Raw genomic sequence first — 56,323 nt, forward strand, 5'->3', positions numbered from 1 at the left:
GCGTCGTCCTGGGCCCACGCGGCGGAGGCGGCCAGCGTCAGTGCCAGGGGCGCCCACAGCTTCCAGCGGGGCGCGCGGGAACGGTACTTCTGGGACGGCGGCGGAAAAACCGTGAGCAAGGGCATGGGGGAATGTCCTGCGGGCACAATGACCCCTGGGGGCTGGGGCAATGGAGACACGCGGGTGTCTTTGCACACCTCATGCCTCCCCGCCCGGTGAGCCAAGTCCCCGACACTCCATGGCAAATTCCCAGGAGGAGGCCCCTGCGAGCAGCAAATGACCTCGCAACGTCTGCGAGCCCGCAAACTTTAGGCGCACCCTGACTGTCCAGCGACAGGGTGACTGGAGTCCGAATGGACCCTGGGTTACCAGCCAGACTTGCTGTTTCTCAGGGCCTTCTTTTCGGAGGTGCGCTTCTTGCCTTCCAGGCGCCGCCGCTTGGAGCCGGCGGTGGGCTTGGTGGCCCGCCGCACCTTGGGCACGAAGGTGAGGACCTTGAGTCCCTCGCGCAGACGCTCCAGCGCCACGCCCTTGTTCTGCACCTGGCTGCGGCGCTCGGTGGCGCTGACGGACAGCTCGGTGGGGGCATGCGTGAGGCGCACGCCGCTGGCGGTGGTGTTGCGGTGCTGGCCCCCCGGGCCCGAGGCGATGAAGTAGTCCACCTCACACGCCTTCAGGAGGGACTCGTCGTCCAGCTTGAGGGCGTCCAGCGCGGCCTGCCGGCGGGTGGGTGAAATGCTCATGGCTGTCTTCAAGGTATCCCTCCCAGGCCCCTTCGTGCACCGCTGTCGTGCGTGCAGGCTCCGGCGCTGGACGGGGCCCCGTCGTCCGTCTGACGGGGGATTTCAAGTTGACCGGGGGGCTCAAATTGAAGCGGGCATGAGGCGGCTCCGGGACGAAGCCCCCTGATGCCAGTGGGTTGGCCCCTGGTCCGTGGGCCGCTCTGGAGGGCTGCGGCGTGCGCCTCGCGAGGCGGTGCTAGCGCACGTTGATGGTGGTGCCCGTGCTGGCCTGCCGTCCGTCCTCGCTGGTGGCAGTGATGGAGGCGGCGACGGGCACGCGGGTCATGCCGCGGTCGGTGTCGATGTAGGGCTCCACGAACGTCTGGTCCGCGGGGATGGTGACCGTGGGCATGCTGATGCGGCGGGTGGGCGATTCCAGAGCGACGGTGACGGGGCCGGTGAAGCCCTCCGCCCGCGTCACGGTGATGCGCACCTTCTCGTTCTGACCGGCGAACAGGTCCAACTGGCGCGGCTCGATGGTGACGGAGAAGTCCGGCTGGGCCACGGGCGGCGGAAGGATGACGAGGAAGATGTTGGCGCTGGCCGCGAACGTCTCCGTGGCGTTGGTGGCCATCAGCAGGGCGCGCATCATGCCCCGGGCCTGCGTGTCCTGCGCCACCGAATAGGTGGCGGTCGCAGTGACGCTGGGCTCACCTTCAGGCAGGACGATTTCCGGCGTGAGCGTCACGCCCTCGGGCGCATTCTGGAGGTTGAGGCGGAACGCGCTCTGGTCGTCGCCCTCGCGCCGCACGGTGATGTCCACCGGAAGGCTCTCGCCCGGAATGGCGGTGAGGGTGTCGGGGAGGTCGAAGGCGATGCGGAAGAAGGGCCCGTCGCTGCCGCAGGACAATGCGAGCGCGCTACCGACGAGGAACAGGCCCCCGATGAGGGACCGGCGGAGGGATGGGGTCATGTTCTTGAATCTCCTGGTGCGTGCCAGCATCCGTCCACCGTGGCACCCGGGCAAGCCGCTCCAGAGCAGGCGGGCTCAGCGGAACAGCGCACGGGCCACTTCATAGGTGCCCACGTGCGCATCAATCGTGGCGGACAGGGGTTTCGCGTAGCCGCCGCCCAGGGTGAGCACCGCGGGGATGCCTCGCTGGCGTGCCGCCTCCAGCACCAGCCTGTCGCGCGCTCTCAGTCCGGCGTGAGTGAGGGACAGCCGTCCCAGCGCGTCTTCCGTGAGCGGGTCTACGCCCGCCTGGAAGAAGAGGATGCAGGCGCCCGCGCTGTCGAGCACCTCGGGCAGGTGCAGGGCGAGCGCGTCCAGATAGGCCGCGTCTCCCGTTCCGTCCGGCAGGCCCACGTCGAGGTGGGAGGGCTGCTTGCGGAAGGGGAAGTTGTTCTCTCCGTGCATGGAGAAGGTGAAGACGGAGTCGTCGCCGGTGAAGACGGCAGCGGTGCCGTTGCCCTGGTGGACGTCCAGGTCCACCACCACGGCCCGGCGGATGTCGCGCGAGGCCTGGAGCGCGCGGATGGCCACCGCGATGTCATTGAAGACGCAGAAGCCCTCGCCGTGGTCCGGAAAGCCGTGGTGCGTGCCCCCGGAGAGGTTGCCGCCGATGCCGTCCTGGAGCGCCGCGCGGGCGGCGTCGAGGGTGCCCGCCACCGCGGCGGAGAAGCGCCGCACCAGTTCGGGGGACCAGGGGAAGCCGAGGCGCCGTTGCTCGGCGTCGGTGAGGGTGCCCTGGGACAGCGCATCGAGGTAGCGGGGCGTGTGGACGCGCGCGAGGTCCTGGCGTGGGCAGGGCGTGGATTCGGTGAGGGACTCCGGGGAGAGCACGCCCCGCTCCAGGAGCGCCTCGCGCAGCAGTCGGTACTTCTCCATGGGGAAGCGGTGACCGGGAGGCAACGGGACTTCGTAGCTGTCCGAATGGAAGACGCGCACGCGGAAGGTGCCCTAACGCCAGGGCCGGGCGGGTGCAACCCGCGGCGCGTGTGAGAAATCGACCGGGGGCGTAGACCCGGGGGCGAGGTCATTCGTTTCGAACCTCGCCGTCGTCCTTCCCCTTGGAGAACGCCATGGACCGCAAGTCCCTGTCGCGCGCCGCGCTGTCGGCCGCGCTCGTCACCGCTCTGTCCGCCGCCCTGTCCCTGGCCGAGGAGAGCCCGGTTTTCAAGCCCGTGGAGAAGCCCGCGCCCGCCAAGACGGCGACGCCGGCCGCTCAGGCGAAGCCCGCTCCGAACCAGAAGCCCGCGCAGCCGGCGACGTCCCAGCAGCCGCAGGTCCCCGCCGCCGCCCGGCCGGAGATTGAAGTGGTGTTCGTGCTGGATACGACGGGCTCGATGAGCGGGCTGCTAGAGGGGGCGAAGCGGAAAATCTACTCCATCGCCTCGCGCATCGCGCAGGGCCGTCCGACGCCGCACCTGAAGGTGGGGCTGGTGGCCTACCGCGACGTGGGCGACGACTACGTCACGAAGCGCTTCGACCTGAGCGACGACCTGGACACGGTGTTCGCCAACCTGCGCAAGTTCGAGGCGGGGGGCGGCGGGGATACGCCCGAGCACGTGGGGCGCGGACTGGGCGAGGCCGTGTCCAAGCTGTCCTGGAGCAAGAACCGCGAGGTGATGAAGGCCATCTTCCTGGTGGGGGACGCGCCCCCGGCGCAGCGCAACGACGACTGGGACTTCAAGCACTGGGCGAAGAAGGCCCGGGAGAAGCACATCGTCGTGAACACCGTGCGGTGCGGCGGGGATGCCGAGACGGAGGTGTCGTGGCGGTTCGTGGCGAAGCTGACGGACGGCACCTTCGACTCCATTGACCAGGGCGGTGGCATGGTCGCCGTCGCCACGCCGTATGACGCGGAGCTGGCGAAGGTGAACGCGGAGCTGGCCACCAAGACGCTCTACACGGGCCGCAGGGAGGTCCAGGCGGAGAACATGGCGCGCGCCGCTTCCATGGGGGCGCTGGCGCCGGAGGCTGCGGCCGAGCGCATCAGCTACATGAAGAAGACGCGCGGCGGTGGGGCCGCGGGAGCCCCCGCGAGCAGCGCGCCCAAGGCGGTGGGTGGCGCGGTGGACCTGGTGGAGGCGCCGTCCGCGCTGGATGGGGTGAAAGCGGACGAGCTCCCCTCCGAACTCAAGGGCATGTCCAAGGAGGCGCAGGTCGCGAAGGTGAAGGCGCTTTCCGAGGAGAAGAAGGCGCTGGAGAAGAAGGCGGAGACGCTGGCCGCAGAGCGCGAGGCGTGGCTGACGAAGAACGCCCCCGAGAAGGAGGACGCCTTCGACGCCAACGTGATGAAGGGCGTGAAGGCGCAGGCCGCCCGCTACAACATCGCCTACTGAGTGTCAGCGAAGCGGGGGACAGGAAGCCGCGGGCGCGCTTGGAGGCGTCCGCGGCTTTCGCGTGTCAGGCGTGGGCGCGCAGGAACTCTAGCAGCGCCGGATTGACGGCTTCCGGGTGCGTCATGTTCGCCGCGTGCGCGGCGCCGGGAACCGGGATGAAGCGCACGCTGCCGGGCAGCGTCTGGTGCAGGTGCTCGCCGTGGACCGGGGGCATGCCGTGGTCCTCCAGCCCGTGGAAGACGATGGCGGGGCAGCGAATCTCCGTCAGCCGCCCGGAGATGTCGTCCCGGTCGATGAGCGAGCGGATGGCGTTGGCGAAGTGTCCGCCGGGGATTTGCCGCCAGCGCGGCAGCCAGGTGTCGAAGTAGCGCGTGTCCCCGATGATGGCCTGCGCCAACCCCTGCACCAGCGGGTCGATGGGGCCCTGCGTCTCCCAGATGTCGGCGGACTGCTGGTAGGCGGCGCGGGTGGGCGCGTCGTCGTTGGTGCCCCGGGTGCTCATCAGCACCAGCGCCCGGACGCGCCCGGGGTGCTTCAGCGCCACGCGCAGCGCGCTGTAGCCTCCCTGGGACATGCCGCCCACGACGGCCCGCTCGATGCCCAGGTGGTCCAGCAGCGCCACGCAGTCCGCGGCCGAGTCCCACGGCGTGAAGGGCTTGCCGTCCCAGCGTGTCTGCCCGAAGCCGCGGGCATCCCAGCGGATGACGCGGAACTCGGGAGCGAGCGCCGCCACCTGCGCGTCGAACATCCGGTGGTCCATGAGGAAACCATGGCCCAGGATGATGGGCCGGCCGTTTCCACCGGAGTCCTCGAAGTAGATTCCCTGTCCGTTCAGCTCGGCGATGGGCATGGCCCCTCCGTCTATCACCCCCGGGAGGGCCGCGCGCGCTACTCCCGCGTCACCGCCTGGAGCACCACTTCACGCCGCCGCTCCAGCAGCCGCAGCGCCAGGGGAAGCACCCCGCGATACAGCGCCACGTTCAACGCGGCGGCCAGGAGAATCATCGCCGCCGTGTGCCACGTGGGCCCTTCCTTGCCCGCCAGCTTGAGCGCCCAGCCGAAGGGCATGCAGCCCGCGCTGGCCGCGAGGATGCCCAGCATGGAGGCTGTCAGCGGAACCTTGTCTCGCCGCTTGAGGCTCGCGTGGAACTTCACGGGGAAGTACAGCGACAGGAAGTTGCCCGCGGCCAGCAGCATGGGCACCACGGCTCCCACGGCCGCCATGGCGCACAGCATGTCCAGCCCGGTGCCGAAGCCGAAGTACACCCGGTAGAAGAGCGCCACCAGCGCCGCCATCCCGAGCGCCGCCGCGCCCTGCACCTGATTCTTCGCGCGCAGCACGTCCGCCAGGTCCAGGGGCGCCGCCAGGAAGGCCGCGAAACCCTGTCCGTCGTACGCGAAGGTGTTCTGGGAGAACGTGGACGCAATCACCACCGCGCCGTAGATGCACAGGCCCCCCATCAGCCACGCATCCGCCGAGCCGCCCAGGAGGAACACGAACAAGTCCCTTCCGGACAGCAGCTTCAACAGGATGGCCAGGATGAAGGGCACCGACGCCAGCAGCCGCGCGCGCGGGTTGCGCCACAGGTCCAGGGCCTCGCGCGTCACCAGCGTGGTGTAGCGCGTCCGCGTGGTGGCGAACGGGTTGCTGTCACCCGAGTCCTTGCGTGAGCCCCCCGCGCGGCCCGCCTGCCGGTGGAAGCGCATCAGGAGCGCGTAGGCCACCGCCATGCCCACGCCCGCGAAGAAGAGCAGCGCCGCCGCCTCGAGCATGGCCACCCGGGGCCGGTGCCAGGCGAGCTGCGCCAGCGCGTCTCCGAAGAGACCCGGGGGCACGCGGCCCAGCGCCACCGCCGCGTTGATGATGAGGGACATGTCCAGCGCGTCCACGCCCGCCTCGCCCACCGCCGTCAGCCACGAGGTGTCGATGGGCGGAATGAACGACGCGCCCAGGAGGAAGAGCGCCAGTCCTCCGCCCATGATTTCCGCGCTGTGCTTCTCCCTCAGCACGTTGATGACGGCGTACAGCGCCACCCGGCTCCAGGCCGCGCACAGGAGCGCGAAGAGGACGTAGAGGACCACCGCCAGCCACGGCATGTACAGCACGTAGACGGACGCGAAGCCCAGCGCGGCCCCGGTGAGCGGCGCGTAGAAGACGAGCGCGCGCGGCTCGAAGAGGCTGGCCACTGTCGACGCGATGAGCAGCCGGAAGGGGGAGATGGGGAAGGCGGCGTAGCGGCTCAGCTCGGAGTGGTCATCCACGCCCGCGGACAACAGCGGCCACGTCACCCACACCGAGAAGGTGACGAAGCACAGCAGGTTGAGGATGAAGTAGGGCCACACATCGCTCTCCGCGATGGGCCGCAGCCGCATCAGCGCGAAGAACGTCAGGCCCAGGAAGAGGCCCGGCGCGCTCGACGCGGCGAAGGCGGCCACCGCGAGCAGCCGGCTGCGTCCGGGACCCTGATTCAACCCGATGTCGAAGCGCAGCCCCCACAGCAGCCACAGGTGTCGGAAGAAGCCGGGCACGGCGGGGCGGCTCATGCGGTCTCCTGGCGCAGCGGCGTCACGGACGCGGGCGCCTCACCGTAGAAGGACAGGCGCGCGTTGCGCGAGGCCGGCACGGAGATGAGCTTCTCGAATACCGCCTCCAGCGACGGGCACTCGTAACGCGACAGCAGCGAGCCCACCGGCCCCTGGTCCAGCATCCGGCCGCCGCGGATGATTCCCGCGTGCGTGGCCAGCCGCTCGGCGATTTCCAGCACGTGCGTGGTGAGCAGCAGCGTCACCCCTCGGCGGCTCAGCTCGCGCAGGAGCTCGCGGATGACGCCGGCGGCCAGCACGTCGATGCCCTCGAAGGGCTCATCCAGCAGCACCAGCTCCGGCGCGTGGATCAGCGCCGCGGCGATGGCGAGCCTCCGGCGCATGCCCTTGGAGTACTCCGCCACCAGCGCTCCCGCCTTGTAGGTGAGCTCCGTCAGCTCCAGCAACTCGGTGGCGCGCGCGGCGGCCTCGTCGCCGTCCAGCCCGTACATGCGCGCGCAGAAGGTGAGGTACTGCCGGCCGGTGAGCCGCTCGAAGAGGCTCAGCTCCTCCGGCACCACGCCGACGCGGCGCTTCACTTCCATGGGCCTGGCCACCGCGTCCACCCCGAGCATGCGGATGGAGCCCGCGTCGGGACCGTACACCCCGGTCAGCAAGGCGATGCTGGTGGACTTCCCGGCCCCGTTGGGGCCCAGGTACGCGTAGAAGGCGCCGCGGGGAATCTGCAGGTCCAGGCCGTTGAGCGCGCTGAAGCCGCCAAAGCGCTTCTGCAGGCCGCGGGCGTCGACCGCCAGGTCATCAGTGAGAGAGGGCATCATGGAATGTCCTCCATCTCACCCGAGCCCGGCACCGGGGGACAATCCCCACCCGTCAACAGGGGGATGCCCGCTGGCCCTACGGTGCCGTCTCAGTGGACGAGCGACATCTCCGGCGGACCGGCAATCTGCTGCACCGTCATCCGCACCTTGTCCAGGTCCACGGGCTTGGAGATGTAGCCCGCGGCGCCCACGAGCTCGGCCTCCCATTCGAAGCCGTAGCCGGAGATGATGATGATGGGCAGACCCCGCGCACGGGGCATCTTCTTGAGTGCGTCGAGCAATCCCCAACCGCTCATGACTGGCATCCGCAAGTCGAGCAGCACGGCGGAGGGCATGTCTCCCTCCAGCAGGTCCAGCGCCTCACGACCGTTGGCCGCTTGAACCGTGGGATAGCCCATTTCCTCGAGTGCATCGCAGATGAGCGTGCGGTGGCTCGCGTCGTCATCGACGACCAGGATGTGGGACATGGCAGGGCCTCGGAAGCTGCGGCTGGGTGTGGCGCCGCGAAATTCTATGGGCAGGATGATGGGAACTCCTCTTCCATTCCGGAAGGGGCCCCGATGCTTTTCAACAGCGAACGGCCCGGGAGGACGAGGCTTGCATCCGGGGCCGGGTGTCCACGGGGCTCACGCTCCGTACAGCTGGAGCGCATTCTGCCCCAGCATGCCCGCCAGTACCGCGTCATCCAATTTCATCCCCAGCATCGTCCGCAGCTCACGGTCCCAGGCGTAGGGGATGTTGGGAAAGTCCGTGCCGTAGAGGATGCGCTCGGGCCGGACCTCCAGCGCCCGGCGGGGGATGGGGACGGGGAAGTACCCGGCCAGGGCCATGGTGGTGTCCAGCCAGAGGTTGTCGTGCCGCTCGAGCAGCCGCGCGTAGGCGTCGAACTCGTCCGCGCCCAGGTGGGGCACGCACAGCTTCAGCGTGGGATGGTCCTTCAGTACACGCTCCACCCGCTCCGCGGCGCAGAGCGCGTAGGTGTCGCAGTTGTAATGGGGACTGGAGGGCTCCCGCCCCGCGTGCATGACGAGCGGACGGCCTGCCTTCGCGCACGCGGAATACACCTCGTGAAGGTGCGGCGCGTCAGGTGAGAAGCATTGAACGTGGCAGTGAATCTTCACCCCACGCAGGCCCGCGTCGAACGCCTCTTCCAACACGGCCGTGGCATCGGGTTCGCCCGGGAGCACGGTGGCGAGCCCCAGCACCCGAGGCTCTTCCCGGGCCACCTCCGCCACGTAGGCGTTGAGCGCGCGGGCCATGCCTGGCCGGTGGGCGTAATGCAGCGCCACCACCCGGTGGACACCTCGCGACAGGAGGAAGGACACGACCTGCCGCGTGTGCAGCTTGTAGCGGATGGGCCAGCCGTACTGGTCGAACCAGCGCCACACCGCGTCGAACACCCGGTCCGGGAAGAGGTGGACGTGCGCGTCCACCACGGGCGGCAGTCCTTCGGGCAGGCGGGGGCCCTCCGTGTCCTGGAGGGCGGGCATGGGCATGCGGATGCCAGCGTCCCGCCACGTGGGCGCGGAGGCCAGGCAGGGGACGGGCACGTCAGCGTTGGAGTCGGTGGCCATGGCGAGCCACCCGTCTACGCCTTCTTGGCGGTGTCGTCCTCGTCGCCGTCGGTCCGTCGCAGGTAGGTGTTGTGCGTATACCCCTGGCGGGACAGCCGCTGCGCCTCGATGGCGTCCGCGACCTTGGCGCAGACCTGGCCCAGCATGCGCAGCGACTCGGCGAGGAGCCGCTCGGCGTGGTCCTGCGCGTCGGCAGCCTGGATGGTGGTGCGCTCTTTGCGGAACAGTCCGGGCAGCTTCATCTCCCCCAAAGCATAGGTGACGCACTGCTCCCGTGCCACCGCCCCGCGAGGCCGGCCTTAACCGCGTTGACGGCCCGCTCAATTTACATTTTTGAGCAGTTGCCCTGGCTGCCCGCCTGGATGCCTGCCAGTTGTGCTTGTAACCCCTTGGTCTTCCAGGCTTTTGACGAATTTTCAAGTGGGGGGATGACAGGGAGTTAATCCGGCCCTACATTGGATTCCGTCGGATTTACGGCAGAGGAGCTGCGCATGGCTTACGACGGCGAGCTGGTGAAGATGGAGAACGGTCGCTGGGCGCGGTTCCAGCGGTGCCAGGTGTACCGCCCGGGCGTCGAGGACGCGGGCGAGACGATGCTGTTGATCGCCGTGGAGCTCGAGGAGCGCTATCAGCGCCAGCTCGACGAGGCGGCTGACTCCCTGGCCCAGTACCGCTATCAGGGCGTCCCCGTGCAGGTCCGTTTCGATTCGGGCTCCCAGGGCATCACCCTGCAGCCCGAGCAGGCGGCATCCGCACCCGCGGTGCACTGAGCGCTGACGCCGCGTGAGCGGAGTGTCAACGGGTTGACGGATTCACAACCCAAGGGGCCTCGCGATTCACATCGCGGGGCCCTTGGTTTTTACAGGCCCTGACGAGCAGCGTCAGGCGTCGTCCAGCCAACGGGTATACGCCTCGAAGCCGTAGTCCCTGCCCAGGAATGACCGGACCAGGTCCGCCGCGTCACGGGAGCCGCCCGGACCCAGCACGGTGTCCCGGTAGCGCTGGGCGGTGGAGGTGTCCATCAGCCCGTGCTCCAGGAACGGTGTGAGCAGGTCCCGGGCGATGACGAGCGACCAGAGGTAGGCGTAGTACGCGGAGGAGTAGTAGCCGTCGAGCTGGACGAAGGAGAGATGGGCGTAGGTGTCGTCCACTGCGGGGAAGGGCATGTAGCGCTCCTGGAGCGCGTTCACCCGCGCGGTGGTGTCCACGCCCGCGGGGTCGCTCGCGTGGAGCTGGAGGCTGACGGCCGCGTAGAAGAGCTGTTGGCGCAGCCACAGTCCCTTGCCGAAGGCGTCCGCGCGCCGCATCCGGAGGATGGTCTCCGTGGGCAGCGGCTCGCCGGTGACGACGTGCCGGGCGAACGTCTGGAGTGACTCCGGGCGCCAGGCCCACTCCTCCAGCACCTGGGCGGGCGCTTCCACGAAGTCGCGCTCCGTGCGCGAGCCGGACAGGCCGGCCCAGCGCGCCCGGCCGCCGAGGACGTGGTGCAGCAGGTGGCCGAACTCGTGGAAGAACGTCTGCACCTGGGAGTGCTGGAGCAGCGCGGGGTGGGCGCCGGGACGCGGGAAGTTGCCCGTCAGCACGCCCTCGGGAAGCGTCCTCCCCGCGCGGCCGGTGGCCAGGTCCCACTGCGCCGGATGGGCGTACTTGTTCGGGCGCGGGTGCATGTCCAGGTAGAAGCGCCCCAGGCGCGTGGGGCCCTCGTAGATGTCCCAGGCCTCGATGTCTGGGTGCCACACCTGCGCATCCCGGACGCGGCGGTAGGTGAGCCCGAAGAGCCGCGAGGTGATGTCCAGCACGCCCTGCTTCACCCGCGTGTATTCGAAGTAGGGCCGCAGCTCGCGCGAGTCGAAGCGGTAGCGCTCCGCGCGCACCTGTTCCTTGAGGTACGTCTGCTCCCAGGGCTCCACGCGGGACGCGCCGGGCACGTCGCGCCGCTTGCGCTCCAGCAGCGCGGTGTAGTCGTCCTGCACGCGCGTGGTGGTGGCGGTGGCGAGCTGTTCGATGAAGTCCTCGGCTACGTGCTGGTGCCGGACCATCTTGTCCTCGGACGCGTAGGCGGCCCAGCTCGGATAGCCCAGGAGCGTGGCCAGGTCGTGACGCGTCTGGAGCAGGCGTGTCAGCGTCTCCAGGTTGCGGGGATGGCCGCGCTGCTGGCCCGCGCGCCAGAGCGCCTCGCGGGCGCTGCTGTCGCGCGCGTAGGTCAGGACGGGCAGGGCGTCGGAAGCGTCGGTGGTGACGCGCACCCGGCCGTCGGGCCCGGGCGGATGGTCCCGGATGTAATCGTCGGGCAAGCCCTCCAGCGCTTCGGGGGCCACGTCCACGTGCCGGACGTCTTCGCGGATGTGCTGGCTGAACGCCTGTCCCAGCCGGGTGAGGGCGTCGTTCAGCTCGCGCAGCCGCGCGCGGGTGGCCTCGTCCCGGTTCACCCCCGCGCGCCGGAAGTTCCGCAGCACCAGGTCCACCCATCGCTGGGTGGCGGTGTCCTGCCCGCTCAGGTCCAGCGCGGCCAGGGCCGCGTAGACGTGGGGGTTGAGCGACACGTCCGTGCGCATGCCATCCGCGGCCTGGGCGCAGCGCGCCGCCGCCGCGCGGAACGCGGCGTCCGGGTGGGTGTTGGCGCCGATGCCCGCGCGGCCGTTGGCGTCATCCAGCAGGGCGATGGCGTCGTCGTAGGCGGTGAGGGCCGCCTCCACGTTCCGGGGCTCGGGCAGTGACAGCAAGGCGTTGATGCGCGCCGAGGCCCGTTGCACATCGCACAGGCAGGCCGCCAGGAAGCGCCCGGGTGGGGCGGTCAGTTGGCGTCCTGCGTCAGGCTCCAGGGGGCTCGGCGCGGAAGGCACCGGAGGTTCGGTGGATGACGCAGGGCGCTGGGCGGATGACGAGCCAGCGCAGCCTGCGAGCGCGAGGCTGACGACGAAGACGACCAAGCGGTGCAAATGCCACTCCCAGCGCGGGTGAGGGGGCAACGTGCGGGGGACCGGCCTATTTCCGCTGCGTGCTCCTGATGGGAATGACGAAGAGCGCGCCGTTTCATCGCAAGATTCCGCCATGGAGGATGGCGGACCCGGGTCAACGGGCGCCGGCCACGGTGGCGGTACGGCGCCGCGCGAGCGTCAGTTGCCCACCTGGAAGAAGCGAGCGGCGTTCTCGTGGGTGATGCGGCGGACGATGCGCGCGGACAGGTTGGCCTTGGTCAGCAGGTTGGCGGCGCGCGCCAGGCCGAGGATGTCCCCGGCGCCGTCGCCCGCGTCGGAGTTGAGCATCAGCCGCTCACTGCCCAGCCGCCGCACCAGCACCACCGCGCGCTCGGCCTTGAGCGCCTCGGGGTGCAGCGTCAGCCCGGCCCAGTGGCCTACCTCCAGGATGGTGCGCACCGTCCGGGCGTTGGCGTGGTCCACCAGCGCGCGCGAGGGCAGCAGGCCCGACTGCCGCAGGAGCGTGAGGATGCGCCGCGTGTGGCGCTCCTTGTCCGCGGTGGGGGTGTGCACCACCACGCGCAGCTTGAGGCTGCGGGCCAGCGCGAGCTGCTCCAGGAAGGCTTCTTCTTCCTCCTCGCCGCCCGTGTGCAGGCCCGTCTCGCCCAGGGCCACCACGCGCCCGCCCTGGAAGTAGTCAGGCAGCGCGGACAGCACCTCGCTCAAGCCGCGCCGGGGGATGCAGCGTGGGTGGACGCCCAGGGCCGCGTAGGCGCGGATGCCCAGGCGCTCCAACCGGGGAAGCTGGCGTTCCACCAGGTCATCGAAGTGCCGCAGCAGCGCCTTGGACGTGGGCTCCGGGAAGTGGTGCGCCACCACCAGCGCCCGCTCCACGCCGAAGAAGCGCATGGACTCCAAATCCTGGTCGCTCAGGCTCTCCGGGTGGAGGTGGGCGTCGAAGATGGGCGGTGGGGTGGGCACTGCTCAATCCTGTCCCAGGGCGGCGCCCTCGTTGCGCGGGTCGCTCGCGGAGAAGCGCAGCCCCGTCTTCGGGTCGCTGTAGACGGCCTCGGCGTCGCCCCACTGTTCCACGCGGCGCACCTTGTGGCCCTTGGCCTCCAGCACGGACAGCGTCGCCGGCTCCAGGCCCCACTTGTCCACCCACAGCTCGTCGGGCAGGTACTGGTGATGCAAGCGGCCTTCATTCACCGCGCGCGCCACGTCCATGCCGTGGTCCACCACGTTGCTGATGACCTGGATGACGGTGGTGGGGATGGTGGAGCCGCCAGGGCTGCCCACCGCGAGCATGACGCGCCGGGGGTCTTCCTTGGCGAACACCAGCGTGGGGGCCATGGAGGACAGCGGCACCTTGCCCGGTGCGATGGCGTTGGGCTCGCCCGTCACCAGGCCGTATGCGTTGGGCACGCCCGGCTGCGCGGCGAAGTCATCCATCTCATCGTTGAGCAGCACGCCGGTGCCCTTGGCCACCATGCACGAGCCGAAGCCGTAGTTCACCGTGGTCGTCATCGCCACCGCGTTGCCGTCCTTGTCGATGACGGAGATGTGCGTGGTGTTCTTCTTCTCCGGTTCGGGCGTCAGGGTGGTGGGCTCGTCCGTCAGCGTGGAGCCCCGCACGCCTTCCTTCGGCGCCAGCAGCGACGCGCTGGGCGTGGCCTTCTTCGGGTCGATGGAGCCCGCCAGGTCCGCGACGTGGCCGGGCGACACCAGCCGCGCCAGGGGCACGTCCACGAAGGCCGGGTCCCCCAGGTACTTCGCGCGGTCCACGTAGGCCCGCCGCACGGCTTCCGCGTAGAGGTGCAGCGCCTCCGCGTCGCGGAACGTCACGCCCTGGGGACGCAGCTGCTCCATGGCGGTCAGCACCTGGATGACGGCCACGCCCCCCGCGCTCGGCGGCGGCATGGTGAGGATGCGGTGGCCGCGGTACGTGCCCTCCAGGGGCGTGGCGCTCCGCGTCTTGTAGGCCGCGAGGTCCTCCTGGGTGAGGATGCCGCCGCCAGCCTGGACCGACGTGGCGATGGCCTTCGCCACCGGCCCCGCATAGAAGGCCTTGGCGCCCCCCTTCGCGATGGAGGACAGCGTGCGCGCCAGGTCCGGCTGGCGGATGACGTGCCCCACGGGCGGGGCTTCCCATTGGCCCTGGGCGTTCTTCACCAGGAACACGCGTGAGGCCTCCGCGTCCCGGCTTAGACAGGCCAGCCGGCCCTCCGCCATGGTGCGGTAGCGCGGCGTCACCCACATGCCCTTGCGCGCCGCCGCGATGGCCGGCGCCAGCACCACCGCCGGCTTCAGCTTCCCGTGCGCCTTGAGCAGCTCCAGGTAGCCCGCGACGGCGCCCGGCACCGCCACGCTCAGCGCGCCGTCCGTGGACAGGCCCGGCACCACCTTGCCGTCCTTCACGTACATGTCGCGCGTGGCCGCCTTGGGGGCCACCTCGCGGAAATCCAACACCTTCGTGTCGCCGCTCTTGGCGTCGTGCACCAGCGCGAAGCCGCCGCCGCCAACGCCGGAGTGGTAGGGACCCACCACCGCCGCCACGAAGGCCGCCGCCACCGCCGCGTCCGTGGCGTTGCCGCCCTTCTCCAGCATCTCCAACGCCGCAGCGCTCGCCTGCGGGTAGGCCGTGGCCACCGCGCCGCCCCGGTAGGGCCGCGCCGCCTGCGCCACACACGCCACCATCATCACCGCGGCCAGCAGCCCTCGCTTCAGCACCGCACCGCGGAAGCTCGTGTCCTTCACGGGTTCAGCCCTCCTCGCGCTGTCTGAACAGTCCATCGCTGGCTTTCGTCCTGGGTGATGTGTTACCCGGGCGACAAAAGCCTACCCTCCAGTCCGGCGACGCCAGGGGACCAGACGGACTACATGTGTCCCGGTATGCACGAACCGTATGGTCAGGACCAGGATTTCAGCCTGACAGCATTTTTCCTCTTGGATTGTTCTTCGGCGGCGTGCATCCTGGTCCCATCATGAATCGCGTCCGGGGGAGCGTATGAGCACGCAAGCCATACCCGAGAAAAAGGCCCTACCTGGCGCCGCGCCCACCGCGGCCGAGGTGACGGTCTTCTTGAAGCCCAGCTTCGGCATCACGATTCAGCGCAACACCCTGTGCGTCTCGGTCAGTGCGAAGGCACGGCCGGTGGACACCGTCACGCCTTCTGATCCTCGCGCGGTTGACGACTCGATTGGCTGTCCCTAATTCTCCGCCGCATGAGCGTTCTGGCGGCGGTGGTGCTGTGCGCGGGCAAGGGCACGCGGATGAAGTCGGAGAAGGCGAAGGTCCTTCACCCCATCCTCGGTCGGCCCCTTTGCGCGTATCCCCTCAAGCGGGCCCTTGAACTGGGCGCCACGTCGGTGGTCCCCGTGGTGGGCCACCAGGCGGAAGCGGTGGAGAAGGCCGTCCGAGGCCTCTTCCCGGATGCCCCCCTGCGCTTCGCGCTCCAGCGCGAGCAACGCGGGACGGCGGACGCGGTGCGCTCCGCGGAGGAGGCCCTGAAGGGGTACTCCGGACGGGTCCTCATTCTTTACGGCGATGTGCCGTTGCTGCGCCGCGAGACGCTGGAGGCGCTGCTGGCCGCCCATGACCAGGCGGGCGGCAAGCTGGCCATGGTGACCACCACCCTGGAGGACCCCACGGGCTACGGCCGGGTCATCCGCGACGGTGGCAAGGTGACGCGCATCGTGGAGCACAAGGACTGCACCCCGGAGCAGCGCGCGGTGCGCGAGTGCAACGCCGGCATCTACTCCGTGGACGCGGACTTCCTCTGGAAGGCGCTGGCTGAAATCAAGCCGCAGAACGCCCAGGGCGAGTACTACCTCACCGACCTGGTGGAGATGGCCGCGAAGCGGGGCCCGGTGGGCTCGGTGGAGGCGGACGCCACGGAGACGGCCGGCGTGAATGACCGGGTGGAGCTGGCCGCCCGCGCGCGCGTGCTGCAACAGCGCATCAATGAGGCGCACATGCGCGCCGGCGTCTCGCTACAGGACCCCGCCACCGCCTACATCGAGGAAGGCGTCACCGTGGGGCCCGACACCGAAATCGGTCCCTCCGTCACGCTGGCCGCCGGCACCGTGGTGGGCAAGGGCTGCACCATTGGCCAGGGCAGCGTGCTGCACGCCTCCACCGTGGCGGACGGCACCGTCATCAAGCCTTACTCCGTGCTGGAAGAGGCCCGGGTGGGGGAGCGCAACGTCATTGGCCCCTTTTCGCGGCTGCGCCCCGGGACGGAGCTGGCCGAGGACGTGCATCTGGGCAACTTCGTGGAGACGAAGAAGGCCCGCATCGGAAAAGGTTCGAAGGCCAACCATCTCACGTACCTGGGAGACGCTGTCATTGGTTCCGGGTGCAACGTGGGGGCGGGCACCATCACCTGTAACTATGACGGGGTGAACAAGCACCTGACTGAACTGGGGGATGGGGTGTTCATCGGCTCCGACACCCAGCTCGTCGCGCCCGTGAAGGTTGGCGACGGCTCGTATGTCGGCGCGGGCACCACGGTGACGAAAAATGTGCCTCCCGGGAGCCTCGCTGTGTCCCGGACGCCACAGGTGACCAAGGAGGGTTGGGTGGCCACCAAGAAGGCGCGGCAGGCGAAGGCGCGGGCGGGGTAGTCGGCGCGGCTCTTGCTTGGGTACCAGGCAGAGCGCTGCCCGGCAGGGATGTAGGGGAATCCCGCGGATTGCTCCGGCGGGCGTGGGCGTGAGAGAGAGGTGCAACTATGTGCGGGATTGTTGGATACGTCGGTGACAAGGAATCAGCCCCCATCCTGGTGTCGGGTCTGAAGCGGCTCGAATACCGTGGCTATGACTCGGCGGGCGTTGCGGTGCTGAATCAGCGCAAGCTCAACGTCGTGCGGGCCACGGGCAAGCTCCGCAATCTGGAGAACCGGGTGGTGGCGGACCAGCCACCAGGCAACATCGGCATCGGGCACACCCGCTGGGCGACCCACGGGCGTCCCTCCGACGAGAACGCGCACCCGCACACGTACAAGGACGTGGCGGTGGTGCACAACGGCATCATCGAGAACCACCTGTCGCTCAAGGAGCAGCTGCGCTCGCGTGGGCACGTCTTCTCCTCGGAGACGGACTCGGAGGTGTTCGCGCACCTCATCTCCGAAGAGCTGGAGCGCGGCCTGGAGCTGCCGGACGCGGTGCGCGCGGCCATTGCCCAGGTGAAGGGCACCTACGCGCTGGCCGTGCTGACGGCCAGCGACCCCAGCCGCATCGTCTGCACCAAGGACGCCTCGCCCATGGTGCTGGGCCTGGGCCAGGGGCAGAACTTCCTGGCCAGCGACGTGCCGGCGCTGCTCGAGCACACGCGCGACTTCGTCTACATGGAAGAGGGGGACATGGCCGTCATCACCGCGGCGGCCGTGGACATCTTCAACCGCCAGGGCCAGAAGGTGAACCGGCCCACCCGCCGCATCGACTGGACGCCGATGATGGCGGAGAAGGGCGGCCACAAGCACTTCATGCACAAGGAAATCTGGGAGCAGCCCCGCGCCGTCGCGGACACGCTGCGCGGCCGGATGCTCCTGTCGGAAGGCGACGTCCACTTCGAGGGCTGGAACCTGTCGGCGGAGAAGGTCCGCTCGCTGACCAAGGTCACCATCCTCGCGTGCGGCACGTCGTGGCACTCCGGTGTCGCGGGCAAGCACATGATTGAGTCGCTGGCGCGCCTGCCGGTCGAGGTGGAGCTGGCGAGCGAGTTCCGCTACCGCGACCCCATCGTCGACGGCACGCACCTGGCCATCGCCATCAGCCAGTCGGGCGAGACGGCGGACACGCTGGCGGCCTTCAAGGAGGCCAAGGTCCGCGGCGCCACGGCCATGGCCATCTGCAACGTCATTGGCAGCGCGATGACGCGCGAGGCCGACTTCTCCGTGCTCACCAACGCGGGCCCGGAGATTGGCGTGGCGTCCACCAAGGCGTTCACCACGCAGCTGGTGGCCTTGTACCTGCTGGCCGTGAAGCTGGGCCGCATGCGTGGCACCCTGTCCGTGCCGGCGGCGCAGGAGCACCTGACGCAGCTGACGAAGGTGCCGAAGATGATTGAGGACGTCCTCAAGTGCGAGCCGGCCGTGACGCGCGTGTCGCGCGAGTACATGAACGCGCAGGACTTCCTCTTCCTCGGCCGTGGCCCCATGCACCCGGTGGCGCTGGAGGGCGCGCTCAAGCTGAAGGAAATCTCGTACATCCACGCGGAGGGCTACGCGGGCGGTGAGATGAAGCACGGCCCCATCGCGCTCATCGACGAGAAGATGCCGGTGGTGGTCATCGCGCCGAAGCAGCCGCACGTCGCGTACGAGAAAATCATCGGCAACATCGAGGAGGTCCGCGCGCGCGGTGGCAAGGTGATTGCCATCATCGACGAGGACGACGAGCACGTGGCCACGCTGGCCGACCAGGTCATCCGGATTCCGGCGGCCTGCGCGTTGCTGGCGCCAGTGGTGGCCACCATCCCCCTGCAGCTGCTCGCCTACCACGTGGCGGACCTGCGCGGGAACGACGTGGACCAGCCGCGCAACCTGGCCAAGAGCGTGACGGTGGAGTAGCCGCCGCGCGCCCTCGGACCTGAAGCGCCAGAAGCCCGGGCTCCCGCGAAGGGGGCTCGGGCTTCGTCGTTTCCGCGAGAGGGAGCGGTACATGGCGAAGGCCGCGCGCTCCCGGGCGTGCATGTCGGACAAGGCCTCGTTCACCGCTCGCTCCAGCTCGCCCGTTGTCCGGTGAAAGGTGCGGGGGCACGTCGCTTTGAACCCCTCCGGGGGCCGTGGCTACAGTCTCCTCCGTGCCCGACGCGCCTCGCATACATCCGCTCACGCAGCGGTCCATGGAGGCCGAGGACGAGGCGCCACTGGGGGAGGTCGCGCCGTGGGAGGCGCCGCCCGAGCCCGCGCCGCTGGACGCCACGCCGGTTCCTCTGCTCCGGGGGACGCCCACGCCGCCGTTGGACCTCCCCCTGCCGGTGCTGGTGTTGACCGAGCAGGCCCGGCGGGTGCCGGAGGCGGAGCGTCCCCTGGTGGCGGCGCGGCTGAACCTCCAGCTGTCCCGGATGGCCAGGACGGGCGGAGATCGGCTGGTGGCGGACACCTTCCTGCGGCTGTTGGAGAGCGGGCGGCTCACCGGGCTGGTGGATGCGAAGGGACGCACCTGCCGCGCGGCCGCCGTGGAGGCCCTGCTGTCCCTGGGCTTCCCCTACGCCCTGGAAGTCCAGCCCGAGGACCTGGCGCACCTGCGCGCCAACACCCTGCAGCGGAAGGCGCACCGCCTGAAGCCAGGTACGTCCATGGCGGTGTTGGTGGGAGGCATCGGGGCGCAAGTCGTCCATGAAGCGCTGGTCCACCAAGGTGACGCCAGCCTGCTCACCTCCCAGGTGGGCCTTTCCCTGCTGGCGATGGCCGCCTTGTGGCTTGCTCCGCCCCGGACGCCCGTGTACCGCGTGGGGTTGCTGATGCTGACCCTGGTGTCCCTGGCCGGGGCGGTGTTCTCGGTCCTGGGCGTGGCCCACATGGGGCTGTGGGTGGGATTGGCGGGGCTGGTGGCCGCCTTCCTGGCTGCCCTCCGCGAGGGCTGACCGGCAGGATGCAGCACGGATGTCAGAGGGGTGGACTAGGGTCTACCCATCGCGTACTAAAAGCGCGTTCAGGTGAGCCGGGGTGGCTCGCCAATACAAGGAGCTACGAGCAATGGCCGTGAATCAGGAGAAGGAAAAGGCGATCGAACTGGCGATGTCCGCGGTGGAGCGCCAGTTCGGCAAGGGGTCCATCATGCGGCTCGGCAACGACGAGCCGCTGATGCGAGACGTTCAGGCCATCCCGACGGGCTCCATCTCGCTGGACATCGCCCTGGGCGTGGGTGGCGTGCCCAAGGGCCGCATCATCGAAATCTTCGGGCCGGAGTCGTCCGGTAAGACGACGCTGTGTCTCCACATCGTCGCCGAAGCGCAGAAGCGCGGCGGCATCTGCGGCTACGTGGACGCGGAGCACGCGCTGGACGTGGGCTACGCGCGCAAGCTGGGCGTGCGCACCGATGACCTGCTGCTGAGCCAGCCGGACACCGGTGAGCAGGCGCTGGAAATCGCGGAGATGCTGGTGCGCTCGGGCGCCATCGACGTGCTGGTGGTGGACTCGGTGGCCGCGCTCGTGCCGAAGGCGGAGCTCGAGGGGGAGATGGGCGACGCGCACATGGGTGTGCAGGCCCGCCTCATGAGCCAGGCGCTCCGCAAGCTGACGGGCACCATCTCCAAGAGCCAGACGTGCGTCATCTTCATCAACCAGATTCGCATGAAGATTGGCGTGATGTTCGGCAACCCGGAGACGACGACGGGCGGTAACGCGCTGAAGTTCTACGCGTCGCAGCGCCTGGACATCCGCCGCATCGGCGCCATCAAGAATGGCGACAACGTGGTGGGCAGCCGCACCCGCGTGAAGGTGGTGAAGAACAAGGTCGCGCCGCCGTTCAAGGAAGTCGAGTTCGACATCATGTACGGCACGGGCATCTCCCGTGAGGGCGACCTCATCGACCTCGCCTCCAACGAGAACATCGTGGAGAAGAGCGGCAGCTGGTTCTCCTTCAATGGTGAGCGCATCGGCCAGGGCCGGGAGAATGTGAAGGACTACCTGCGCGAGCACCCGGAGATCGCGAAGGACATCGAAGGCCGCGTGCTGGAGAAGTACGGCATCGGCAAGTCGGGTGCGCCCGTCGCCGCGGCGCCGGACGAGTCCGCGCCAGCCGAAGGTGGCAGCGAGAAGCGCGGCCGCGTGAAGGCCGTGAAGTAGTCCCGTCCCCGGGGCGTTTTCCCCGGATGGTGGCAAATCACCATGAAAGCCAGAGGGCCGTCCGCCGCGAGGTGGGCGGCCCTTTTGCTTGGTGTCCGGCGTCCTTCGCGTGGGTTCGCACCGGGCGTGGGTGACACGATGCGTTGTCGTTTCATTCCGTGGGGATGTTTCCTGCTGAGTGGAAGAGCGCTCTAGACTCGCGCCCCTGTCTCCTAACCCGCGCAACCCGGAGTCCCGCCTTGTTCGATCGATTCAAACGCCGCAGTTTCCTCCAGGCCGTCGTCGCCGTTGCCGCGACCACTGCGTTCGGATGTTCCGACGACGAGACGTCGTCGGATGCTGGCGAGAAGTACTTCCCGCAGTCCGTGTGCTCGGGTGACCCGCGTCCGGACAGCGTGGTGTTGTGGGTGCGGGCGGTGGACCCGGACAACGCGGGGGCGAACACGCAGGTGCGGCTGGAGGTGTCCACCAGCGAGTCGTTCAGCAGCGTGGTGCTGGACCAGCAGTTCACCGCGCTGGCGCAGTTCGACCATGCGTTGAAGGTGAAGGTCACCAACCTGTCGGCGCGCACGACGTACTACTACCGCTTCACCATCGACGCGAACGGTCAGAAGTACTCCACGGTGACGGGCCGCACCCGCACGGCGCCGGCCGCGGGTGACGACGTGCCGGTGAAGTTCGTCTTCGCCAGTTGCCAGGACTACATCGGCCGTTACTACAACGCGTGGCAGCACCTGCTGCAGCTCAACGAGGACCTCGACTTCGTCGTGTTCCTGGGCGACTACGTCTACGAGACGACGGGCGACGCGTCGTTCCAGTCCGTGGACGGGCGCGGCATCGTCTTCAGCGAGCCGGAGAAGGCGCTCCGCCAGGGCACGGGCCTGACGGCGTTCTACGCGGCCAACTCGCTGTCCAACTACCGCGACCTCTACAAGACCCTGCGCACGGACAAGGTCATCCAGCAGGTGCACGAGCGCTACCCGTTCATCATCACGTGGGATGACCACGAGTTCTCCGACGACTGCTGGGGCGACGTCGCCACGTACACGGACGAGCGCACCAACGAGAAGCAGACCGAGCGCCGCCGCAACGCGGAGCAGGCCTTCTTCGAGTACATCCCCATGGACCACGGCGCGAGCGACGCGGGCGCCATCGACATCAACGCCGTGGTGGCCCAGCCGACGCGCATCTACCGCGACTTCGAGTTCGGCCGGAACCTGAAGCTGCTGGTGACGGACACGCGCACGTACCGCCCGGACCACCTCATCCCCGAGGACGCGTACCCGGGCAAGGTGGCGGTGCCGGCCGAGCAGCTGGCCCTGGTGCTGCCGTCGCTGCCGGAGGCCACGCAGGCGCAGCTGCAGTCCGACATGTTCGCGTACGTGAACATCGACGCCGAGGAGCTGAAGCCCTACAAGGACATCCTCACGGGCGTGTACGTGCAGCAGGCCGTCGCCGCCGGGCTCACGCCGGGAGAGGCGACCGAGAAGGCGGGCTCCTGGGTCTCCGGTGGGCTGTCGCTGTTCTACGTCAACCAGGTGCTCAACGCCGTCAACCAGGCGCGTGTGGCGGCGGGCGATTCGGCCATTCCGCTCATCCCCACGGCGGGCACGCCGCGCGGTCTGGCCTATGCGCACATGGGCAAGACGGGCCTCTTCGGCATCCAGGGCTCGCGCTACGTCGTGGTGAAGCCCATCTTCGACCTGTTCGCGGCCATCAAGTACATGGGCAGCGCGGGAGCCTCGGAGGGCATCTTCGGCAACGAGCAGCAGGCATGGCTCCAGGAGTCCGTGCAGGCGGACAACGCGTGGAAGATCATCGTCTCCTCGATTTCGCTCACCTCCATGGTGTTCAAGCTGAGCGAGAAGGCGGACGTCCCGGACCCCACGCTGCGCCAGGACTTCTACTTCAACGTGGACCAGTGGGACGGCTTCCCCACGAAGAAGCAGGAGTTCTTGAAGTTCCTGCGCGACAGCCAGGTGAAGAACGCGCTGTTCATCTCCGGCGACATCCACGCGTCCTTCGCGTCCGTGGAGTCCGGCATCCCCGCGCTGACGACGCCGGCCATCTCCTCCGGGTCCATCAAGGAGCTGGCGGGCCTGGCCGTCATCGGCGCGGGCTTCTCCACCGGCAGCACGGTGTACCGGTACATCGTGACGGAGCTGGACAAGTCGCTGAAGGAGGCGCACCCCGGCATGGCGTTCGTGAACGGTGATGCCCACGGCTTCGTGGTGCTGGAGGTCGGCGGCACCGAGGCGAAGGCGGCCTTCCACCTCATCCCGAGCACGGAAATCACCAAGGACTACTCGCTGCGCCAGCCCTCCGAGCTGACGGCGAAGTTCACCCGCCGCGACTTCGTCATCAAGGACGGCACCATCACCTCCGCCTGAGGAGAGAAGGCCTCACCTGTTCGGTGAGGAGCGAGGGCCGCGCCGGGAGCCACGTGCTCCAGGCCGCGGCCCTCGGCCGTTTCAGGTCCGGTCCTGGTTTGCGCGGACCTCCTTGATTGCTGCGCCGCGGCGTGGGGCGCGCTAGAAGCGAGGCATGTTGCCCGGTGCGCCCGTTTCCGATGTCCGACTCGTTCCCGCCCGGCCGGAGCACGTGGACTTCTGGCTGGCCATGCGGGCGGCCCCCGGCGCGCGGCGCTTCGTGGACACGGAGGACGACACGCGGGAGTTGCTCCTGCGGCGCATCCTGGAATCGGGCGCGTTGGGTGAGCCGCGCGCGCGGAGCTTCCGGTGGTTCGTGGAGGCGGACGGGCAGCTCGTGGGGACGGTGTCCGCGCGGGATTTGTCGCGCGTGCATGGCCGCATCGAGCTGGGCTACATGATGGCGGACGCGCACCACGGCCGGGGCCTGGGCTCCCGCGCGGTGGGGTTGATGCTGGAGCAGTTGTTCACGCTGCCCTACCTCCAGCGGGTGTGGCTGACGACGCTGGCGGAGAACACGGGCTCTCAGGGTGTGGCGCGCAAGCTGGGCTTCACGATGGAAGGCACCCTGCGCGGGCACTGTCTGTTCCAGGGGCAACGCCGGGACCAGCAACTCTGGGGCCTGCTGCGCCCGGAGTGGGACGCCTGGCGCGCGGCGTTCGTCGCGGGCTGAGCGCTTCGGACGACCGGTCTCTGGGAGCAGTGTGGGGCCCGGGTTATAGAAGCGGCGTCATGCATCCCTACGCCGCTGAGCTTTCCCAGGAGCTGGGCATCAGGCCCGAGCAGGTGGACCGGACCCTCGCGCTGCAAGAGGACGGAGCCACGGTCCCCTTCATCGCGCGCTACCGCAAGGAAGTCACGGGCGGCCTGGACGAGGTCCAGATTCAAACCCTCTTCGACCGGGCCACCGAGCGCGCCGAGCTGGACTCCCGGCGCGACACCATCCTCCGCTCCGTTGAGGAGCAGGGGAAGTTGACGCCAGAGCTGGCGAAGGCGCTCAAGGCAGCCAGGACGCGCACGGAGCTGGAGGACCTCTACCTTCCTTACAAGCCCAAGCGCCGCACGCGCGCCGCCATTGCCCGGGAGCGCGGGCTGGAGCCGCTGGCGGACCTGGTGTGGAAGCAGGACGGCCGCCGCGGCGAGGACGTGGCCGCGCGCGTGCGCCCCTACGTCAACCCGGAGAAGGACGTGCCGGACCAGGCCGCGGCGCTCGCGGGCGCGCGCGACATCTGCGCCGAGCGCGTGGCCGAGGACGCCGGCCTGCGCCGCGAGGCCCGCGAGGTGAGCGCGCGCCGGGGCACGCTGTGCTCGAACGTGGTGCCCGCGAAGAAGGGCGAGACGACCAAGTTCGAGAACTACTACGGCCACGAGGAGCCCCTGTCCCAGGCCCCCTCGCACCGCGTGCTGGCGCTGCTGCGCGGCGAGGAAGAGGGCGTGCTGAAGGTGAAGCTCTCCCTGCCCGACGACGAGGTGAAGGGCCTGCTGGCCGGGCGCGTGGTGACGAAGCCGCAGTCCCTCTTCGCGCAGGAGCTGCGCGCCGCCGTGGAGGACAGCTGGGACCGGCTGATGGGCCCGTCGCTGGAGGCGGAGCTGCGCGCGGAGCTGAAGGAGCGCGCGGACCGGCAGGCCATTGGCGTCTTCGGGGAGAACCTGCGCCACCTGCTGCTCACGCCGCCCGCGGGCGCCCGCGCGGTGCTGGCCCTGGACCCCGGCCTGCGCACGGGCACCAAGCTGGCGATGATGGACGTCACCGGCAAGGTGGTGGAGACGCTGACGCTCTATTCGGAGCGCGGCGCGGACGAGCGCGCCCGCGCGGCGAAGCTGCTGGCCGCGGTGGTGCAGAAGCACAAGCCGGAGCTCGTCGCCGTGGGCAACGGCACGGGCAGCCGCGAGGCGGAAGCCTTCGTGCGTGACACGCTGAAGGCGATGGGCTCGCAAATCCCCGTGGTGTCGGTGAGCGAGCAGGGCGCGTCCATCTACTCCGCCTCCGAGGTGGCCCGCGACGAGTTCCCGGACTTGGACGTCAGCCTGCGCGGCGCGGTGTCCATTGGCCGGCGCCTCCAGGACCCGCTGGCGGAGCTGGTGAAGATCGACCCCAAGAGCATCGGCGTGGGGCAGTACCAGCACGACGTGGACCAGGGGCTGCTCAAGAAGAAGCTGGGCGAGGTGGTGGACTCGTGCGTCAACGCGGTGGGCGTGGACGTCAACACCGCGTCTCCGCAGTTGTTGGAGCACGTGTCCGGCGTGGGGCCGTCCCTGGCGAAGAAGCTGGTGGCGCACCGCGCGTCGAAGGGCCGCTTCACCACGCGGCGCGAGCTGCTGAAGGTGAGTGGCTTGGGGCCCAAGACGTTCGAACAGGCGGCGGGCTTCCTGCGCGTGCGCGGGACGGAGCCGCTGGACGCCAGCGCCGTCCATCCGGAGCGCTACGGCGTCGTGGAGCGCATGGCCAAGGATTTGGGCGTGGCCGTGAGCGCGCTGGTGGGCAACGCCGAGCTCGTCCGCAAGATTGACCCGAAGCGCTACCTGGGTCCGGACCTGGGCGAGATGACGCTCAAGGACATCCTGGCGGAGCTGGAGAAGCCCAGCCGCGACCCGCGCGGCGACTTCACCGCGCCCCAGCACCGCGAGGACCTGCGCTCGCTGGAGGACGTGAAGGAGGGCATGGTGCTCCAGGGCGTGGTGACGAACGTCACCGCGTTCGGCGCCTTCGTGGACGTGGGCGTGCACCAGGACGGCCTCGTCCACGTGTCGCAAATCTCCACGCGCTTCGTGAAGGACCCCTCCGAAGTGGTGAAGGTGGGCGACCGGCTGACGGTGCGCGTGCTCACCGTGGACCTGGCGCGCAAGCGGCTGGCGCTCTCCGTGCGCGCGGTGCAGGAGGGTGGAGCGCCGCAGCCGTCGGGCCGCCCCCAGGTCGGCGGTGCCACGGGGCCGGGCCGCATGACGGAGCGCGGTGGCGGAAGCGGCGGGCCTCGTCAGGGCGCCCGGCCTGCCTCCGGCCCGGGGCCGAAGCCGGCTTCAGGGCCCGGTGAGAAGAAGGGCCCGGAGCCGTTCAACAACCCGTTCAGCAAGCTCAAGCGCTGACGGGGCACCGCCTCACTTCGCGTCGATGGGGAAGGGACGGACTTCCCACGCCAGCACCTGGTTGCGCGCCAGCAGCTTCGCGAACCGGTCCGTCCCGTTGCGCGTGTCGAAGCGGTTCGCGATGTCCCGGGCCTGCCCCAGCGTCCAGGCGTGCAGGGCCCGGACGTCGTAGCCGCCATCCGCCTGGTGATTGGGGAACGTCTTCGGCAGCCGCAGGCTCACCACGTCCCTGTCTCCAGCGGCCAGCACCCGCTCCAGCAGGAAGGCGGCGGCGGCGTAGAAGGTGAAGCGGTCCCGGTAGCTCGGGTGGTCCAGCGCCCAGCCCAGGTGCTTCTCCAACAGCGTCAGCCCGCGCGACAGGTTGTCCGTCAGGGCGAGGAACTCCATGTGCTCGCCCACGGTGGAGAGGAACTCGCGGTTCTTCGTCACCATGGCGTAGCCGCGGCGGTGGATTTCGCGCGCGTGCTCCAGCTCACCCAGCTTGAACAGCGGGTAGAGCACCGTGCCCAGCGTCAGGTGCGGAATCTCCGCGCAGGACTTGCGGCCGTCCAGGATGGGCTTCGCCTTGCGCAGCACCTGCTGCCATTCGCCCTTGTCGGCGTGGTGGTCCAGTTCGTCGTCCAGCTCGCACACGCGGCAGTCGGTGAGGTGGTCGCGGCGCGCCTCCAGCCACGCGTTCCACAGCCGCTCCACTTCCTCGGCGGCGTCACCCATCTCCCGAGCGGCCTGGTAGCGCATCTTCAGCACCGCGCGCACCCCGGAGTCCGTGGCCTTGAAGCACTGCTCCACGTCGTCCAGCGCGTCCTGAATCTGCTTGCGGGTGATGTGAGGGAACTCCTTGATGCGCCCCACCACCCACTTCTGCTTCCAGAACATCTCCTCCGGGTCGAAGCGCTTCGGGTCCTTCTTCTGCTGTCCCCGGCACCACGCGAAGGCCACCAGCGCCTTGTCCGGGAAGCCGCCGAAGGTCGCCGCGTCGATGAGGGCATCCCGCATCCGGTAGCCCATGCCCACGTCCTTGTGCGTGTCCGCCAGGCGCACCGCCTCTTCCAGGAGCCGCACCTTGCTCTCGCCTTCAGCCAGGCCGTCCGCCTGGGCGAAGAGCGACTCCACCTGCTCGCGCCAGTCACCACTCATCAGTGCAGCCCCCGGGGACCCGCGCCGCCGCTGCCTTCGCCGCCGCGCCCGCCATCCCCGCCCAGTTGCGCGGAGATGAGGCCCAACAGGCCCTGGTTCAGCAGCACCATCTCCTGTGCGTTCAACGGGTGGTGTCCCAAGAGCAGTGCTTGCACGTAGAGCATCTCCACCGACAGCTTCAGCATGTCCCGGTCCGCCACGGCGGCCAGCCGCCGCACCACCGGGTTGTGGAGGTTGAAGCACAGCTGTGCCGGCTCGCTGCCCGAGGCCGCCATGACGCTGTCCAGCACACCAGCGTACAGGTCATCCGACTCCTCGCGGGCCCGCTCGGCGTCGCGCCGGAACGCGCCCTCCGCGTCCGAGCTGTAGAGCGTGGGCACCTCCGCCGGGTAGAACTTCTTCACCACCGCGCCGCAGCGGAACGGCGCCAGCACGTTCTCCGCCATGCGCAGCAGCGGGAAGGTGGCCTCGCGCTCGTCCAGGGTGAGCTCCTCGAAGCTCTGCGGCAGGTCCGCGGAGGAGAAGGGCTCCACCTGCACGTCCGGCACCGCGTGCGGCAGCTTCTCCAGCAGCGACGTGTCGTGCGTGTACGCCGCGTTGATGATGCACAGGCCTTGGGCACCGGCCACCTGGGCAATCTGCCGGAAGCCGTCCAGCGTGGACGTGTAGCGCACCACGGGGTGCGCGCGCCGGTAGTCCGCCAGCGTCATCATCCCCATCGACGTCTCGAAGGGCAGCCAGTGGATGATGAGGCGGTAGAAGTCATCGTCATCCAGCGCCAGCGCCTTCACGCTCAGCCCGTGCAGGGCAATCAGCCGCTGGAGCGCGCGTGGGTCCTCACGCGCCAGCTCCATCAGGTAGCCGCGCAGGGACTGGCCCAGGGACTCGCGCGCCGCGGCGAGTGCGTCGTCCTCGTAGAAGGACTCCCGGCTGGCGGTGGGCCGCAGCGCGTTGGCGTTCACCACGCACTTCACGAAGAAGGCCCAGTCCGGCAGCAGGTTCTCCGCGCTCTCCGACAGCAGCATGTGCTTGAGGTACACGCGGTGCTTCTGCCGTGAGTTGAAGTGCGGCGACGCGGGCAGCACGTAGGCCACCCCGTCCACGTCTCCCGCGGTGGAGCGCAGGGGGATGCAGTCGACGAAGTCCGTGTCGAACAGCTCGCGCCCGTAGGCGAGCAGCGCCTTGCGCCGCTCCGAGGCGCTGTCGTACTCGCGGCGCCAGGGGACGCCGGAGGTGTCCAGCCGTTCGGTGCCCTGGTCCGTGGTGAGGTGGATGGGGAAGGGCAGCAGGCCGCCATAGTGGCTGGCGAGGTTTCGCAGCCGCGTGGCGGTGAACCAGTGCGCCATGTCCGGGCGGGCCACCAGGAACACCTGGGTGCCGGGCTGGGCGAGCGGGTGCTCGGAGGGCCGCACGGCGTACGTGCCGTCATGCCGGCCCCGCCACTCCAACGTGCGCCCATCGCCGCGCGCCGAGCGCGTCACCACCAGCAGCTCGTCACACACCATGAAGCAGGACAGCAGGCCGATACCGAACTGGCCGATGAAGTCGTTGCGGCGGGCCTCCAGGGCCTCGCGCTTGGAGGACTCACCGATGGTGGCCAGGAAGCGGTGGATTTCGTCCTCGGTCAGCCCCACGCCGTCGTCGCTGAAGAGCAGGGTGGGCGGGCTGCCGTCCTGCTTTTCCATCAGCTCCAGCCGGACGGTGCCCGCGTGGCCGGGCTCCAGGAGCTGGCGGGCGCGGATGGCATCGGTCGCGTTCTGGAGCAGCTCGCGTACGTAGACGCCCGGGGAGCTGTACAGGTGATGAGACAGGAGGTCGATGACCCCGCGGAGGCTGACTTGAAATCGGTGGTCCACGTGCAGCCGACGTTAGCGCACGCCCTCCGTCGTATCGACAGCCGAATCGAGCTTGAGACGTGGCGCGCACTTGGGCATCCATGGCAGGCCCTTGAATGGCCGCCCGGTCAGTGTCAGGTGGCAATCCGGCCGTGGGGAGCGTGTCACCACGGTGGCGGCAGGTCTTCACCTCGTAAGCAGGAGTGGATGGATATGCGGACGAAGCTCATGGCAGTGGTGGCGGGCGCGGCAATGGCCTTCGGCGGAACGGCAGCGGCGCAGGGCACCCCGGCGCCCGCGAAGGTCGCGGCCACCAAGGCCCCGGCGGCGACCCCCCGCGGCAAGACGGAGGTGACGTGGTGGGGGCACGCGGCCTTCGTGATTCGCAGCCCGGGCGGCGCGGTGATTGCCATCGACCCCTGGCTCACCAACCCCAAGGCCCCGAAGGGCGCCGCGCAGCCGGAGGCGCTGGACGCCATCCTCCTCACCCACGGCCACTTCGACCACGTGGGCGAGGCCAAGGCGCTGGCCGAGAAGACGGGCGCCAAGGTCTATGGCTCCTTCGAGCTCATCAACCTGCTGGGACTCCCGGAGGCCCAGGCCGTGGGCGCCAACGCGGGCGGCACCTTCCAGGTGAAGGACGTCACGTTCCACCTGGTGGAGGCGGTCCACTCCAGCAGCTACGCCGCGGCCCCGAAGTCGCCGGCGCAGTACGCGGGCGCGCCCCTGGGCTACGTGCTGGAAATCGACAAGGGCCCCACGCTGTACCACGCGGGTGACACCGGACCCTTCGAGGGCATGTCGCTCATCGCCACCCAGTTCAAGCCCACCGTGGCCCTGCTCCCCATTGGCGGCCACTTCACCATGGGCCCCGCGGAGGCGGCGCAGGCGGTGCGGCTCCTGAAGGTCAAGAGCGTGATTCCCATGCACTACGGCACCTTCCCGCTGCTCCAGGGCACTCCGGACGCGCTGACCGGCGAGCTGAAGAAGCTGCGCAACACGGCCAAGGTAGTGGTCCCGGAGCCCGGCGCGACGACCGCGCTGTAGGCGCCGGGCGCGGATGGTTGGGTCCGGTAGAAGTGGCGGTTCTGCGCCCGCTGACTTCCGGGCCTTGACCCTGTCCCGTGGCCGAGTGGAAACCGGGATGCCCCTGGGTTACATCCCATTCTTCGCGCCGCACATGGGCCTTGCCTGGCGCTCCAGGAGTGTTCCGGTGCTGGACTTCACCAAGGCGGGGTGGCTCTTGCCACTCCTGACGGAGACGGTCGCCTTCGAGGCGGGCGCGCCGGCTCCGTCCGCGCCGCCGCTGGGCTCCGGGCGGGCCCGCGCCCGCGCGTACCTGCGGCGGACGCTGCGCGCCAGTGGCCTGCTGTACGGCACGCCCGCGGACGCGCCCTCTGCGGCGGACGTGGCGCAGCCCACCGAGCTCCAGGCGCGCGTGCTGGAGGACCAGCTCTTCCACGCCGTGGTGCGGACGCTGGCGCTGATGGCGCTGGAATTGGGCCGGCTCGTGGGGGCCCCAACGGCCGTTCGCACCGAGCATCTCCTGGTCCTGTTCGCGGTGCTCACCGGAGAGCTGGAGCTGGCGGAGACGGTGGACGCGGCGATTGCCTCGGGGCGTCCGGTGTCCCGGCGGCTGACGGCGAAGGTGGAAGCGTCGCTGGTGAAGCGCTCGCCCGTGCTGGCGGGGGACCCGGTATACGGGCTGGTGCTGCACAACGGCGCGCAGTACGCGGACGCGCAGCTGTTCTGCCGGCAGGCCATTGACTACTTCTCGCGCGGCACGCTGCACCGCGAGCGGGCGCAGCGGCGGCTGGACTTCGCGGCGCGGCAGAAGGCGCTGCTGGTGGACGTGCTGACGGGGCTTGCGTGTGTGGACCGGGTGCCGGGCCTGCCCGCGCGCCGCGCCATCCTGCGGCAGGTGGAGTCCCTTCGGCTGCCAGCGGCGATGACGTCCGAGCTCAAGGCCGCGGTGAAGCAGTCCTTCGCCCGCCGCCGCCCGGTGCAGGACGTGGTGCGCCAGGTGCGCAGCGTGGACGTGCGCCACTTCCTGCTGGAGCAGACGTTGCTGGCGGCGCTGGTGGATGGCCGCAAGACGCGGCGCGAGCGCGTCTTCATCCGCGAGCTGGCGCAGGCGCTCCAGGTCCCGGACGCGGAGCTGCACCGGCTGGAGCTGGAGATGGCGGAGTTCTACGCCCGCCACCGCGCCATCGTGGACGTCTTCACCGTGTCGGACGCCGCGGGCGCCATGGGTGAGGACCTGGTGGCCGGCATCCAGGAGACGCTGGAGAAGAACTTCTACCGGCTGATGCAGGAGGTCCGCGAGACGGGCGACCTGGCGGTGCTGCTGACGAAGGCGGCCCGGCGTCAGGCGCTCACGGGCGACGAGCGCCGGCGCATGCGCGCGCAGCTCGTCGACGTGGCCAAGGCGATTCCCGCGCTGGCCATCTTCGCGGCGCCCGGCGGCATCCTGTTGCTCGCGGCGTTGGGGAAGGTGCTGCCCTTCAGCCTGCTGCCCAGCGCCTTCCAGGAGGCCGCGCCCGTCGAGGAGGACGTCGAGGGCGTGGGCCCGGAGCGAGAGGCCGGCTGACGCGGGCCCCTGGCTGCTCGCCCTCCATCCATCCGGTGGAACGGGCCCGGCCGCGTTCGCACCTGGACACCACCTTCGTGGGGTGGCTCCATGGATGCGTCGATGCGCGCGCGGACCTGTGACATAGGACGGAGTGGTTTGGGATTGCTCGCGCGATGAGTCCGTTCCGTCATCACCTCCAGGCCTTCCTCCGCGTGGAGCCGGGCCGTCCCGCGTATGGCGCGGGGGTGCGCGCCGCGCTCGCGGTGGGTGGCCCCATGGCCGTCGCGGCCCTGCTGCACCTTCCCGCGGCCACGTGGGTCGGTATGGCCGCCCTCTTCGTTGCCCTGGTGGACCGGGGCGGGCCCTACTGGGACCGCGCGCTCGCCATGGGCGCCATGACGCTCCTGGGCTCCGTGGTGGGCCTGGCCGCGGCGCTGCACCTGCCCGCGTGGGCCGCTGTCATCGCCACGCTGTTCTGGGTGACGGCGTGTGGCTTCGCCCGCTCGTATGGGGACACGCCGGGGTTGATGGGCGTGGTGCTCGCGAACTACTTCGTGGTGTCGCTCGCGCTCCCCGCCGACGACGTGGCTGATGCATTGCTGCGCTCCGGCTTGTTCCTGGTGGGCGGCGCATGGGCCATGTTCCTCGCGCTGATGCTGTGGCCGCTGGTGCCCTACCGGCCCGCGCGTCTGGCCATCGCGCGGTGCTACGACGCGCTGGCGGACCACGCGGAAGAGGTGGGGCGCTGGCCGCTCGAAGGGGGGACGTCCGCCGCCGCGGGTGTCCTGCCGGAGGCGCCCTGGCAGGCCCGCATGCGTCAGCTCATCGAACAGGCGCGCACCGTGCTGGCCTCCACGCGCATGGGCCGAGCGGGGGAGAGCGGCCGGGGTGAACAGCTGCTGGTGCTGGTTGAAGGCGCGGATTCGATGATGGTGACGCTCATCGCGCTGACGGAGATGCTGGAGGTGGCGCCCGCCGTGCCCCGCTATCACGCGCTCCGAGCGGAGGTGCAGCGCGCGCTGGCGGAGCTGGCCGCGGACCTGCGCCGCGTCCGGTTTGCCCTGGAGAAGGGGACGGAGGTGAGCGCCCAGCCGGTGTGGAACGCCGAGCGGGTGAAGCGGGCCCTGGCGGCGCTGGACACGGCGGGTGACGTGCCGGAGCCGGTGCGCGCCGGCTATCAATACGTGCACACGCTGCTGGACCGCCTGCGGGACTATTCGCACGCGACAGTGGAGGTGGCGGCGCGGCTGGAGGGTCGCGCACCCGTGCCGGACGCCCTGGCGCTGCCCGCGCGGCGGGTGGAGGCGGCGCCGCGGCAGGCCCTCCTGGAGCCGCTGCGGGAGAATCTCAACGTCCGCTCCGTCATCTTCCGTCACGCGCTGCGGCTCGGCGTCGCGGCCGCGCTGGCCACCGCGCTCGTCGGGGCGCTGGGGCTGAATCACGGCTACTGGGTCATCATCACCGTCACCGTCGTCCTGCAGCCCTACGCGGGCCTCACGTTCCAGCGGAGCCTGCAGCGCATCGCGGGCACGTTGCTGGGCGCGGCGCTGGCCGCGGGACTGGTGGCGGTGGTGAGGGACCCGGCCATCATCCTGCTGGCCATCGGGGTGCTGTTCGCGGTGGCGATGAGCATCCAGCCGCTCAGCCTGTCCGCGTTCCAGGTGCTGCTGACTCCGGCCCTGGTGCTGCTGGCGGAGCTCCAGTCCGGGGACTGGGAGCTGGCCGGGGTGCGCATCGTCAACACGCTGCTGGGCGGACTGATTGCGCTGACGGGGATGCGGCTCTTGTGGCCCAGTCCGGAGCACCTGCGCCTGCCGGAGCAGGTGGCCTTCGCGTTGCGCGCGGACCGCGAATACCTGATGGCGGTGGCCGCCGCGCACTCGGACGCGGAGCCCGCGGTGCGCGAGGCCCGGCGGAAGATTGGCCTGGCGCTGCTGGCGGCGGAGGCGTCCTTCCAGCGACTGCTGAGTGAGTGGACCGGCCCCGCCAAGGACCTGGAGCCGGTGATGGCGCTGCTCGTCTACGCGCGGCGTTTCACGTCGGCGGTGACGACGCTGGCCGCCAGCCGCGCGGACCCGGAGTCCCCCCGGGAGCTCTCCGAAGTGGTGCGCTTCGCCGGGGGCGTGTTGGATGAGCTGGCGGCGGCCATGGAGCAGCAACGCCGGCCCGCGCCCATACCCGCCACGGTTCCGGCGGGTGGGGCGGATGCGCTGTCGCGCGCGCATGTGGAGCGGCTCGTGCGACAGCTCACCGTGCTGCACCACGCGGCGGAGCGTGTCCCGCCGCTGCGGCTCAAGGAGGGCGTCAGGGCCGGTCGAGCGTCGTCACCAGGCGCCGCAGGTCCTCGTTGACGCTGACGAACCGGGTGTTGCCCTGCTCGTCCGCGAGCTGCTTTCGCATCGTGGGCAGGGACGCCTCGCGCAGCTTCTTCGCGGCGTCCTGCGAGCCTTCCACCAGCCAGCCCACCGCGAGGACGAGCGCGAGACGGGCCTCGGTGTCGCGCTCTCCCAGCCGCGAGGCCAGCGCGCCCGCGTGCTCGGCCGCGCCCGAACGGCCGACCTCCAGCGCCGCGCGCTCCAGCATCCGCGGCTCCGCCTTCTCCATGCGCTGCACCCAGCAGCCCGCGTTGTCCGCGCACGCCTGCGCCGCCTCCAGCAGCTTGGACTGGCCCGCAATCTGGTCCGCGCGCTGCTTGCCCAGCGCGGCCGCGTCATCGCAACCTTCGTCCTCCGCCAGCTTGCAGTCCGCCGCCGTCCGCGCCGGCTCGGCCGCAGCGAGCTTCTGCAGCAAGGGCAGCTCGCGCGCGTCGCCCAGCATGGCGATGCCCTTCACCGCCAGCTCGCGCGCGTACCAGTCTCCGGTGCCCGCGGCCTTCTCCAGCGCGGGCAGCGCGTCGCGTCCGCCCAGGCGCACCAGGGCGCTCACGTAGGAATCCCTCACGGTGGCGTCCGTCTCCGACACGAGCCCGGCCAGCGGCTTCACCGCCTCCTGTGCGCGCATGCGCGCCAGCGCGTCCGCGGCCTGCATCCGCACCAGCGCCTGAATCTGCGGGTCCGTGTTGGTGAAGGCCAGTTGCTTCAACAGCGTGGCCACCGCCCGCTTCTCCCGCAGGTCGCCCAGCACCGTCGCCGCCTTCATGGCGTAGCTGGCGGGGTTGACGCCGTTCGACTTCGCCCACTTCAGCAGGTCCGCGTCCTGGCCCTCCAACGCCTGCAGCAGCGCGTCCGCCGCGGGCGCGCCCAGTTGGTACAGCGCGAAGGAGCTCTCCATGTAGAAGGACTTGCCCTTGCGCTCCTTGGTCAGCATCCGCACCAGCGCGGGCGCCGCGCGGCCGTCACCGATGTCACCCAGGGCCTCAATGGCCTTCTTGTTGAGGAAGGGCTCCACGGTGTCGTCCGTGGCCAGCGTGATGAGCGGCTCCACCGCTTCCTTCGCCTTCATGTCGCCCAGCACCTGCACCGCCTCGATGCGCGTGTAGTTGTCCTTCGCGCGCAGCAGCGGCACCAGCGCGGGGATGGCGCTGCGGTCACCAATGGCTCCCAGCGTCGCGACAATGGCCTTGTTCGCCAGCTGCGCGGGCATGTCGCCCGCCGCCGGGTCCAGGGCCTTCGTCAGCGGCTCCACCGAAGAGGCATGCTTCAAGTCTCCCAACGCGCGGGCCAGCGCGGCGCGCACCTCCGGCTTGCGCTCGGTGCCGAGCTGCCCGTGGAGCATGGGCAGGAATCGCTCGTCCATCTTCCCGGAAGAACGCATGGCCTCCACCATGCGGATGCGGTCCTCCGCTCTGCGGCTCTGCTGAATGCCTGACTCCCAGTACTCCGGGGTCGCTGGGTCCCCCTTGCACCCAGCCAACATCAGGAACGAGAGCGCAATACACAACGCGGTCAGAGAGCGGGTCATGCGGTCTCCATTGCGTCTGCGAGGTTGTCCTGTCTTCCGTGTAAACCTCGCGCAAGGAAGGAAGCAAACCGCCCCAGGCACCTGGGGTACGCTGGTCAACGACATGTCCGATGGCAATCAAAAGACGGTGCGCCCGAGCCACGTCCGCCGGACGTACATCCTGGACCGCCCTTTCCAGCTCAAATACATCCTGCTGCTGGCGGGGATTGGTGCCGGCAGCATCCTCGTGTTCGGGCTGTTGGCGCACCGCGTCCACGTGTCGTCCACGGCCCTGGGGGTGGACGGCGGGCAGACGCTGCTGTGGCTGACGGCGGTGGGCGCGCTGGGCACGGCGGTGGCGATGGGCCTCTTCGGCCTCGTCTTCACCCACCGGGTGGCGGGCCCCGTCCACGTCATGAGCCTGTATGTCGCGGCGCTGGCGGCTGGCCGCTATCCCCGGATGCGACCGCTGCGGCGCGGGGACGAGCTCAAGCAGTTCTTCGACCGCTTCACCGAGGCGGTGACGCGCATCCGGGAGCGTGAGGCGGATGAGGCCTATGCGCTGGAGACCGTGCTGGAGGCCCTGCGGCCGGTGGCCACCACACCCGAGGCCCTGGAGGCGCTGGGCACCCTGAGCGCCCTGCACACGCGTAAACGTCAGGCGGTGGACACTCCCACCGGGAGCACCTTCAAGTCCGTGGCCTGAGTCGCCCGGCGCAGGAGAAGCGCAACACCATGAGCAGACCCCGCATCGTTTTCATGGGCACCCCCGAGTTCGCGGTGTCCTCACTGGCCGCCTGCTTCGAACTGGGAGACGTGGTGGCCGTCGTCACCCAACCCGACAAGCCGAAGGGCCGCGGCAACACGGTGACGGCGCCGCCGGTGAAGGAGCTGGCCCTGTCGCGCGGCGTGCCCGTGCTCCAGCCCACCAAGCTGCGCACGCCGCCCTTCGCGGAGGAGCTGCGCCAGTACGCGCCCGACGTCTGCGTGGTGACGGCCTATGGCCGCATCCTCCCCAAGGATTTGCTGGAGCTGCCCACCCACGGCTGCGTCAACGTGCACGGCTCGCTGCTGCCGCGCTTCCGGGGCGCCGCGCCCATCCAGTGGGCCATTGCCCACGGCGACACGGAGACGGGTGTGTCGCTGATGGTGATGGATGAAGGATTGGATACCGGTCCGGTGTTGGCGATGAAGCGCATGGCCATTGCCCCGGACGAGACGAGCGCCTCGCTGTACCCGAAGCTGGCCGCGCTGGGCGGCGAGGTGCTGCGCGAGTTCCTGCCGGCCTACCTGAGCGGGGAGCTGAAGCCGGTGCCGCAGCCTTCCGAGGGCATGGTGCTGGCCCCCATCATCGAGAAGGAGCAGGGCCGGTTGGATTTCACGAAGCCCGCGGTGGAGCTGGAGCGGCGCCTGCGGGCCTTCACGCCGTGGCCCGGGGCCTTCACCACGCTGGGCGGAAAGCTGCTGAAGGTCCACCGCGCGCAGGCCAGTGGTGGTAGTGGGGCTCCCGGCACGGTGCTGGCGTCCGGCCCGGACGGCATCGAGGTGGCATGCGGCGAAGGCTCGCTGGTGCTGCTGGACCTCCAGCCAGAAGGCAAGCGGGTGATGCGCGCCGCGGACTTCCTGCAGGGGCACAAGCTGGCGCCGGGCAGCCAGCCCTTCGTCGCGGGCTGATGGGAGAACGGGTGATGGCCATATGAGACTGCTGGTACTGCACGGACCCAACCTGAACCTGCTGGGCGTGCGGGATGGCTCGTCCGGCGGGAGGCTGGAGGACCTGGACGCGGCGCTGCACGCGCGGGCAGAGGAGCTGGGGCAGGCGCTGACGGTGGTGCAGTCCAACCACGAAGGCGACCTGCTGGACACGCTCGGCGCGGAGCTGGAGGAGCTGGACGGCATCATCATCAACCCGGCCGGGCTGTTCGGCTCCTATTGCCTCAAGGAGGGGCTGGAGGCCGCCGGGCTGCCCGCCATCGAGGTGCTGCTCAAGCCCCCGGCCCGCGAGTCCGTGGTGGGTGAGGCCTGCGTGCTCCAGATTCACGGCGGGCCCGGCTTCGAGCCCTACCTCCAGGCCCTGGAGACCTTCGGCAGCGGCGTCTTCACCACGGAGAAGCCGGAGTCGAAGAAGCCCCTCGGGAAGAAGAAGGGGAGCGCCTCCAAGGGCGCGAAGGTGACGCCCATCACCGTGCTCAAGCGCGCCGCGCGCAAGGACGGCTCGTCGGAGACGGCGAAGTCCCTGGCCCGCGCGGTGAAGACGGCGGGGCCCACGAAGACGCTGGGCCGCAAGCTGGCGCCCGTGGAGGACCTGCGCGCGGCCCGTCAGGCGAAGACGCTGGGGCGCGGCGGCGGCAAGGGGCTCACCCCCGCGGCGGACCTGCTCACGCGCGCGCTGGTGCGCCAGAAGATTTCAGACCGGCTTTCGGGACGGCTCTCCTCCGCCGAGCTGGCCGCCTGGGCGCGTTCCCAGTATCAGGCGGTACAGCGTGGCGCTCCGGCGGAGAATGGCCACCGTGAGCTGCTGGAGGAGAGCCTCCAGAGCCTCACCCTCTCCAACCTGCCCGCGACGCGGCTCTCGGATGAGCAGCTCGTGGACCTCTTGACCCGGCTCGACGAAGGATGAACGCCCGCGCACTCGCCATCCAGGTCCTCGCGCGTGTCCGCGCGACGGATGCCTACCTCAACGTCGTATTGGACACGCAGTTGTCCGAGTCGCCGCCGAAGGACCCGCGCGACGCGGCGCTCGTCACCGAGCTGACCTACGGCGCCACCCGGCGGCAGCTCGCGCTGGACTACGCGATTACCCGCTTCGCCGACCGCAAGCTGGACGCGCTGGAGGACAAGGTGCTGGCGGCCCTCCGCATCGGCGCCTACCAGATATTCCACACCCGCGTGCCGGCCCGCGCCGCGGTGGCGGAGACGGTGCAGGCCCTGAAGGAAGTGGGGCTGACGCGCGCGGCGGGCTTCACCAACGCCATCCTCCGTAAGCTGGCGGCCCTGCCCGCGCCGCCGCTGCCGCCCGCGTCGGACGTGGCGCTGCACCTGTCGGTGCGGGAGAGCCATCCCCAGTGGCTGGTGGAGCGTTGGCTGCGCCAGTTCGGCCGCGAGCGCGCCGAAGCCATGCTGGTGGCCGACAACCAGGCGCCCGCGGTGGTGGTGCGCGCCAACACCGCGAAGGTGACGCGCGACGCGCTGCTCGCCCAACTCCAGGAGATGGGCGTGGACGCGAAGGCGACCACCGTGTCGCCGGTGGGCATCACGCTGCCGTCCGTGGGCCGCGTGGAGGACGTGTACGGCTACGCGGAGGGCCTGTGGCAGGTGCAGGACGAGGCCGCGCAGCTCGTGGGCGTCTACGGGGCGATTCCGGAGACGGCGCGCGTGCTGGACGCGTGCGCCGCGCCGGGCGGCAAGTCCTGCCACCAGGCGCAGTCCCATGACGTGGTGGCGGTGGACCTCCACGCGCACAAGCTGCGGAAGATTGAAGCGGAGGCCCGGCGCCTGGGCCTGCAGCCGCGCCTGAAGGCCTACGCGCACGACGCCGCGGAGCCCTTCCCGGAGGAGTGGGGAGAGTTCCACGCGTTCCTGGTGGATGCGCCGTGTTCGGGGCTGGGCACGCTGCGCCGCCACCCGGAGCTGCGCTACCGCCGCAAGGAGGAGGACATCGCCCGGCTGGCCACGCTCCAGCGGCGCATCCTGGAGAACTGCCAGGATGCGGTGCCGCCCGGGGGGCTGCTCGTGTACGCGGTGTGCACCATGGAGCCGCAGGAGGGGCAGGACCAGGTGGAGATGTTCCTGCGCAGCCACCCGGAGTGGACGGCCGAGCCACCCGTGCTGCCCGGCCTCAAGCTGCCGTTGTCCCAGGCGTACCTGCGCACGCTGCCGGGACCGGAGGGCTTCGACGGGTTCTTCGCCGCGCGCCTCCGGAAGCTTTACTGACGCTCGGCTTCGTCGGCGGGCGGCAGGTTGGAGGCGGCCTTGAACGCCTCCAACACCGCGGCGGACGCGCGGTCCAGGTACTTGCCCTTGCGGATGAGCAGGCCAATGGGGCGTGACACCGGCCCCTCCGCGAAGGGCTTGGCCACCAGGGTGCCGCCCTTCACCTCGCCCTGTGCCGTGGACATGGGGAGGATGGCCACGCCCAGGCCCATCTCCACCGCCCGCTTGATGGTCTCCACGTTGTCCATCTCCATCACCGGGTTGATGTCGATGCTCTTCTCACGGAAGAGCCGGTCCAGCGCCTTGCGCGTGGGCGCCTCGCGGTCGAACGCGATGAAGGGCACGCCCGACAGCGCGGTGAGGCTCACCTTCTGCTTCGTGGCGAAGGGGTGGCCGGGGGCGCAGACGACCGACAGCTTGTCGTCGCGGAAGGGGAGGATGTCCACGCCCGCGCGGGGCTGCGGATAGGCGACGATGCCAATCTCCGCCGCGCCCAGAATCACGTCGTCGTACACCTGGTCGTTGCGCCGGTAGTTCAGGCGCATGTTCACCTTGGGGTGCGACTTGAGCAGCTGCTTCTGCACCGAGTTCAGCTCGTGCAGCCCCACCGAGTAGATGGTGGAGACCGTGGTGGTGCCCGCCACCTCGGCGGCCTGCTCACGAATCTCCTGCTCCACTTCGGCGAAGCGGGCGAGGATTTCCTTGCACCCGCGGAACAGCCGCTCCCCGGCCGGCGTCGGCGTCACCTGGCGCGCGCTGCGCGACAGCAGCTTCTGCTCGTACCGGTTCTCCAGCGCGCGAATCTGCTGGCTCACCGCGGATTGCGTGACGTGGTTGAGCTGCGCGGCGCGGGAGAATGAGCCTGTCTCGACCACGTCGCAGAACATCTTCAAGGATTCGAGCTGCATAAGGCCATCTCCTAACCTCAAATCCAATGATTAGGCCAGAGATAATTAGAATGCCTTTACTTGGCCGCCAAACTACCTAACCCGCCAGGGCGGCCTGCGGCCACTCATCGGACGACAGGAGGATTGCGGATGGGGCTCAGGATTGCTCGGGCCCCTCGGGTGGGGCCGGAGGGCGCGGGCGGAACAGGACGAAGAGGGAGGCGGCGAGCGCGGTGAGGGCGCCCCCGGCGAGCAACTGGGTGCGACCGACCTCCCGAGTGGCGTCTGTCAACAGCTGGCATTCGGGGCCGGTGAGGCCATCGCAGCTCGGCGCGGCGAAGCTGTTGCTCAGGCCCACGGCGAGCAGGCCCAGGCCGCCCAGGAGGAGGCCGCCCAGCAGGCCCGTCGCCGCGGAGCGGCCCAGGGACGGCCGCTGGGGGGAGGAGGGCTCCGGAGAGGAGGGCATGCGGGCAGCTATAGCCGCGAGGGCGTGGCGGGCTCAACGGGGGCGTGGCGGGCGCGTATGCTGCCGGGCATGCGAATCCTCTACGGTGTCGTCGGCGAAGGCATGGGCCATGCGACGCGCTCCCGCGTCCTCCTCGAGGAGCTGACGAAGGAGCACGAGGTCCACATCGTCGTCTCCGGCCGGGCCCAGGACTACCTGGCCAAGCGCTTCCAGAACGTGCACGGCATCTGGGGGCTGACGCTCGCGTACGAGGGCAACTCGGTGAAGAAGTGGCAGACGGTGCTGCAGAACCTCACGGGCGCCGTGAAGGGCTGGCCGCAGAACATCCGCCAGTATTTCGAACTGGTGGATGGCTTTCGCCCGGACGTGGTGGTGAGCGACTTCGAGTCGTTCAGCTACATGTTCGCCCGGAATCACCGGCTGCCCGTCATCAGCGTGGACAACATGCAGGTCATCAACCGGTGCAAGCACGAGCCGGCGCTGCTGGCGGGCCACGAGGACAGCTTCGAGACGTCGCGCGCCATCGTGAAGGCGAAGCTGCCGGGGGCCTTCCACTACCTCGTCACCACGTTCTTCTACCCGGAGCTCCGCAAGCGGCGCACCACGTTGGCCCCGTCGATTCTGCGCCCCGAAATCCTGGAGGCGAAGTCCGAGCCCGGTGAGCACCTGCTCGTGTACCAGACGTCGACGACGAACACGGCGCTGCCGGACATCCTCAAGGCCGCGGGCATCCCCTGCCGCGTGTACGGGCTGCGCCGCGACATCTCCGAGGACCTGGTGGACGGCAACCTCACGTACCGGCCCTTCAGTGAAAAGGGCTTCATCGATGACCTGCGCACCGCGCGGGGCGTGGTGGCCAGCGGCGGCTTCACGCTGATGAGCGAGGCGGTGTACCTGCGCAAGCCGGTGCTGAGCGTGCCGCTGGAGGGACAGTTCGAGCAGGTCATCAACGCGCTGTACCTGGAGCAGCTGGGGTACGGCATGTACGTGAAGGCGCTGACGGTGGACGCGGTGAAGGAGTTCCTCACGCGCGTGCCCCGCTGCCAGCAGGCGCTCCAGGGCTACGAGCAGGACGGCAACACGCGGATGCTGGCCGCCCTGCGCGAACAGCTGGCCCTGGCCTACGAGCACCGTGGCCACTGGGCCATGGAGAGGGCGCAGGACTAGCGCCCCCGTTCGCCGCCGGGGGCCGTCAGTGCAGCGGCACCTCGGTCTCGTTGTTGCGCTCGGCCGCGCGCCGCGTCAGCTCGGTGAGCCAGGACTGGGTCAGCGGCGTCTCGCTCTGGCTGCCGCTGTAGCGATCCGGGCTGCTGTCCTGGGGCATGAAGCGGTTGGCCCAGGCGGTGAGGGTGGCCGTCAGGTTGGGGGCCAGCGCGCGGCCCACGGCGGCCAGCTTCGCCGGTGTGCCCAGCAGCGCCTCGGCGTCGCCCCGCCGGCACGCGTCCAGAATCTTGCGCGCGGACTGTTCGGCGCTCAGTGAGGTGAGGGGCAGGGAGTCCCCGGTGGCGAACCACGCGTACTCCGCCTCGTGGTTGCCCTTGAAGTACGCGTTGCGTGGGCTGCCCGTGCGCATCAGCCCCGGGCACACCGTGGTGACGATGATGCCGTCCTGCCGCAGCTCCGCGCGAAGGCCATCCGACAGGCCCACCAGCGCGAACTTGCTGGCCGAATACGGCACCAGGTGGGGGATGCTCACCTTTCCGCCCACGGAGGCGATGTTGACGATGCGCCCCTTTCCGCGCCGCTTCATCTCCGGCAGCACGGCCAGCGTGGTGTACAGCGGCGCCCACAGGTGCGTGTCGATGGCCTCCTGGAAGTCCTCCAGTGTCATGGACTCCAGCGGCCCCACCTGGATGACGCCGGCGTTGTTGATGAGCACGTCCACCGCGCCCCAGCGCTCGTGGATGGCGGAGACCATGGCCTCCACCTGCACCGGATTTCGCACGTCGCAGGGGATGGCGTAGACCTCGCCGCCGGTGCGTTCCAACTCCTCGCGGGCCCGCTCCAGCGTCTGCTCGTCCCGGCCGCAGATGGCCACGCGGGCCTCTTCCTTCAGGAGCTGTCGCGCCAGCACCAGCCCCAGGCCGCGAGAGCCGCCAGTGATGAGGACGGTGCTGTCCTTGAATTGGAATCGGGAGCGGAGGATGCGGCGCAGTCCCAGCGCCGCGCCGATGCCGGCCGCGGCCACGGTGCCGAGCGAGATGTGGGACGAGTCAGAATCCTTGCGGTGAGCTGGCATGGTGAACTCCTGGAGTCAGGGGGCGGGAGAGGGGGCCGCGGCGCTGGCCTGGATGAAGCGCTCCAGCACCTGCCGCACGTGGGGGGACGCGTTCTTTCCGGAGAAGTGGTGGCGCAGCCGGCCGGAGTCCGCGTCGAACACGAGCCACGCGGGCGTGTCCGCCACGTCGTAGGCCCGCGCCATGGAGCCGTCGTCCACGGCGATGGGGTGGTAGAGCCCGTGCTTTCGCGCGAAGGCCTCCACCGCGTTGGTGTCCCGCAGCTCCTTGTCGGAGTGGGTGACATCCACGCTGATGACCTTCAGCCCCCGCGCACCGTACTCCGCGATGATGCGCTTCACCGCGTCGATGTCCTCGTCTCCGCCCCGTTGCCTGACGGAGAAGAAGTGGAGGAGGACGGGGAGCTCATCCAGCTCCGAGACATGGACGGGCGTGTTGATCCACCCACCGTCCGGGTCCAGCAGGGTGATGGGAATGTCGAGCGTGGGCATAGGGGCTCCAACAAGGCCTGGGTTCGGAAAGGACGCGACTCAAGCTAGGCACGCGTGGCCGCTTCCGGGCGTCGCTGGACGGCAGGCCGCGAAGCAGGCAGACACTCAGGGCATGCGCATCCCCGACTTCAAGCTGGAGCGGTACTTCGCGCGCTGGGAGTTCGCGGCGCCGTACCTGCTGTGTTCCTCGGACATCGAGGGCTGGCGGATGGCGGACTTGCTGGCGCTCGCCGGCCCGGACGAGCGGGCCCGCTGGGAGGGGCTGACGCTGGGCTACACCGAATCCACCGGCCTGCCCGCGCTGCGCGAGGAGATTGCCGCCCTGTACCCCGGCCTCTCTCCGGAGCAGGTGCTCACCTTCGCCGGCGCGGAGGAGGCGCTCTTCGTCCTGCTCAACGTGCTGCTGGGCCCCGGGGACCACGCCGTCGTCACCTGGCCGGGTTACCAGTCCCTGCACGAGGTGGCGCGCGCTACGGGCGCGGACGTGACGCTGCTGCGCCTGCGCGAGGAGGACGGATGGGCATTGGATTTGGATGCGCTGCGCCGCGCGCTGACGCCCCAGACGCGGCTGCTGGTGGTGAACTTTCCCCACAACCCCACGGGCGCGTTGTTGGACCGGGCCACCTTCGATGCGCTGTGCGAGCTGTCGCGCGAGCGTGGCATCCACCTGCTGTCCGATGAGGTGTACCGGCTGCTGGAGTACGACACGCGCGACACGTTGCCGCCCGCGGCCAGCCACACGCCGCACGGCATCAGCCTGGGGGTGATGTCCAAGGCCTTCGGACTGGCGGGGCTGCGCGTGGGGTGGCTGGCCTGCCGTGACGTGGAGCTCTTGCGGCGCTGCGCGGCCTACAAGGACTACACGACCATCTGCAACAGCGCGCCCAGCGAGGTGCTGTCACTCATCGCGCTGCGCGCGAAGGCGCGGGTGCTGGCGCGCAGCCGGGAGTTGCTCGCGGCGAACCTCTCCCTGTTGGATGGCTTCTTCGCGCGGCACCCGGACACCTTCCAGTGGGTGCGCCCGCGCGCGGGCAGCGTGGCCTTTCCCAGGTTGCTGCGTGAGACGCCCGTGGCCCGCTTCACCGAGGAATTGCGCGAGCGCGAAGGCGTGCTGCTGCTGCCCGGAGACGTCTACGACTTCCCCGGCAACCACTTCCGCCTGGGGCTGGGCCGCACGAATCTGCCCGACGCGCTGGAACGACTGGAGCGCTACGTGGTCGACACATCGCGTTGACGCGGCCGTCTCGAATGTCATCTCCCTCGCGGGAATCCACGGGTGATGCGTTGCGTCAGTCCTCGCGCGCACTTCAAGGTTTCCGTGACCTCGACCTTTTACACACCGCGCCTCTACAGTACGCCCCGCCGCCTGGTCCCCCGCCGGGCAGGTACCCCCTATGCAGCGCTGGAGGCGCTCAACATGAAGAAGTTCTTCGGTACGGTCATTGTCGCCGCAACGATGCTGGCGGGCACGGAAGCTGCCGCAGCCAACTACACGCTGTGGATTCATGGCCGCAACGGCGGCACGACACAGCCCGGCAACTACAATGACTTCAGTTACTGGGGCTCGGCGAGCGTCGAGGCGGGCGTGAACAAGAAGGCCGTCAACTGGGACGGCCGTCAGCGCATTGGCTCGCAGAACTACCGCATCCGCGACGCGCTGGACTGCTTCTGCACGGGGGACAACTGGTGCTACGTCGCCGCGCACAGCGCGGGGAACCTCCAGATTGGCTACGCGCTGTCGATGTATGGCGGCTCGCAGCGCGAGGTGAAGAACGCGTCCCCCAACACCAGCGGCGTGTGTGGCAACGTGAGCAGCGGCGCGAAGCAGACGGGCTGGAACATCCGCTGGGTGAACGTGGCGTCGGGCGCGGGCGGCGGCAGCGAGCTGGCCGACATTGGCGAGTGGGCGGTGAGTGAGCCGCTGGTGAGCGACCTGGTCACCACCACCGCGCGCGCCATGTACAACCACAACACCACGCGCAACGTGTGGTTCTACATGTTCGCGGGTGCCAAGGGCACGCTGTACTCCGGCGTGCTCCCCGGCCAGGACGATGAGGCGGTGTCGTACCACTCGACGGGGGGCGTGTCGGGCAGCGCGGGCAGCTCGCAGTGCAACCCCGGTGACTGGTTCTGTGGCGGCACCCTGAACCTGGGCACGGCCGCGACCAGCGACGGGCGCGCGAAGTGGAGCTACCACACGGTGGAGCTGCGCGACGACCGGGAGGCGTACAACCACTACGCCGGAGGCAACTGGGGTGGCATCATCGCGCCGGTTCGCCAGGACGTGGTCACCTACGCGTACTGAGCCCCCTCCACCGCAAGAAGCGACATGACTCCGACTGGCACCGTTTCCGCCCCCGCGTCCTGGATGCGCCGCGCCCTGTGGGCCATTCCCCTCATCCCGCTGGTGCTGGGGGGCGTGGGGTGGTGGTGGATGGAAGCAGGTGCCGGCCCGGAGTCCTCCGGCGAGGACGGTGCATGGGAAGCGTCCTCGCCGTCTGGAGTGCCGAACCCCGCGCCGCGGAAGTCGGGAGGCGGCATGGGCGGGCCGACGGGGAGCGTGCCAGGAGTGGCCGTGAAGGCCCCGGCCCGCAGCCCGGAGGAAGCGGAGCGGGACGCGCGGCGCCAGTTGTGGGAGCAGCGACTGGCCCGCGCGAAGCAGGCGCTGGAGTCGTACATGAAGGCGACGCGCTATCCGCCGGAGTCGCGTCCCGCCAGTGAGCACCCGGACCAGATGGAGATGGCGGAGCCGGAGCGCACGCGCCCGCTGAACAAGGACGGCTCCGACATCCAGCTCCGGCTGAAGCAGGACCGCGTCTTCGTCGTCGGCGACGAGGTGGTGCACTTCTTCGTCGGCTGCGAGGACGCGCGCCGCATGCCCAGGCCCTGCCAGGTGGTGTCCGCCTCCGCGCACGAGGCCGAGCACATGCCCGGCGCGGGTGCCATGCCGGCGGTCCCCCTCCATTTCTCCGACGACGGCGCCGCGGGCGACGCGCTCTCCGGAGACGGCACCTTCACCGGGCGCTTCCAGCCGTCGAAGCAGGGGTTCCCCCTCTATTCAGGCACGCTGCGCGTGGACGTGCAGGTGCGCTCGGGGAGCGCGGAGGGCACCGCGTTCTTCGACATCATGTACACGCCGTCGCCTCCGGCAGTCTTCACGGGCCGGGTGCGGGAGGTGCTGGAGCAAGACTCGCTTCAGCTCTACCTCGGGATTCAGGTCCAGAAGGCCGGACGGTACGTGGTGGCGGGCCGCGTGGATGACGAGAGCGGCATGCCCTTCGCGCACGTGTCCTTCAACGAGGAGCTTAAGCGCGGCGAGCAGGAGGTGAAGCTCACCATCGCCGGCAACCTGGTGCTGGACGAAGTGCCCACCTTCCCCCTGAAGCTGCGCGACGTGGAGGGCTTCCTCCTCAAGGAGCGGGGCGACCCGGATCGCGAGCTGATGACGAGCTTGCGCGGGTACGTGCACACCACGAATGACTATCCCTTCACGTCCTTCTCCGCCGCGGAGTGGCAGAGTCCGGAGCGGCAGCGCTATCTGGACGAGCTGAACCGGGAGGTCATCGAGGCGCAGACGTACCTCGACGCCATCGACGAGGAAGAAGCGCCGCGCAGGCCGTGAGGGGCTCAGGCCCGCGGATTCTCGGGCGCAGGTGCCTCGGTGGTGCTGGGGTTCGCCTCGGGCCGCAGCTCCGGCTCCAACGCCTCCGCGACCACTTCCACGCCCTGTGAGGCGAAGGTAGCGGCCACCGGCGCGCTGGCCGCCGCGGGGTTGGCGGAGATGGAGCCCAGGACGCCTGCCACGGCGGCATCGTCCAGGGACGGCTCCTCCGGCAGCAGCATGTTCAAGTCATTCGGGTCCGCGAGGAACTCGTCCGGCCCCGCGGGGCTGACCGCCGGGTCCAGCGCCTGCCTCACGGCGAACTGCTGCCCGTAGGTGGCCGCGTAGGCACTGCCCAGCGCGTAGCCCGCGGGCGCATCATCCACGCGCGCGTCACCGGCCGCGGCCGTCACCAGGTCGGCGGGAACGGCATCGATGCCCGCGGCCTCGGTCGCGAAGTTCACCGGCGCGCCAGAGCGTGCGGCGGCGAGGCTCGGCTGCTGGGTCTCCGCGGCGTCGGAGATGGCCGCTGAGGCCTCATCGGCTCCCGCGATGAAGAGCGCGTCTTCCGCGGCGTGCAGTCGCGGGGCTTCCTCGAAGATGTCCTCGAGTCCCAGCTCCAGCGGCGGCTCCAGGTCGGCCGCGGCGCCGGGGCCATTCAGCATGAACAGCACGTCCTCCGCTTCCATGGGCGTGGGCGCGGTGGAGGTGTCCCGGTTCTGCAGCTCCCACGCGGCGGCCTCCGGCGAGAGCAGGTCGCTGCCCATGTCCTGGGCGCTGGCCCCTCGGAAGGCGGGCCGGTGCGCCGCGCCACTCACCGGCTCCCGGGGCGCGCCGAGCGCGGCGGGAAGCTGCGAGCCCAGCAGCTGCGAATACCGCGGCGGGGCCGCTTCGAAGGAGCTCTCGCCGGCGAACACGCGCAGGTGTTCGGGCGCATCCGCATTCGCGGCGTCCACGCCCGCCAGCATCGGCGCATGCGCGGCGAGCGACGTGTCCAGGTCATCCACCTCCGGCTGGAACTCGCTCTCGTCGGCATAGCCACGCCGCACCGCGGGGATCGGCTGCAGCGGCTCGCGGGGCGCGAGCGGTGACACCGACTCCAGGCTCGTGTCGAGCCGGGCGCGGGAGATGGCGCTGGAGATGCTCGCGGTGATGCGGCGGATGGACGACATCAAGGGCTCCCTGCGGCGCACACTCCGGGCCGCATCGGAATTGTCGCCTCGTCACCGGAGAAGTTGCCAGGGAACAGGCCCGGGCAGGCTGGGTTCCTCATTTCGTTGTCATGGCATTCGCGCACCCTGACGGGAGCGTCCTGGCGGACAAGCGCCCCCTCGGGGAACGGGGCCCAGGTGCCAGGCGGAGGTGTGGGGTCGTGACCCCACGCTGTGGGGGCTCTTGACGGGTGGAGGGCACTTGCAGCGTCTGCCAGTGGACGGGGGAGGGGTGGTTGTCACGGCGCCGTGGCGGTCCCTTCCCAGGAATCCCCAGAACCGGAGTATCCGTTCCTTGCGTCCGTCGGGGGGAAGGACGCTGGCCTCTCGCTTGCTGGTGGGAGGCCCGAGGAGGCAGTCATGAGAATGGACAGCGCGGGACAGACCCACATCGGTCGGCGTACGCACAATGAGGATGCGTTCTGCGTCGCACCGGAGCTGGGGCTGTTCGTCGTGGCGGATGGGCTGGGCGGACAAGAGGGGGGAGAAGTCGCCAGCCGGTGTGTCGTGGACACCTTCGTGGGCTTTGGCCTGCGCCTGGGACAGGACCGGGATTCGACGTGGCCCACGGTGCCGGACCCTCGCCGCAGCCGTGAAGAGAACCTGTTGGCGGCGTGCTCGGCGCTGGCGCAGCGCAACCTCCAGGCGCAGCGCGTGGGCCGGTTGCGGGAGATGGCGTCCACCGTGGTGGCGTTGGCGGTGAGCGAGCACGGCGCGGCGGTGGCGCACGTGGGCGACAGCCGCCTGTACCGGCTGCGTGGCGGAAAGCTGGAGTCGCTCACGCGCGACCACTCGCTCATCGAGGAGCTGCGGGACGCGGGCATGGAGCCGCCGGGAGGCTCGGGCAACTTGCGCCACCTCATCACCCGCGCGCTGGGCACGGAGAACGCGGAGCCCACCGTGCAGCGGCTTCAGACGGAGCCGGGTGATGTGTTCCTGCTGTGCTCGGACGGGCTCTATGAGCCGCTGGGCGTGGAGGGCCTGATGAAGCGACTGACGATGTCCACCGCGCGCGAGGTCTGTGACGCGCTGGTCGCGGACGCCTACGAGGCGGGCGGCAAGGACAACATCACCGCGGTGGTGCTGCGCGTCGCGGAGGCGTGAGGCGCGTCAGAAGCCCACGCCGAAGGAGAGGCTTGCGGACGGCAGCCACGTGTTCCCGGGCTGGATGAGCTCGGGAGCGTGGGGCATCCACGCCAGGCTGAAGTTGAAGTCGCCCACCAGCTCGAAGCCCGCGGCCAGCGGGCGGAGGAAGCGCAGCCCGAGGCCCCCCTCGGGCCCTGCCGTGGCCACGCGGCGTCGGTCGGTCCCCTTGAACTGGAACCCTGGGTCGTCGCTGCCCACCTGGGCCTCCGCGAAGCCACCGGCGAGGAAGGGCTGGAAGGTGCCCCAGCGCTCCACGTCGAAGCTGGCCAGCCGCAGCTTGGCGCGGAAGTGCGCCACCTCCGGCTCGGGGTCGCCGTGCAGGAACCCGCTCCCCGTGCCACAGCTCTCCACGGACAGGAACGCCACGGGGGACAACTCCAGACACAGGTCGGGCCGGCCATTGCCGTTCGCCGTGGAGCCACCCACGCGCAGGTTGCCGAAGTTGCGCGTCGTGTGAGGTGGTTCGGCCTTCGCGCGCGCCTCTCCGGCGGCCTCCTCCGCGCGAAGTCCGCTGGGCGCGAGGGTAAGCAGGGCCAGTGCCGCTGGAATGGAGGTCGAGCGCATGACACGCACGCAATCGCGCCGCTTCCACACCGGTCAATGCAACGCCAGGGTGAGTGTTCATGGCCCCGCGCGCGTCGACGCCGAGGACGTAGGTGCATGGCATCGGTGTAGGTCTCGATTTGTGTCATGCGAGACAGGCTGCCGGGTCATTCCTGCCACCTGTTGTTCCTCGCTCAACAGCAGGGCGCTGTCGCGGTAGGCTCGCCATCCCCCACTGGGCGCCCCCCGCCCATCCCCCTGGCCTTGTCGCGAATGACGCACAGCCTTGCCGCGCGCCTGACCGCAGCGCTCTCCCTTGTCATCCTCTGTCTCTCCACGCTGAGCGTCGCGCTCACGGGCGTGTCGCTTCGGACGTGGTCGCACGAAGCCGTTACCTCCCGTCTGGCGCAAGACGAAGCCGCGTGGAGCCGCGTCCTGTCCCAGGAGGTGCGTTCGCTGACGGCCCTGGCCCGCGTCGCCGCGGCCAGCACGCCCTTGCAGACCGTGCTGTCGAGCGGCTCCGAGGGAGGAGCGCATCTCGAGCCCTCGCTGCGTGCGCAGCAGTCGCTCCTGGGCGTGGACCTGCTGCTCGCGGTGGACACCGCGGCGGGTGTGCGCGTGGGCACGCCATCCGGGGCAGTGTCGGGGATGGAGGCCCTGGTGAAGGAGGGCGGCGCGCGCATCATCCTGGTGGATGCGGTGCCGCATCAGGCCGTGGCGCAGCCCGTGATGACGGCCGAGGGCCGCACCGTGGGGTACGTGGTGCTGGGGCGGGTCCTGGGCGAGGTGGAGCTCCAGGCGCTGCGTGACGAGCGCGGTGTGGAGGGCGTGTTGAACGTGGGCGGGAAGTCGGTGGCGCACGCGCTGAGCGCGGTGCCTGATGATGCGTTGCTCGCGGCACTGGAGGGGAAGGGCCGGCCGGACGAGGTGTCGGTGAATGGCGTGTCGTTGCGGCTGCGCCGGGTGGAGATGGGGTCGGGCGTGGAGCTGCTGCTCACGCGTGATGGTGGGAAGGAAGCGGAGCAGTTCCGTGCGTCGATGCTGCTCGTGGTGCTGCTGGGCCTCATTGTCACGGCGGCGGCGGGCACGGCCATCTTCCTGCTGGTGCGGCGGATGATGGAGCCTCTGCGCGAGCTGACCGTGGCCACCACGCGGATGGTGTCGGAGGGGGATTTCCGAGGGGCGCTGGCGGTGCGCTCGAAGGATGAGATTGGTCAGCTCGCCAGTTCATTCTCGGAGTTGATGTCGCAGCTGCGCGAGCTGTTGATGGCGCTGCGCCATTCGGCCGAGCAGCTCGAAACGGCGTCCACGCACCTTACCGAGTCCGCGTCCGTCCAGAACGAGGCGGTGTCGCAGCAGGCGGTGGCGCTGCATGAGACGCAGATTGCGGCGCAGCAGCTCCAGGAAGCCTCGCGCGCGGCGGCGCGGCGCGTGGAGGTCATCCTGCGGGAGGCGGACAAGGCCAGTGGCTTTGGCGAGGCGGGCGAGGCCGCGGTGTCCGGCAGCGTGGGTGGGCTCACGCACATCCGGTCGCATGTGGAGCAGATTGGCCGCACCGTCGCGGAGCTGCACCAGCGCACGCGGCAGGTGGGTGACATCACCCGCACGGTGAAGGACCTGGCGGACCAGTCGAACGTGCTGGCGCTCAATGCTTCCATCGAGGCGGCGCGCAGTGGTGATTCGGGCCGGTCCTTCGCGGTGGTGGCACGGCAGATGCGGTCGCTGGCGGACCAGTCCGCGGGGGCGACCACGCGCGTGCAGTCCATCCTGAGCGACATCGGCCGGGCCATCTCGCAGACGGTGAGCACCAGTGAGGGCGGGGCGCGCGAGGTGGAAGGTGGCCTGGAGCAGGTGCGCGCGGCGGGTGAGAGCCTCCGCTCGCTGGCGGGCATCATCCAGAGCAACGGCAAGACGGTGCGCAGCATCGCAGAGGCCGTGAGTCAGCAGGACGCGGGCATCGCGGAGCTGTTCGCCGCGCTCAGCTCGATGGCCGACCTGGCGGACCAGATTGTCGACCGGATGGCCGCGAGCGAGCAGTCCGCCATCCAGCTCTCCGCGGCGTCCGCCGAGCTGAGCGCTATCGTCGGCCGGTACCAGCTCTAGCGCGCTTATCGGCCTGGGGCTCGCGCCTGAGCCGCCGCGCCCGTGGGCTTCGTCTGGCCCGAGCGGGCATTGCCGCCGCCCGCGCTCACCCAGCCGCTGGAGGCAGGCTCATCGGGCGCCGTCATGTCGAAGGCGCGGATGCTCAGCCGCTGCGTCCAGTCATTGCTGGCATTCCAGTTCGTCCACGCCCCCAGCACCACGCGTCCCCGGTGTAGCGCGGGCGGGGTGATGTACGGCGCCTTTCCCAGTAGCGCGCAGGCGGACAGCTCGTTCCCGTCCTGGTCCAGCTCCCGCAGGAACGAACCGAGCGCGGCATCCTCACCGGTGCAGGCGTGCTCGCCGCACGTCTCGGCCACGGGCCGGTCGACCAGCAGCAGCGAGCCACGCTGGGTGAGGAGCGGTGACATCGGCCAGGTGCCCACGGCCCGGTGCCAGCGCACTGCGCCGCTCGATGGGTCCAGCCCATAGAGGAACGTGCCACCCGGATGCGTGGTGGTGGGGCAGCCCTCGGTGGTGCACCGCATGTCGGGCAGGACCAGGAGCCGGTCCGCCTGCATCGCCGTGCGGCCGAAGGTCGAGCTGGAGCGGCCCAGCGAGTAATAGAAGGACTCAGCGGAAGCAGTCGCCAGCGTGGCAGTTGGCGCTCCCGTGGCCGCGTCCACCAGCTCCGCGCGGCCCAGCATCAACGTCCCTCCGTCCACGGCCGTGGGCTCGAGCACGCCCGTGCGCTGCGTCCGCCAGCGGAGCTGCCCATCCGCCGCGTACGAGAAGAGCTCCGTCCGCTGCTCCAGGACATCGGAGGCGCCGCCATAGACGTTGCCCTCCGTATCCACCACCAGCGGCGCATGGACGGGCGGCACGGGCTCCTTCCACGCCACCGCGCCGGTCTCCGCGTGCACCGCGACGAGCAGGTCCTCGGCGTCCGCGTCTCCAAACGTGTCGTGTACCAGCGCAATCAGATAGGGCGGGCTGAGCACGAGCGATTCGATGCGAAGCCCATGGTGCGCCTGCGGGTCTTCGTCCTTCACGGCCCCCAGCGACACGCTCCAGCGCTCCTGTCCGGTGGCGCTGTCCCGAGCGGAGAGCAGGGCCAGCCGGCCCGTGACGAAGAGCTGTCCCCCCGCCACCGTGTGAACGCCCCAGGCTCCCGGGGGCGGAAGGTCACGCCGGTAGCGCTCGGTCCCTTCAGGCGTGACGGAGACGAGCTGACACGCCAACTGGCTCGGGTCCTTGTCCACCCAATAGCTGCTCTCGCACTCCGTCCAGTAGGTGTGCCCATCCCCGTCCATGGTCCCCCGGAAGTCCACTGTGCGGTTCCACGCCGCGTCGTAGCTCCACGCGAGTCGCGCCGTGCCATCCGGTCCGGAGCACGCCGCCGATGTCGCCGGGGGCGGCACCTGCGGCTCCGGTGTGGGCTCCTGCGGAGCGGGCGTCTCGGCTCCGGGGGTGGGCGTTCGCGTCACATCCGCGGGGGTCTCGAGAGTGGGCGCCGCTCCGTCCTCCACGGACGACGAACAGCCCACCCACAGACACGCGCCCAGCACCATGCTTCGCAGTCCACTCACGCCCACCTCCCGATTGCTGGCCACCGCGCGGCTTGTCGCCGGGGTGGTCGCGCACAGTGGGGATGGGATTCCCGCTGCGCAACGCACCCGGCCACGGGTGGCGGCCGGGCAGGCAGTCAGGCGGAATGGGAGTGAAGTCTCAGCCCAGCTCGCCGCCGTCGATGGCGTACGCCGTGCCGGTGATGCCGCCCGCCGCGTCCGACGCGAGGAACAGGCACAGCGCGGCGACCTCCTCCGGCGTGATGATGCGGCCCATGGCGTTCATGGACGCCAGGGCCTCGCGCGCCTGCTCCTCGCTGCGGCCCGTGGAGGCGCTGATGGCCGAGGTCGCACCGGCGAACATGTCCGTCTCCACCCAGCCCGGATTCACGATGTTCACCGTGACCTGCTTCTTCGCGTACTCCACCGCGAGCGCGCGCGTCAGGCCCAGCAGCGCATGCTTCGACGCGCAATACGCGGACGTGTACTTCACGCCCCGCACCGCGGCCATGGAGCCGATGTTGATGACGCGTCCGCCGCCAGCCTGGGCCATGGCCGGCATCAGCTCGCGGCAGAGGAGGAAAGGCGCCGTCACGTTGACGGCCATGACGCGGGCCAGGTCCTCGGTGCGCGTCTTCGTCAGGGGCGCGGAGACGGTGATGCCCGCGTTGTTCACGAGCACACGCGGAGGACCCTCGGCGAGGATTCGTTGGCTCGCGGCAACCAGCGCCGCTTCGTCGGACACGTCCACCGCGAGCGGCCGGATGCGCTCGCCGCCTTCCTGCCGGAGCGACTCCAGCGCTTCCGTCGAACGCGCCAGGGCCCACACGTCATGGCCCGCCTTCGCGAAAGCCAGCGCCACCGCGCGGCCAATGCCTCGGCTCGCGCCCGTTACCACCACCGTCTTGGAGGTCGTCGTCATGAGACCAGCCTAGCGCCGGGCCCTCATGCTGGCAGCAGGACGTGCCGAGGCCGCGTGGCGCTGCCGTCACGGGCGGCAGCGCCACCCTCCCCACATCCACGAGGGGCGGGGAGGGTGGGAAGACGCCGGTGTCCAGCTCAGCCGTTCTGGGCTTCTTCGCTGCTGGCCTTCGGCTCGGTCGGGGCCGCCTCGCCCTCGGACGCAGTCTCAGCCGAAGCCTCGGCCGCGGCCTCAGCCTCGGACCCGCCTTCGGGCTCGTCGGGCAGCTCGGGCGCGGTGCCCGCCGCCTCGGCGGCCTGCTGGGCCTTGAGCTCCTCGTCGTTCATGAAGCCGACGGGGTTCTCCTTGCGGTTGAGGAAGCGCACCGACTTCTTCGACAGCGCGAACATCTGCTCCGCCGCCGACGAAGGCACCAGCGAGTGCTCGATCTGCGCGGGCTCGGGACGCTCCACCACGCCCAGCTCGCCCTCCTCGAGCTGCTTGGCCTGAGCGGGGCTCAGCTCCAGCCGGCGCAGCTTGCCCTTGCGGGTCATGAAGTAGAACGCCGTCTCCCCCGCCTCGACGGGGACCTGGGAGCCCAGCACCAGCTCGCGCAGGGCGCGGTCCAGCTCCACCTGCCGCTTGGACTCGGCGCGCTGGTAGGCCTTGGAGCCCGGCATGGGGGGAAGCTTGGGGATGGCCCGCTCCGCCGCCGCCGCGGCCGGCCGCCCGTGCTGGGGACCTCCGCCGTGCCGGGGGGCACCCCCGAAGCCGCCGCCAGGGCGTCCGCCGCCAGGACGTCCGCCACTCGGACGGCCTCCACCCTCGGCTCGGGGCGGGCCGCCGGGTGTCCGGTTGTCATCACGGCGGGGGGGAGGACGGTTGCCGCCTGAACGGCCGCCCTCCTGGGGTCCGGGCCGCCGGGCTTCCGCCTGGCTGGGCTTCGTCTCCACCTTCTTGGCCTGGTCCTCGGTGACGAGGCCCGCCTTCAATAGCTTGTCGCGCAGGTTCTGCATGAGTTGGGCGTTCTATCCCTTGCACGGCCGCACGCAAGCCACTGCTTGCTGCTCGTGTATGCCCCACGTAACTTGCCGGCCTTGTCGTACCCTCCCGGAGGAGTCGTGAGCCGTCTGAAAAAGTCCGCCTTCACCCTTGCCGTGGCGCTGGCCGCCGCCGGCTGCTCGGACCCGGTCGACAAGGCGGCCAAGGCACGCATCTTCTCGCCGGAGGACCCGCCCAAGGTGGTGGCGTCCGCGAAGGAAAAGCTGCCCCCCGAGGACGTCGCGGACAACCCCCAGGTGGCGCGCCGCATCCTGGGCATGGACGCCGCCGAGGTGACCGAGCGTCTGGGCCCCCACCGCTACCAGGCGACGCTGGGGTACGAGTGGACCTCCGAGGCCTCCATCCCCGTGAAGCTCACCGAGACGCGCACCTTCCGCGCCGGCCCGGGCGGGGTCAGCGGGGATTTCCACGGCGTGCTGGAGAACTCCCGGGACCAGGGCCTGGAGGTGATGCGGGTGGGTGGGCAGGTGTTCGCCCGCAACCGGTACGGCCCCTTCCGCCAGCGCCTGCGCGACCGAGGCATGGCCGAGCGCACCCGCGCGGAGCTGA

At 70.0% G+C, this 56,323-nt stretch carries 48 protein-coding genes (1 of these 48 cut by a window edge); 24 read left to right on the forward strand and 24 right to left on the reverse strand.

The window, feature by feature from the left end; all coding sequences use genetic code 11:
- Positions 1 to 365: 365 nt before the first annotated feature.
- From FMP39_RS18355 to FMP39_RS18365, 3 genes are all read right to left on the reverse strand, one after another.
- Positions 366 to 743 carry a peptide chain release factor-like protein gene (locus FMP39_RS18355; RefSeq protein WP_026113834.1) on the reverse strand — a complete coding sequence of 126 codons (378 nt, stop codon included), beginning with the start codon at positions 741 to 743 and terminating at the stop codon, positions 366 to 368.
- Between the two features lie 235 nt (positions 744 to 978).
- Positions 979 to 1,695, reverse strand: a complete 717-nt coding sequence (locus tag FMP39_RS18360) for a hypothetical protein (protein WP_228558094.1) — start codon at positions 1,693 to 1,695, stop codon at positions 979 to 981.
- 75 nt (positions 1,696 to 1,770) lie between these two features.
- Positions 1,771 to 2,670 carry a histone deacetylase gene (locus FMP39_RS18365; protein ID WP_090484597.1) on the reverse strand — a complete coding sequence of 300 codons (900 nt, stop codon included), beginning with the start codon at positions 2,668 to 2,670 and terminating at the stop codon, positions 1,771 to 1,773.
- Between the two features lie 134 nt (positions 2,671 to 2,804).
- Between FMP39_RS18365 and FMP39_RS18370 the strand changes: the two genes are divergently transcribed.
- On the forward strand, positions 2,805 to 4,067 hold the full coding sequence (locus FMP39_RS18370) for a VWA domain-containing protein (protein WP_194858451.1): 1,263 nt from the start codon (positions 2,805 to 2,807) through the stop codon (positions 4,065 to 4,067).
- Positions 4,068 to 4,131: 64 nt separating this feature from the next.
- Here FMP39_RS18370 and FMP39_RS18375 read toward each other — a convergent pair whose 3' ends face one another.
- The 6 genes from FMP39_RS18375 to FMP39_RS18400 form a co-directional block, all read right to left on the reverse strand.
- Positions 4,132 to 4,917: an alpha/beta fold hydrolase gene (locus FMP39_RS18375; RefSeq protein WP_141591653.1), complete on the reverse strand. Its 786-nt coding sequence runs from the start codon at positions 4,915 to 4,917 to the stop codon at positions 4,132 to 4,134.
- 38 nt (positions 4,918 to 4,955) lie between these two features.
- Positions 4,956 to 6,611 (reverse strand): hypothetical protein, encoded by a 1,656-nt coding sequence (locus FMP39_RS18380; RefSeq protein ID WP_141591654.1) that lies wholly within the window; start codon positions 6,609 to 6,611, stop codon positions 4,956 to 4,958.
- Positions 6,608 to 7,429 (reverse strand): ABC transporter ATP-binding protein, encoded by an 822-nt coding sequence (locus FMP39_RS18385; RefSeq protein ID WP_141591655.1) that lies wholly within the window; start codon positions 7,427 to 7,429, stop codon positions 6,608 to 6,610. The genes FMP39_RS18380 and FMP39_RS18385 overlap by 4 nt, the downstream gene beginning before the upstream one ends.
- An 89-nt stretch (positions 7,430 to 7,518) precedes the next feature.
- Positions 7,519 to 7,896, reverse strand: a complete 378-nt coding sequence (locus FMP39_RS18390) for a response regulator (RefSeq protein ID WP_011551495.1) — start codon at positions 7,894 to 7,896, stop codon at positions 7,519 to 7,521.
- Between the two features lie 159 nt (positions 7,897 to 8,055).
- Complete coding sequence (locus tag FMP39_RS18395) at positions 8,056 to 9,003, reverse strand: amidohydrolase family protein (RefSeq protein WP_141591656.1); 948 nt, start codon at positions 9,001 to 9,003, stop codon at positions 8,056 to 8,058.
- A 14-nt stretch (positions 9,004 to 9,017) separates the two neighbouring features.
- The gene (locus FMP39_RS18400) at positions 9,018 to 9,245 is read right to left on the reverse strand and encodes a hypothetical protein (protein WP_141591657.1); all 228 of its coding nucleotides are present in this window, start codon (positions 9,243 to 9,245) and stop codon (positions 9,018 to 9,020) included.
- A 249-nt stretch (positions 9,246 to 9,494) separates the two neighbouring features.
- Here FMP39_RS18400 and FMP39_RS18405 point away from each other — a divergent pair, with 249 nt between their 5' ends.
- The gene (locus tag FMP39_RS18405) at positions 9,495 to 9,773 is read left to right on the forward strand and encodes a hypothetical protein (protein ID WP_141591658.1); all 279 of its coding nucleotides are present in this window, start codon (positions 9,495 to 9,497) and stop codon (positions 9,771 to 9,773) included.
- 111 nt (positions 9,774 to 9,884) lie between these two features.
- On the opposite strand, the gene FMP39_RS18410 is transcribed toward FMP39_RS18405, so the two are convergent.
- The 3 genes from FMP39_RS18410 to ggt form a co-directional block, all read right to left on the reverse strand.
- Positions 9,885 to 11,942, reverse strand: coding sequence for a M3 family metallopeptidase (locus tag FMP39_RS18410; RefSeq protein ID WP_141591659.1), 2,058 nt, complete (start codon positions 11,940 to 11,942; stop codon positions 9,885 to 9,887).
- A 177-nt stretch (positions 11,943 to 12,119) separates the two neighbouring features.
- On the reverse strand, positions 12,120 to 12,902 hold the full coding sequence (locus FMP39_RS18415) for a TatD family hydrolase (RefSeq protein WP_141591660.1): 783 nt from the start codon (positions 12,900 to 12,902) through the stop codon (positions 12,120 to 12,122).
- Between the two features lie 3 nt (positions 12,903 to 12,905).
- Positions 12,906 to 14,714, reverse strand: coding sequence for a gamma-glutamyltransferase (ggt, locus tag FMP39_RS18420; protein ID WP_141591661.1), 1,809 nt, complete (start codon positions 14,712 to 14,714; stop codon positions 12,906 to 12,908).
- A 214-nt stretch (positions 14,715 to 14,928) separates the two neighbouring features.
- On the opposite strand from ggt, the gene FMP39_RS18425 reads away from it, so the two are divergent.
- From FMP39_RS18425 to FMP39_RS18460, 8 genes are all read left to right on the forward strand, one after another.
- Entirely contained in the window at positions 14,929 to 15,135 is a 207-nt protein-coding gene (locus FMP39_RS18425) for a hypothetical protein (protein ID WP_011551501.1), read from the forward strand.
- Between the two features lie 11 nt (positions 15,136 to 15,146).
- Positions 15,147 to 16,547: a bifunctional UDP-N-acetylglucosamine diphosphorylase/glucosamine-1-phosphate N-acetyltransferase GlmU gene (gene glmU, locus FMP39_RS18430; RefSeq protein WP_011551502.1), complete on the forward strand. Its 1,401-nt coding sequence runs from the start codon at positions 15,147 to 15,149 to the stop codon at positions 16,545 to 16,547.
- Between the two features lie 107 nt (positions 16,548 to 16,654).
- Complete coding sequence (glmS, locus tag FMP39_RS18435) at positions 16,655 to 18,490, forward strand: glutamine--fructose-6-phosphate transaminase (isomerizing) (protein ID WP_141591662.1); 1,836 nt, start codon at positions 16,655 to 16,657, stop codon at positions 18,488 to 18,490.
- Positions 18,491 to 18,705: 215 nt separating this feature from the next.
- A complete protein-coding gene (locus FMP39_RS18440) occupies positions 18,706 to 19,509 on the forward strand; it encodes a hypothetical protein (RefSeq protein WP_141591663.1) in 804 nt (267 codons plus the stop codon).
- Positions 19,510 to 19,621: 112 nt separating this feature from the next.
- Complete coding sequence (recA, locus tag FMP39_RS18445; protein WP_090484573.1) at positions 19,622 to 20,713, forward strand: recombinase RecA; 1,092 nt, start codon at positions 19,622 to 19,624, stop codon at positions 20,711 to 20,713.
- A gap of 164 nt (positions 20,714 to 20,877) precedes the next feature.
- Complete coding sequence (locus tag FMP39_RS18450) at positions 20,878 to 23,103, forward strand: alkaline phosphatase (RefSeq protein WP_141591664.1); 2,226 nt, start codon at positions 20,878 to 20,880, stop codon at positions 23,101 to 23,103.
- Positions 23,104 to 23,257: 154 nt separating this feature from the next.
- Complete coding sequence (locus FMP39_RS18455; RefSeq protein ID WP_141591665.1) at positions 23,258 to 23,815, forward strand: GNAT family N-acetyltransferase; 558 nt, start codon at positions 23,258 to 23,260, stop codon at positions 23,813 to 23,815.
- Positions 23,816 to 23,874: 59 nt separating this feature from the next.
- Entirely contained in the window at positions 23,875 to 26,226 is a 2,352-nt protein-coding gene (locus FMP39_RS18460; protein ID WP_141591666.1) for a Tex family protein, read from the forward strand.
- Between the two features lie 12 nt (positions 26,227 to 26,238).
- Here FMP39_RS18460 and FMP39_RS18465 read toward each other — a convergent pair whose 3' ends face one another.
- Positions 26,239 to 27,363, reverse strand: a complete 1,125-nt coding sequence (locus tag FMP39_RS18465) for a hypothetical protein (RefSeq protein ID WP_141591667.1) — start codon at positions 27,361 to 27,363, stop codon at positions 26,239 to 26,241.
- Positions 27,363 to 29,219, reverse strand: coding sequence for an HSP90 family protein (locus FMP39_RS18470; protein WP_141591668.1), 1,857 nt, complete (start codon positions 29,217 to 29,219; stop codon positions 27,363 to 27,365). The genes FMP39_RS18465 and FMP39_RS18470 overlap by 1 nt, the downstream gene beginning before the upstream one ends.
- Positions 29,220 to 29,405: 186 nt before the next feature.
- Between FMP39_RS18470 and FMP39_RS18475 the strand changes: the two genes are divergently transcribed.
- From FMP39_RS18475 to FMP39_RS38570, 3 genes are all read left to right on the forward strand, one after another.
- Positions 29,406 to 30,245, forward strand: coding sequence for a metal-dependent hydrolase (locus FMP39_RS18475; protein WP_141591669.1), 840 nt, complete (start codon positions 29,406 to 29,408; stop codon positions 30,243 to 30,245).
- 166 nt (positions 30,246 to 30,411) lie between these two features.
- Positions 30,412 to 31,788, forward strand: a complete 1,377-nt coding sequence (locus FMP39_RS38565) for an LETM1 domain-containing protein (protein ID WP_194858452.1) — start codon at positions 30,412 to 30,414, stop codon at positions 31,786 to 31,788.
- A 155-nt stretch (positions 31,789 to 31,943) separates the two neighbouring features.
- Entirely contained in the window at positions 31,944 to 34,121 is a 2,178-nt protein-coding gene (locus FMP39_RS38570) for an FUSC family protein (protein WP_141591671.1), read from the forward strand.
- Here FMP39_RS38570 and FMP39_RS18490 read toward each other — a convergent pair.
- Entirely contained in the window at positions 34,075 to 35,670 is a 1,596-nt protein-coding gene (locus tag FMP39_RS18490; RefSeq protein WP_141591672.1) for a HEAT repeat domain-containing protein, read from the reverse strand. The genes FMP39_RS38570 and FMP39_RS18490 overlap by 47 nt on opposite strands.
- Positions 35,671 to 35,773: 103 nt before the next feature.
- Between FMP39_RS18490 and FMP39_RS18495 the strand changes: the two genes are divergently transcribed.
- From FMP39_RS18495 to rsmB, 4 genes are read left to right on the forward strand one after another with little or no spacing between them, the layout of a single operon-like run.
- Entirely contained in the window at positions 35,774 to 36,355 is a 582-nt protein-coding gene (locus tag FMP39_RS18495) for a signal protein (RefSeq protein ID WP_228558096.1), read from the forward strand.
- Positions 36,356 to 36,384: 29 nt separating this feature from the next.
- Complete coding sequence (gene fmt / locus FMP39_RS18500; protein ID WP_141591674.1) at positions 36,385 to 37,323, forward strand: methionyl-tRNA formyltransferase; 939 nt, start codon at positions 36,385 to 36,387, stop codon at positions 37,321 to 37,323.
- A 22-nt stretch (positions 37,324 to 37,345) separates the two neighbouring features.
- Positions 37,346 to 38,269: a type II 3-dehydroquinate dehydratase gene (locus FMP39_RS18505; protein WP_141591675.1), complete on the forward strand. Its 924-nt coding sequence runs from the start codon at positions 37,346 to 37,348 to the stop codon at positions 38,267 to 38,269.
- Complete coding sequence (rsmB, locus tag FMP39_RS18510) at positions 38,266 to 39,582, forward strand: 16S rRNA (cytosine(967)-C(5))-methyltransferase RsmB (protein ID WP_090484547.1); 1,317 nt, start codon at positions 38,266 to 38,268, stop codon at positions 39,580 to 39,582. Before FMP39_RS18505 ends, rsmB begins: the two co-directional genes overlap by 4 nt.
- Here the strand turns inward: rsmB and FMP39_RS18515 are convergent.
- The gene (locus FMP39_RS18515) at positions 39,576 to 40,490 is read right to left on the reverse strand and encodes a LysR family transcriptional regulator (RefSeq protein ID WP_090484544.1); all 915 of its coding nucleotides are present in this window, start codon (positions 40,488 to 40,490) and stop codon (positions 39,576 to 39,578) included. The genes rsmB and FMP39_RS18515 overlap by 7 nt on opposite strands.
- A 136-nt stretch (positions 40,491 to 40,626) precedes the next feature.
- Complete coding sequence (locus tag FMP39_RS18520) at positions 40,627 to 40,935, reverse strand: hypothetical protein (RefSeq protein ID WP_141591676.1); 309 nt, start codon at positions 40,933 to 40,935, stop codon at positions 40,627 to 40,629.
- Between the two features lie 69 nt (positions 40,936 to 41,004).
- Between FMP39_RS18520 and FMP39_RS18525 the strand changes: the two genes are divergently transcribed.
- Positions 41,005 to 42,102 (forward strand): MJ1255/VC2487 family glycosyltransferase, encoded by a 1,098-nt coding sequence (locus FMP39_RS18525; protein ID WP_228558097.1) that lies wholly within the window; start codon positions 41,005 to 41,007, stop codon positions 42,100 to 42,102.
- Positions 42,103 to 42,127: 25 nt separating this feature from the next.
- Here FMP39_RS18525 and FMP39_RS18530 read toward each other — a convergent pair whose 3' ends face one another.
- Positions 42,128 to 43,174, reverse strand: a complete 1,047-nt coding sequence (locus tag FMP39_RS18530; RefSeq protein ID WP_141591678.1) for an SDR family oxidoreductase — start codon at positions 43,172 to 43,174, stop codon at positions 42,128 to 42,130.
- 15 nt (positions 43,175 to 43,189) lie between these two features.
- On the reverse strand, positions 43,190 to 43,663 hold the full coding sequence (locus FMP39_RS18535; RefSeq protein WP_141591679.1) for a peroxiredoxin: 474 nt from the start codon (positions 43,661 to 43,663) through the stop codon (positions 43,190 to 43,192).
- A 112-nt stretch (positions 43,664 to 43,775) separates the two neighbouring features.
- On the opposite strand from FMP39_RS18535, the gene FMP39_RS18540 reads away from it, so the two are divergent.
- From FMP39_RS18540 to FMP39_RS18550, 3 genes are all read left to right on the forward strand, one after another.
- Positions 43,776 to 44,897: an aminotransferase class I/II-fold pyridoxal phosphate-dependent enzyme gene (locus FMP39_RS18540; protein WP_141591680.1), complete on the forward strand. Its 1,122-nt coding sequence runs from the start codon at positions 43,776 to 43,778 to the stop codon at positions 44,895 to 44,897.
- A gap of 183 nt (positions 44,898 to 45,080) precedes the next feature.
- A complete protein-coding gene (locus tag FMP39_RS18545; protein ID WP_194858453.1) occupies positions 45,081 to 45,968 on the forward strand; it encodes a hypothetical protein in 888 nt (295 codons plus the stop codon).
- A 24-nt stretch (positions 45,969 to 45,992) separates the two neighbouring features.
- Positions 45,993 to 47,285 carry a choice-of-anchor X domain-containing protein gene (locus FMP39_RS18550; RefSeq protein ID WP_141591682.1) on the forward strand — a complete coding sequence of 431 codons (1,293 nt, stop codon included), beginning with the start codon at positions 45,993 to 45,995 and terminating at the stop codon, positions 47,283 to 47,285.
- 5 nt (positions 47,286 to 47,290) lie between these two features.
- On the opposite strand, the gene FMP39_RS18555 is transcribed toward FMP39_RS18550, so the two are convergent.
- Positions 47,291 to 48,436 (reverse strand): hypothetical protein, encoded by a 1,146-nt coding sequence (locus FMP39_RS18555; protein ID WP_141591683.1) that lies wholly within the window; start codon positions 48,434 to 48,436, stop codon positions 47,291 to 47,293.
- A 399-nt stretch (positions 48,437 to 48,835) separates the two neighbouring features.
- Here FMP39_RS18555 and FMP39_RS18560 point away from each other — a divergent pair, with 399 nt between their 5' ends.
- The gene (locus tag FMP39_RS18560; RefSeq protein WP_141591684.1) at positions 48,836 to 49,579 is read left to right on the forward strand and encodes a PP2C family serine/threonine-protein phosphatase; all 744 of its coding nucleotides are present in this window, start codon (positions 48,836 to 48,838) and stop codon (positions 49,577 to 49,579) included.
- A 6-nt stretch (positions 49,580 to 49,585) separates the two neighbouring features.
- On the opposite strand, the gene FMP39_RS18565 is transcribed toward FMP39_RS18560, so the two are convergent.
- On the reverse strand, positions 49,586 to 50,185 hold the full coding sequence (locus tag FMP39_RS18565) for a hypothetical protein (RefSeq protein WP_228558098.1): 600 nt from the start codon (positions 50,183 to 50,185) through the stop codon (positions 49,586 to 49,588).
- Positions 50,186 to 50,437: 252 nt separating this feature from the next.
- Between FMP39_RS18565 and FMP39_RS18570 the strand changes: the two genes are divergently transcribed.
- Positions 50,438 to 52,267 carry a methyl-accepting chemotaxis protein gene (locus tag FMP39_RS18570; protein WP_141591686.1) on the forward strand — a complete coding sequence of 610 codons (1,830 nt, stop codon included), beginning with the start codon at positions 50,438 to 50,440 and terminating at the stop codon, positions 52,265 to 52,267.
- 5 nt (positions 52,268 to 52,272) lie between these two features.
- On the opposite strand, the gene FMP39_RS18575 is transcribed toward FMP39_RS18570, so the two are convergent.
- From FMP39_RS18575 to FMP39_RS18585, 3 genes are all read right to left on the reverse strand, one after another.
- Positions 52,273 to 53,832, reverse strand: a complete 1,560-nt coding sequence (locus FMP39_RS18575) for a PQQ-binding-like beta-propeller repeat protein (RefSeq protein WP_228558099.1) — start codon at positions 53,830 to 53,832, stop codon at positions 52,273 to 52,275.
- Between the two features lie 139 nt (positions 53,833 to 53,971).
- Complete coding sequence (locus FMP39_RS18580) at positions 53,972 to 54,733, reverse strand: SDR family NAD(P)-dependent oxidoreductase (RefSeq protein ID WP_141591688.1); 762 nt, start codon at positions 54,731 to 54,733, stop codon at positions 53,972 to 53,974.
- A 137-nt stretch (positions 54,734 to 54,870) separates the two neighbouring features.
- Positions 54,871 to 55,728 carry a DUF2058 family protein gene (locus FMP39_RS18585; protein WP_141591689.1) on the reverse strand — a complete coding sequence of 286 codons (858 nt, stop codon included), beginning with the start codon at positions 55,726 to 55,728 and terminating at the stop codon, positions 54,871 to 54,873.
- A 105-nt stretch (positions 55,729 to 55,833) separates the two neighbouring features.
- On the opposite strand from FMP39_RS18585, the gene FMP39_RS18590 reads away from it, so the two are divergent.
- Positions 55,834 to 56,323, forward strand: the 5' portion of a protein-coding gene (locus tag FMP39_RS18590; RefSeq protein WP_194858454.1) for a hypothetical protein. 545 nt of this gene lie beyond the right edge of the window; only the first 490 of its 1,035 coding nucleotides appear in the window; it begins with the start codon at positions 55,834 to 55,836; its stop codon lies off the right edge, out of view.

This window comes from Myxococcus sp. AB056 (genome assembly GCF_006547365.1).
Taxonomy (GTDB): domain Bacteria; phylum Myxococcota; class Myxococcia; order Myxococcales; family Myxococcaceae; genus Myxococcus; species Myxococcus virescens.

Bases quoted from the DNA above. Each gene is read 5' to 3' on its own strand.
- FMP39_RS18520 (WP_141591676.1), bottom strand. From the start codon at position 40,935: ATGCCCTCCTCTCCGGAGCCCTCCTCCCCCCAGCGGCCGTCCCTGGGC.
- FMP39_RS18490 (WP_141591672.1), bottom strand. From the start codon at position 35,670: ATGACCCGCTCTCTGACCGCGTTGTGTATTGCGCTCTCGTTCCTGATG.
- FMP39_RS18585 (WP_141591689.1), bottom strand. From the start codon at position 55,728: ATGCAGAACCTGCGCGACAAGCTATTGAAGGCGGGCCTCGTCACCGAG.
- FMP39_RS18385 (WP_141591655.1), bottom strand. From the start codon at position 7,429: ATGATGCCCTCTCTCACTGATGACCTGGCGGTCGACGCCCGCGGCCTG.
- FMP39_RS18405 (WP_141591658.1), top strand. From the start codon at position 9,495: ATGGCTTACGACGGCGAGCTGGTGAAGATGGAGAACGGTCGCTGGGCG.
- FMP39_RS18495 (WP_228558096.1), top strand. From the start codon at position 35,774: ATGTCCGATGGCAATCAAAAGACGGTGCGCCCGAGCCACGTCCGCCGG.
- FMP39_RS18460 (WP_141591666.1), top strand. From the start codon at position 23,875: ATGCATCCCTACGCCGCTGAGCTTTCCCAGGAGCTGGGCATCAGGCCC.
- FMP39_RS18535 (WP_141591679.1), bottom strand. From the start codon at position 43,663: ATGCCCACGCTCGACATTCCCATCACCCTGCTGGACCCGGACGGTGGG.
- rsmB (WP_090484547.1), top strand. From the start codon at position 38,266: ATGAACGCCCGCGCACTCGCCATCCAGGTCCTCGCGCGTGTCCGCGCG.
- ggt (WP_141591661.1), bottom strand. From the start codon at position 14,714: ATGGACTGTTCAGACAGCGCGAGGAGGGCTGAACCCGTGAAGGACACG.
- glmU (WP_011551502.1), top strand. From the start codon at position 15,147: ATGAGCGTTCTGGCGGCGGTGGTGCTGTGCGCGGGCAAGGGCACGCGG.
- FMP39_RS18545 (WP_194858453.1), top strand. From the start codon at position 45,081: ATGAAGAAGTTCTTCGGTACGGTCATTGTCGCCGCAACGATGCTGGCG.
- FMP39_RS18395 (WP_141591656.1), bottom strand. From the start codon at position 9,003: ATGGCCACCGACTCCAACGCTGACGTGCCCGTCCCCTGCCTGGCCTCC.
- FMP39_RS18355 (WP_026113834.1), bottom strand. From the start codon at position 743: ATGAGCATTTCACCCACCCGCCGGCAGGCCGCGCTGGACGCCCTCAAG.
- FMP39_RS18560 (WP_141591684.1), top strand. From the start codon at position 48,836: ATGAGAATGGACAGCGCGGGACAGACCCACATCGGTCGGCGTACGCAC.
- FMP39_RS18565 (WP_228558098.1), bottom strand. From the start codon at position 50,185: ATGCGCTCGACCTCCATTCCAGCGGCACTGGCCCTGCTTACCCTCGCG.
- FMP39_RS18425 (WP_011551501.1), top strand. From the start codon at position 14,929: ATGAGCACGCAAGCCATACCCGAGAAAAAGGCCCTACCTGGCGCCGCG.
- FMP39_RS18360 (WP_228558094.1), bottom strand. From the start codon at position 1,695: ATGACCCCATCCCTCCGCCGGTCCCTCATCGGGGGCCTGTTCCTCGTC.
- FMP39_RS18570 (WP_141591686.1), top strand. From the start codon at position 50,438: ATGACGCACAGCCTTGCCGCGCGCCTGACCGCAGCGCTCTCCCTTGTC.
- FMP39_RS18380 (WP_141591654.1), bottom strand. From the start codon at position 6,611: ATGAGCCGCCCCGCCGTGCCCGGCTTCTTCCGACACCTGTGGCTGCTG.
- FMP39_RS18375 (WP_141591653.1), bottom strand. From the start codon at position 4,917: ATGCCCATCGCCGAGCTGAACGGACAGGGAATCTACTTCGAGGACTCC.
- FMP39_RS18450 (WP_141591664.1), top strand. From the start codon at position 20,878: ATGTTTCCTGCTGAGTGGAAGAGCGCTCTAGACTCGCGCCCCTGTCTC.
- recA (WP_090484573.1), top strand. From the start codon at position 19,622: ATGGCCGTGAATCAGGAGAAGGAAAAGGCGATCGAACTGGCGATGTCC.
- glmS (WP_141591662.1), top strand. From the start codon at position 16,655: ATGTGCGGGATTGTTGGATACGTCGGTGACAAGGAATCAGCCCCCATC.
- FMP39_RS38570 (WP_141591671.1), top strand. From the start codon at position 31,944: ATGAGTCCGTTCCGTCATCACCTCCAGGCCTTCCTCCGCGTGGAGCCG.
- FMP39_RS18465 (WP_141591667.1), bottom strand. From the start codon at position 27,363: ATGAGTGGTGACTGGCGCGAGCAGGTGGAGTCGCTCTTCGCCCAGGCG.
- FMP39_RS18515 (WP_090484544.1), bottom strand. From the start codon at position 40,490: ATGCAGCTCGAATCCTTGAAGATGTTCTGCGACGTGGTCGAGACAGGC.
- FMP39_RS18505 (WP_141591675.1), top strand. From the start codon at position 37,346: ATGAGACTGCTGGTACTGCACGGACCCAACCTGAACCTGCTGGGCGTG.
- FMP39_RS18455 (WP_141591665.1), top strand. From the start codon at position 23,258: ATGTTGCCCGGTGCGCCCGTTTCCGATGTCCGACTCGTTCCCGCCCGG.
- FMP39_RS18540 (WP_141591680.1), top strand. From the start codon at position 43,776: ATGCGCATCCCCGACTTCAAGCTGGAGCGGTACTTCGCGCGCTGGGAG.
- FMP39_RS18525 (WP_228558097.1), top strand. From the start codon at position 41,005: ATGCGAATCCTCTACGGTGTCGTCGGCGAAGGCATGGGCCATGCGACG.
- FMP39_RS18530 (WP_141591678.1), bottom strand. From the start codon at position 43,174: ATGCCAGCTCACCGCAAGGATTCTGACTCGTCCCACATCTCGCTCGGC.
- FMP39_RS18370 (WP_194858451.1), top strand. From the start codon at position 2,805: ATGGACCGCAAGTCCCTGTCGCGCGCCGCGCTGTCGGCCGCGCTCGTC.
- FMP39_RS18400 (WP_141591657.1), bottom strand. From the start codon at position 9,245: ATGAAGCTGCCCGGACTGTTCCGCAAAGAGCGCACCACCATCCAGGCT.
- FMP39_RS18550 (WP_141591682.1), top strand. From the start codon at position 45,993: ATGACTCCGACTGGCACCGTTTCCGCCCCCGCGTCCTGGATGCGCCGC.
- FMP39_RS18580 (WP_141591688.1), bottom strand. From the start codon at position 54,733: ATGACGACGACCTCCAAGACGGTGGTGGTAACGGGCGCGAGCCGAGGC.
- FMP39_RS18475 (WP_141591669.1), top strand. From the start codon at position 29,406: ATGGATATGCGGACGAAGCTCATGGCAGTGGTGGCGGGCGCGGCAATG.
- fmt (WP_141591674.1), top strand. From the start codon at position 36,385: ATGAGCAGACCCCGCATCGTTTTCATGGGCACCCCCGAGTTCGCGGTG.
- FMP39_RS18555 (WP_141591683.1), bottom strand. From the start codon at position 48,436: ATGTCGTCCATCCGCCGCATCACCGCGAGCATCTCCAGCGCCATCTCC.
- FMP39_RS18390 (WP_011551495.1), bottom strand. From the start codon at position 7,896: ATGTCCCACATCCTGGTCGTCGATGACGACGCGAGCCACCGCACGCTC.